The 56,213-nt window shown below is 70.7% G+C and carries 53 protein-coding genes and 3 pseudogenes (1 of these 56 running past the window's edge); 37 read left to right on the top strand and 19 right to left on the bottom strand.

Annotation, left to right across the window (positions count from 1 at the left end; translation table 11 throughout):
• Positions 1-378: 378 nt before the first annotated feature.
• Entirely contained in the window at positions 379-1,044 is a 666-nt protein-coding gene (locus SY2F82_RS14405) for an NADPH-dependent F420 reductase (protein WP_200419466.1), read from the bottom strand.
• Between the two features lie 104 nt (positions 1,045-1,148).
• Between SY2F82_RS14405 and SY2F82_RS14410 the strand changes: the two genes are divergently transcribed.
• From SY2F82_RS14410 to SY2F82_RS14420, 3 genes and pseudogenes are all read left to right on the top strand, one after another.
• A complete protein-coding gene (locus SY2F82_RS14410; protein WP_200419467.1) occupies positions 1,149-1,613 on the top strand; it encodes a MarR family winged helix-turn-helix transcriptional regulator in 465 nt (154 codons plus the stop codon).
• A gap of 325 nt (positions 1,614-1,938) precedes the next feature.
• Positions 1,939-2,370: a M48 family metallopeptidase gene (locus SY2F82_RS14415; RefSeq protein ID WP_200420003.1), complete on the top strand. Its 432-nt coding sequence runs from the start codon at positions 1,939-1,941 to the stop codon at positions 2,368-2,370.
• Positions 2,371-2,496: 126 nt separating this feature from the next.
• Positions 2,497-2,759, top strand: a pseudogene (locus SY2F82_RS14420) (SDR family NAD(P)-dependent oxidoreductase); the annotation flags it as partial.
• 127 nt (positions 2,760-2,886) lie between these two features.
• Here SY2F82_RS14420 and SY2F82_RS14425 read toward each other — a convergent pair.
• Positions 2,887-3,810 carry an SDR family oxidoreductase gene (locus SY2F82_RS14425; protein ID WP_200419468.1) on the bottom strand — a complete coding sequence of 308 codons (924 nt, stop codon included), beginning with the start codon at positions 3,808-3,810 and terminating at the stop codon, positions 2,887-2,889.
• Between the two features lie 87 nt (positions 3,811-3,897).
• Between SY2F82_RS14425 and SY2F82_RS14430 the strand changes: the two genes are divergently transcribed.
• Both SY2F82_RS14430 and SY2F82_RS14435 read left to right on the top strand, forming a co-directional pair.
• On the top strand, positions 3,898-4,464 hold the full coding sequence (locus tag SY2F82_RS14430; protein ID WP_200419469.1) for a TetR family transcriptional regulator: 567 nt from the start codon (positions 3,898-3,900) through the stop codon (positions 4,462-4,464).
• A 322-nt stretch (positions 4,465-4,786) separates the two neighbouring features.
• On the top strand, positions 4,787-6,979 hold the full coding sequence (locus SY2F82_RS14435) for an MMPL family transporter (RefSeq protein ID WP_200419470.1): 2,193 nt from the start codon (positions 4,787-4,789) through the stop codon (positions 6,977-6,979).
• Positions 6,980-7,061: 82 nt separating this feature from the next.
• On the opposite strand, the gene SY2F82_RS14440 is transcribed toward SY2F82_RS14435, so the two are convergent.
• Together SY2F82_RS14440 and SY2F82_RS14445 are read right to left on the bottom strand one after the other, a co-directional pair.
• Complete coding sequence (locus SY2F82_RS14440; RefSeq protein ID WP_200419471.1) at positions 7,062-8,522, bottom strand: serine/threonine-protein kinase; 1,461 nt, start codon at positions 8,520-8,522, stop codon at positions 7,062-7,064.
• A 196-nt stretch (positions 8,523-8,718) separates the two neighbouring features.
• Positions 8,719-10,128 (bottom strand): amino acid permease, encoded by a 1,410-nt coding sequence (locus SY2F82_RS14445; RefSeq protein ID WP_200419472.1) that lies wholly within the window; start codon positions 10,126-10,128, stop codon positions 8,719-8,721.
• Positions 10,129-10,409: 281 nt separating this feature from the next.
• On the opposite strand from SY2F82_RS14445, the gene SY2F82_RS14450 reads away from it, so the two are divergent.
• The 3 genes from SY2F82_RS14450 to SY2F82_RS14460 all read left to right on the top strand — a co-directional run bounded on the left by SY2F82_RS14450 (position 10,410) and on the right by SY2F82_RS14460 (position 11,947).
• Positions 10,410-10,766: a hypothetical protein gene (locus tag SY2F82_RS14450; RefSeq protein ID WP_200419473.1), complete on the top strand. Its 357-nt coding sequence runs from the start codon at positions 10,410-10,412 to the stop codon at positions 10,764-10,766.
• A 109-nt stretch (positions 10,767-10,875) separates the two neighbouring features.
• Positions 10,876-11,313, top strand: a complete 438-nt coding sequence (locus tag SY2F82_RS14455; RefSeq protein WP_200419474.1) for a hypothetical protein — start codon at positions 10,876-10,878, stop codon at positions 11,311-11,313.
• Positions 11,314-11,401: 88 nt separating this feature from the next.
• The gene (locus SY2F82_RS14460) at positions 11,402-11,947 is read left to right on the top strand and encodes a DUF488 family protein (protein ID WP_200419475.1); all 546 of its coding nucleotides are present in this window, start codon (positions 11,402-11,404) and stop codon (positions 11,945-11,947) included.
• A 108-nt stretch (positions 11,948-12,055) separates the two neighbouring features.
• On the opposite strand, the gene SY2F82_RS14465 is transcribed toward SY2F82_RS14460, so the two are convergent.
• The 5 genes from SY2F82_RS14465 to SY2F82_RS14485 all read right to left on the bottom strand — a co-directional run bounded on the left by SY2F82_RS14465 (position 12,056) and on the right by SY2F82_RS14485 (position 16,839).
• Positions 12,056-13,165 (bottom strand): FAD-binding oxidoreductase, encoded by a 1,110-nt coding sequence (locus tag SY2F82_RS14465; RefSeq protein WP_236041449.1) that lies wholly within the window; start codon positions 13,163-13,165, stop codon positions 12,056-12,058.
• Between the two features lie 179 nt (positions 13,166-13,344).
• A complete protein-coding gene (locus SY2F82_RS14470) occupies positions 13,345-14,469 on the bottom strand; it encodes a LacI family DNA-binding transcriptional regulator (RefSeq protein ID WP_236041451.1) in 1,125 nt (374 codons plus the stop codon).
• Positions 14,469-15,239, bottom strand: coding sequence for an amino acid ABC transporter ATP-binding protein (locus SY2F82_RS14475; RefSeq protein WP_374707162.1), 771 nt, complete (start codon positions 15,237-15,239; stop codon positions 14,469-14,471). The genes SY2F82_RS14470 and SY2F82_RS14475 overlap by 1 nt, the downstream gene beginning before the upstream one ends.
• Positions 15,236-15,985 (bottom strand): amino acid ABC transporter permease, encoded by a 750-nt coding sequence (locus tag SY2F82_RS14480; RefSeq protein ID WP_200419477.1) that lies wholly within the window; start codon positions 15,983-15,985, stop codon positions 15,236-15,238. Before SY2F82_RS14480 ends, SY2F82_RS14475 begins: the two co-directional genes overlap by 4 nt.
• A complete protein-coding gene (locus SY2F82_RS14485; RefSeq protein ID WP_200419478.1) occupies positions 15,982-16,839 on the bottom strand; it encodes an ABC transporter substrate-binding protein in 858 nt (285 codons plus the stop codon). The genes SY2F82_RS14480 and SY2F82_RS14485 overlap by 4 nt, the downstream gene beginning before the upstream one ends.
• Positions 16,840-17,221: 382 nt before the next feature.
• Here SY2F82_RS14485 and SY2F82_RS14490 point away from each other — a divergent pair.
• Positions 17,222-17,533 (top strand): annotated as a pseudogene (locus SY2F82_RS14490) (alpha-L-rhamnosidase); the annotation flags it as partial.
• 144 nt (positions 17,534-17,677) lie between these two features.
• Here the strand turns inward: SY2F82_RS14490 and SY2F82_RS14495 are convergent.
• Together SY2F82_RS14495 and SY2F82_RS14500 are read right to left on the bottom strand one after the other, a co-directional pair.
• Positions 17,678-18,898 (bottom strand): acyltransferase, encoded by a 1,221-nt coding sequence (locus tag SY2F82_RS14495; protein WP_236041453.1) that lies wholly within the window; start codon positions 18,896-18,898, stop codon positions 17,678-17,680.
• A gap of 131 nt (positions 18,899-19,029) precedes the next feature.
• A complete protein-coding gene (locus SY2F82_RS14500) occupies positions 19,030-19,977 on the bottom strand; it encodes an SGNH/GDSL hydrolase family protein (protein WP_200420007.1) in 948 nt (315 codons plus the stop codon).
• 259 nt (positions 19,978-20,236) lie between these two features.
• Between SY2F82_RS14500 and SY2F82_RS14505 the strand changes: the two genes are divergently transcribed.
• From SY2F82_RS14505 to SY2F82_RS14515, 3 genes are all read left to right on the top strand, one after another.
• Complete coding sequence (locus SY2F82_RS14505) at positions 20,237-20,674, top strand: Fur family transcriptional regulator (protein ID WP_200419479.1); 438 nt, start codon at positions 20,237-20,239, stop codon at positions 20,672-20,674.
• 34 nt (positions 20,675-20,708) lie between these two features.
• Positions 20,709-22,934, top strand: a complete 2,226-nt coding sequence (gene katG / locus SY2F82_RS14510) for a catalase/peroxidase HPI (RefSeq protein WP_200419480.1) — start codon at positions 20,709-20,711, stop codon at positions 22,932-22,934.
• A 217-nt stretch (positions 22,935-23,151) separates the two neighbouring features.
• Entirely contained in the window at positions 23,152-25,275 is a 2,124-nt protein-coding gene (locus SY2F82_RS14515; RefSeq protein WP_236041457.1) for a SpoIIE family protein phosphatase, read from the top strand.
• Positions 25,276-25,294: 19 nt separating this feature from the next.
• Here the strand turns inward: SY2F82_RS14515 and SY2F82_RS14520 are convergent, their stop codons facing one another.
• Positions 25,295-26,749 carry a cytosine permease gene (locus SY2F82_RS14520; RefSeq protein WP_236041459.1) on the bottom strand — a complete coding sequence of 485 codons (1,455 nt, stop codon included), beginning with the start codon at positions 26,747-26,749 and terminating at the stop codon, positions 25,295-25,297.
• A 217-nt stretch (positions 26,750-26,966) separates the two neighbouring features.
• Here SY2F82_RS14520 and SY2F82_RS14525 point away from each other — a divergent pair, with 217 nt between their 5' ends.
• Positions 26,967-27,554 (top strand): hemerythrin domain-containing protein, encoded by a 588-nt coding sequence (locus SY2F82_RS14525; protein ID WP_200419482.1) that lies wholly within the window; start codon positions 26,967-26,969, stop codon positions 27,552-27,554.
• A gap of 97 nt (positions 27,555-27,651) precedes the next feature.
• Here SY2F82_RS14525 and SY2F82_RS14530 read toward each other — a convergent pair whose 3' ends face one another.
• Positions 27,652-27,966 (bottom strand): hypothetical protein, encoded by a 315-nt coding sequence (locus SY2F82_RS14530; RefSeq protein WP_200419483.1) that lies wholly within the window; start codon positions 27,964-27,966, stop codon positions 27,652-27,654.
• Positions 27,967-28,027: 61 nt separating this feature from the next.
• Positions 28,028-29,272 (bottom strand): MFS transporter, encoded by a 1,245-nt coding sequence (locus SY2F82_RS14535; RefSeq protein WP_200419484.1) that lies wholly within the window; start codon positions 29,270-29,272, stop codon positions 28,028-28,030.
• Between the two features lie 325 nt (positions 29,273-29,597).
• On the opposite strand from SY2F82_RS14535, the gene SY2F82_RS14540 reads away from it, so the two are divergent.
• Positions 29,598-30,161 (top strand): hemerythrin domain-containing protein, encoded by a 564-nt coding sequence (locus SY2F82_RS14540; protein WP_200419485.1) that lies wholly within the window; start codon positions 29,598-29,600, stop codon positions 30,159-30,161.
• 12 nt (positions 30,162-30,173) lie between these two features.
• On the opposite strand, the gene SY2F82_RS14545 is transcribed toward SY2F82_RS14540, so the two are convergent.
• Complete coding sequence (locus SY2F82_RS14545; protein WP_200419486.1) at positions 30,174-30,545, bottom strand: ANTAR domain-containing protein; 372 nt, start codon at positions 30,543-30,545, stop codon at positions 30,174-30,176.
• A 101-nt stretch (positions 30,546-30,646) separates the two neighbouring features.
• Positions 30,647-31,699, bottom strand: coding sequence for a Ku protein (locus SY2F82_RS14550; RefSeq protein ID WP_200419487.1), 1,053 nt, complete (start codon positions 31,697-31,699; stop codon positions 30,647-30,649).
• Between the two features lie 249 nt (positions 31,700-31,948).
• On the opposite strand from SY2F82_RS14550, the gene SY2F82_RS14555 reads away from it, so the two are divergent.
• The 8 genes from SY2F82_RS14555 (at position 31,949) to SY2F82_RS14590 (ending at position 40,652) form a co-directional block, all read left to right on the top strand.
• Complete coding sequence (locus tag SY2F82_RS14555) at positions 31,949-33,154, top strand: EfeM/EfeO family lipoprotein (RefSeq protein WP_200419488.1); 1,206 nt, start codon at positions 31,949-31,951, stop codon at positions 33,152-33,154.
• A complete protein-coding gene (gene efeB / locus SY2F82_RS14560) occupies positions 33,151-34,389 on the top strand; it encodes an iron uptake transporter deferrochelatase/peroxidase subunit (protein ID WP_236041461.1) in 1,239 nt (412 codons plus the stop codon). The genes SY2F82_RS14555 and efeB overlap by 4 nt, the downstream gene beginning before the upstream one ends.
• Before the next feature lie 194 nt (positions 34,390-34,583).
• Positions 34,584-36,401 carry a phospholipase C gene (locus SY2F82_RS14565; protein ID WP_236041462.1) on the top strand — a complete coding sequence of 606 codons (1,818 nt, stop codon included), beginning with the start codon at positions 34,584-34,586 and terminating at the stop codon, positions 36,399-36,401.
• Between the two features lie 25 nt (positions 36,402-36,426).
• On the top strand, positions 36,427-36,756 hold the full coding sequence (locus SY2F82_RS14570) for an Lrp/AsnC family transcriptional regulator (protein WP_236041463.1): 330 nt from the start codon (positions 36,427-36,429) through the stop codon (positions 36,754-36,756).
• A gap of 84 nt (positions 36,757-36,840) precedes the next feature.
• On the top strand, positions 36,841-38,337 hold the full coding sequence (locus SY2F82_RS14575; protein WP_200419490.1) for a cytosine permease: 1,497 nt from the start codon (positions 36,841-36,843) through the stop codon (positions 38,335-38,337).
• Complete coding sequence (locus tag SY2F82_RS14580; protein WP_200419491.1) at positions 38,334-38,888, top strand: cysteine hydrolase family protein; 555 nt, start codon at positions 38,334-38,336, stop codon at positions 38,886-38,888. Before SY2F82_RS14575 ends, SY2F82_RS14580 begins: the two co-directional genes overlap by 4 nt.
• Before the next feature lie 173 nt (positions 38,889-39,061).
• On the top strand, positions 39,062-39,463 hold the full coding sequence (locus tag SY2F82_RS14585) for an SseB family protein (RefSeq protein WP_103844916.1): 402 nt from the start codon (positions 39,062-39,064) through the stop codon (positions 39,461-39,463).
• 103 nt (positions 39,464-39,566) lie between these two features.
• Complete coding sequence (locus SY2F82_RS14590) at positions 39,567-40,652, top strand: hypothetical protein (protein ID WP_200419492.1); 1,086 nt, start codon at positions 39,567-39,569, stop codon at positions 40,650-40,652.
• A gap of 45 nt (positions 40,653-40,697) precedes the next feature.
• Here the strand turns inward: SY2F82_RS14590 and SY2F82_RS14595 are convergent, their stop codons facing one another.
• The 3 genes from SY2F82_RS14595 to SY2F82_RS14605 all read right to left on the bottom strand — a co-directional run bounded on the left by SY2F82_RS14595 (position 40,698) and on the right by SY2F82_RS14605 (position 41,839).
• Positions 40,698-40,859, bottom strand: a complete 162-nt coding sequence (locus SY2F82_RS14595) for a hypothetical protein (RefSeq protein ID WP_200419493.1) — start codon at positions 40,857-40,859, stop codon at positions 40,698-40,700.
• Positions 40,860-41,001: 142 nt separating this feature from the next.
• On the bottom strand, positions 41,002-41,409 hold the full coding sequence (locus tag SY2F82_RS14600) for a MarR family winged helix-turn-helix transcriptional regulator (RefSeq protein ID WP_200419494.1): 408 nt from the start codon (positions 41,407-41,409) through the stop codon (positions 41,002-41,004).
• Positions 41,410-41,488: 79 nt separating this feature from the next.
• Positions 41,489-41,839 (bottom strand): VOC family protein, encoded by a 351-nt coding sequence (locus tag SY2F82_RS14605; protein ID WP_200419495.1) that lies wholly within the window; start codon positions 41,837-41,839, stop codon positions 41,489-41,491.
• A 327-nt stretch (positions 41,840-42,166) separates the two neighbouring features.
• Here SY2F82_RS14605 and SY2F82_RS14610 point away from each other — a divergent pair.
• From SY2F82_RS14610 to mptB, 15 genes and pseudogenes are all read left to right on the top strand, one after another.
• Positions 42,167-43,186: pseudogene (locus SY2F82_RS14610) on the top strand (arabinogalactan endo-beta-1,4-galactanase); the annotation flags it as partial.
• A 166-nt stretch (positions 43,187-43,352) separates the two neighbouring features.
• On the top strand, positions 43,353-43,640 hold the full coding sequence (locus SY2F82_RS14615) for an ArsR family transcriptional regulator (protein WP_200419496.1): 288 nt from the start codon (positions 43,353-43,355) through the stop codon (positions 43,638-43,640).
• Positions 43,641-44,263: 623 nt separating this feature from the next.
• Positions 44,264-44,791 (top strand): SMI1/KNR4 family protein, encoded by a 528-nt coding sequence (locus SY2F82_RS14620; RefSeq protein ID WP_200419497.1) that lies wholly within the window; start codon positions 44,264-44,266, stop codon positions 44,789-44,791.
• Positions 44,792-45,495: 704 nt separating this feature from the next.
• A complete protein-coding gene (locus SY2F82_RS14625; protein ID WP_200419498.1) occupies positions 45,496-45,936 on the top strand; it encodes a hypothetical protein in 441 nt (146 codons plus the stop codon).
• A gap of 114 nt (positions 45,937-46,050) precedes the next feature.
• Positions 46,051-47,016: an SMP-30/gluconolactonase/LRE family protein gene (locus SY2F82_RS14630; protein ID WP_200419499.1), complete on the top strand. Its 966-nt coding sequence runs from the start codon at positions 46,051-46,053 to the stop codon at positions 47,014-47,016.
• A gap of 181 nt (positions 47,017-47,197) precedes the next feature.
• Positions 47,198-47,674 (top strand): fluoride efflux transporter CrcB, encoded by a 477-nt coding sequence (crcB, locus tag SY2F82_RS14635; protein ID WP_200419500.1) that lies wholly within the window; start codon positions 47,198-47,200, stop codon positions 47,672-47,674.
• Positions 47,675-47,708: 34 nt separating this feature from the next.
• Positions 47,709-48,080: a DUF190 domain-containing protein gene (locus SY2F82_RS14640; RefSeq protein WP_200419501.1), complete on the top strand. Its 372-nt coding sequence runs from the start codon at positions 47,709-47,711 to the stop codon at positions 48,078-48,080.
• A complete protein-coding gene (gene crcB, locus SY2F82_RS14645; RefSeq protein WP_200419502.1) occupies positions 48,077-48,451 on the top strand; it encodes a fluoride efflux transporter CrcB in 375 nt (124 codons plus the stop codon). Before SY2F82_RS14640 ends, crcB (SY2F82_RS14645) begins: the two co-directional genes overlap by 4 nt.
• Before the next feature lie 85 nt (positions 48,452-48,536).
• Positions 48,537-49,370, top strand: coding sequence for an undecaprenyl-diphosphate phosphatase (locus SY2F82_RS14650; RefSeq protein ID WP_200419503.1), 834 nt, complete (start codon positions 48,537-48,539; stop codon positions 49,368-49,370).
• A gap of 201 nt (positions 49,371-49,571) precedes the next feature.
• The gene (locus SY2F82_RS14655; protein WP_200420012.1) at positions 49,572-50,249 is read left to right on the top strand and encodes a FadR/GntR family transcriptional regulator; all 678 of its coding nucleotides are present in this window, start codon (positions 49,572-49,574) and stop codon (positions 50,247-50,249) included.
• Complete coding sequence (locus tag SY2F82_RS14660) at positions 50,246-51,688, top strand: amino acid permease (RefSeq protein ID WP_200419504.1); 1,443 nt, start codon at positions 50,246-50,248, stop codon at positions 51,686-51,688. Before SY2F82_RS14655 ends, SY2F82_RS14660 begins: the two co-directional genes overlap by 4 nt.
• Positions 51,689-51,699: 11 nt before the next feature.
• A complete protein-coding gene (locus SY2F82_RS14665; protein WP_200420013.1) occupies positions 51,700-52,716 on the top strand; it encodes an asparaginase in 1,017 nt (338 codons plus the stop codon).
• 51 nt (positions 52,717-52,767) lie between these two features.
• Positions 52,768-54,192 carry an aspartate ammonia-lyase gene (gene aspA / locus SY2F82_RS14670; RefSeq protein ID WP_200419505.1) on the top strand — a complete coding sequence of 475 codons (1,425 nt, stop codon included), beginning with the start codon at positions 52,768-52,770 and terminating at the stop codon, positions 54,190-54,192.
• A 133-nt stretch (positions 54,193-54,325) separates the two neighbouring features.
• Complete coding sequence (locus tag SY2F82_RS14675) at positions 54,326-55,258, top strand: glutaminase (protein ID WP_200419506.1); 933 nt, start codon at positions 54,326-54,328, stop codon at positions 55,256-55,258.
• A 121-nt stretch (positions 55,259-55,379) separates the two neighbouring features.
• On the top strand, positions 55,380-56,213 hold the 5' portion of the coding sequence (gene mptB, locus SY2F82_RS14680) for a polyprenol phosphomannose-dependent alpha 1,6 mannosyltransferase MptB (protein ID WP_200419507.1). 555 nt of this gene lie beyond the right edge of the window; the window shows 834 of its 1,389 coding nt (coding positions 1-834); its start codon is at positions 55,380-55,382; the stop codon falls past the right edge of the window.

Raw genomic sequence — 56,213 nt, forward strand, 5'->3', positions numbered from 1 at the left:
GGACGTATGACCTCCGTCGGCGGAACCACCCGCCGGAACAGCGTCCATAACTCATCCGGCACCAACCGCTCAATCAGATCCGTCATGCACGGCTCAACGAACGATCACACCAAAGGAAACGACGTCTTAACCGTGTTGGTTGTGGTGTCGCCCTCAAAGGGCGTTCAGAATGCGGCTGTTCATCACGAACGGCCCGTTGCGGGCCTCACCCTCGCTTGCCGAGCGTGGGGCGGACCCGCGGGAGGGCGTTTCCGCAGAGATGATTGATACGTCATCCAACCTAGACCCCAAGATGGATGACACATCAACTTGTGGGTCGAGTGAGTGGCTTCACATCGAGCGGTTTCACATCGTCGGCCCCCGGCAGGACGAAGGCGCTCAGCCCGCCGGTTCGGCCGAGGTCGAAGCGGCAGCACGTGCTCGGCTCACGGTTCGTCCGCGCTGTGACTCCGGGAACCGGTCGAGCATCGCCCGCAGCTCCGCGGCGCCGACGTTGGCGCCGAAGGGCTCGGTGCCCGGTTCGAGTCGCAGCCCTTCGGCAAGTGGTCCTGCCATGACGGGATCGAACCCGAAAGCGTCGACGAGGCGCGCGACGGTGGCGAGGTCGTCCGGATCGTCGCCGGCGATCGCGATCGCCTTGCGTCCCGGGGTCCCCGCCAGCCGGGCGCCGTCCTCGAGATCGTGGTAGCCCATGTGGTTGAAGGCCTTCACCACACGCGCTCCGTTCAGGTATGCCTGCACGATCTCGCTGGAGGAGGTGAGCGGATCGGTGAGGTCCTCGCGGATCCCGTCGACCTCCCACCAGTGGTTCATCGCGTCGATGACGAGCTTGCCCCGCAGTGCTTCGGCCGGAATGCCGCGGTACTTGCCGAGCGGGAGTGCCAGGATGACGACGTCCGCCTGGGCGCCGGCCTCCGCGGAGGTGACGGCGACTGCTCCCGGTGTGAGGACCTCTGTGGTGAGGGCGATCTCGGCGGGGTCGCCCGATCCGGCGATGAGCACGCGATGGTGGACTCCTGAGCGAACAGATGGTTGATGTGTCAATCATCCAGCGGCGTTATTGACGTGTCAACAAGTTGCTCCGGCGTCAGGCGCCCCGTCCGGCGCAGTGCCAGTGATATATCAACTATTTGGCTACACTCGTCCTCGTGGAGGATTCAGTGAACTGGTTGACCGCGGAGGAGCAGCGCGCATGGCGGAGCTTTGTCCGGTTGCATGAGCGGCTGGGCGGCCGCTTGGCGCGCTTGTTGCAGACGGAATCCAATCTGTCCGCCGCGGATTTCGCCGTCCTGGTCAATCTCACGGACGTGCCGGAGGGGCGGCGGCGCTACCAGGACCTCGCACGTGCACTGGAGTGGGAGAAGAGCAGGATGTCCCACCACATCGCGCGCATGGCCGGGCGGGGGCTGGTAGTGCGGCAGGAGTGTCTCGAGGACGGGCGGGGAGCTTTCGTGGCGATCACGGAGGCCGGTCGTGCGGCCATCGAGGCGGCGGCCCCGCTGCACGTGAAGGCGGTTCGTTCCCTGTTCCTGGACCATGTCACACCGGCGGAGCTGCGGACAGTGGCGGAGGTCTCCGAGCGCGTGGTGGAGAAGCTGGAAGAAGAAGCCTAGCCTGACCGGTCGACCGGTCGGCCGTGCGTGGTCGTGGTGATGGTCGACGGCTTTGATCGGCGTGTCGGCCACGCGGACATTCTCGGTGTCCACCGGGAGGCCGTGCTCGGAGGCGGCGTTGACGTGGACACGCAAAGGGTGCGGCTGCCTGGAATAGAGACGGTCCGGCACACGTTCGGGCAGTCGGTTGATGTATCAACCGCAGCTGGACATGCTCGGTGAGGAGGTCGTACCCGTGCTGTGCAAGGAGTTCGCCACGAACCGGCCGGCCGTTCCCGACACCCCCACCCACGCGTCACTGGGCGCGACCCCTGGAGGAGGACTGATGAGCGACACCTTCAACGGCTACCCGGCGACGGGCGGCGTCGCACCGGACCGCTGGGCGAGCGCCCTGCACCTGTTCGACAACGGCGCCGGCGTTCCGCACGAGGAGACCACGGCGGAGCGCTGGGAGCGGGCCCAGCTGCTGTTCGAGGCGAGGGATTACTCCGGGGCCGCGAAACTGCTCGCCGTGGTCGTCGAGGAGGTCCCCGAGCAGACCGCGCCCCGGCTGCTGCTGGCCCGCGCCTACTACCACTCGGCACAGCTGCGGCGTGCCGAGGAGCAGCTGCGGCAGATCATCGACCGTGACCCCGTGGAGCACTACGCCCACCTGATGCTGGGCCGCACCCTGCAACGCCAGGGCCGTCACGAGGACGCCGCACCCTGGCTGCGCATGGCCGCCGCCTTCACCGGAGAGCTCCCGGCCGACGACTGACATGCCACCGGTGGCGCGACAGCGGGTGGCGGGCTCCATCGGGCCCGCCGCTCACGCCCCCGGGGCGTAAACCCGCTCCGAGCGCGACCGGGAACCGTGATGGGCGCCCGCTGCTCCAGGACCGCGACCAAGGGCGGCCTGCAGTCCGCAACCAAGGCTCTGGCCATCGAGTACGCCACTCGAGGCGTCCGCAGCAACGCCGTCGCGCTCGGAGTCATCAAGACGCCGATGCACTCCGAGGAGTATCACGACACGCTCGCCGGCCTTCACCGCTGGGCCGGATGGGCGAGGTGAGCGACGTCGTCGACGCGGTCGTCCACCTGGAGAACGCCCCGTTCGTCACCGGAGAGATCCTCCACGTCGACGGCGGCCAGAGCGCTGGTCACTGACCAGGGCGTGCGGGTCTCTGGCCCCCGCTCGTGCACACAGTGAAGCCGACGTGCACCTCCGTCCAGGCCGTGCGAGGTGTGGACGGCCGACCGGAGGCGCATCGCGAGACGGCGTCTCGGTGGCTGGTCAGTCGGTGGTGGCAGGGGCGTGGAAGTAATGGCCCTTGTCGAGATCGGTCAGGAGGTCGGGCTGGGTCGGTTCCCAGTCCAGCAGTTCGCGGGTCAGCGTGTTCGACGCCGGGGCGTCGGCGCGGAGGAAGGCGCCCAGCCAGGAGAAGTGCTCCGATGCGGCCTCGGGGGCCACGGAGGCCGTCGGCACGTCGAGGTGACGGCCGATCACCTCGGCGATCTCGCGGATCGCGACACCCTCGTCCGCGACGCCGTGCAACACCGATCCGGCGGGGGCCTTCTCGGCCGCCAGACGGAACAGCCGTGCGGCGTCGAGACGGTGGACGGCCGGCCAGCGGTTGGCGCCGTCGCCGATGTAGCCGGAGACTCCCTTGGTGCGGGCAATGGCCACCAGGGTCGCCATGAAGCCGTTGTCTCCTTCGCCGTGACAGGTCGGAGAGAGCCGCACCACGGACGAGCGCACGCCGCGTGAGGCGAGTGCGAGCACCGCCTGCGCGGTGGCCGGTCGGATCGACGTCGGCGAGTCGTCGATCGTGGGCATGTCCCGCTCGGTCGCCACACGCCCGGGCGCGACTCCGACCAGGCCGGAGGCGAGGACGAAGGGGCGGTCCGTGCCGGCGAGCGCGTCGCCGAAGGCGTCGACGGCGCGGCGATCGGCCTCGGCGGCGCCCTGGAAGTCGCCGGTGAAGGCGATGTCGTGCTTGAAGGCGAGGTGGATCACCCCCTCCGAGGCGGCGGCCGTGTCCCGCAGGACGCCGAGGTCGTCGAGGGTGCCGCGGACGACCTCCGCCCCGGCGGCGGTGAGCGCGTCGGCGGAGGCGTCGGAGCGGGCGAGCCCGACGACCCGGTGCCCCGCGTCGATGAGCTCGGGCACGACGGCGGAACCGATCCAGCCGGACGCGCCGGTGACAAAGATGCGCATGACAGAGACCCCGAACTGTTGATGTCAGTTACTGTCATCGACGCTAACACCTGATGTCAGTTGCTGTCATCACGTTAGGATCGGCGCATGGGTAGATGGGAGCCGAACGCGCGCGGGCGCCTGGCGACGGCGGCGTTGGAGCTGTACAGCGAGCGCGGGTTCGAGCAGACCACCGTGGCCGAGATCGCCAGAAGGGCCGGGCTCACGGAGCGGACCTTCTTCCGGCACTACGCCGACAAGCGCGAGGTGCTGTTCGCCGGCTCCCGTGAACTGGAGGAGCTGCTCGTGCAGGCGGTCGCCGGCGCTCCGGAGTCCGCAGCGCCGATCGACGTGCTGGCGGTGGGCCTCGACGCGGTCTCCGAGATGTTCGCCGACCGGCGCGAGCATGCGCGGAAGCGGCACGCTGTGATCATGGCGAACGCGGAACTCCGGGAGCGCGAACTGATCAAGCTCGCCTCGATGTCGGCCGCGCTCGCCGACACCCTGCGCCGACGGGGCGTGGGGGAGCCGGCAGCGAGCCTGACGGCCGAGGCGGGGGTCGCCGTCTTCAAGGTCGGCTTCGAACGCTGGATCGCGGCGGCCGAGGAACGCGAGATGTCGCAGCTGATGCGGGAATCGCTGGACGAGCTCAAGGCCGTGGCTGCGGGAGGCTAGGAGGAGGCGTACCCGGTGGGCCTGCCGGGTGTCGCCACTGACGGCCCCGCACGGCGGGGGTCGGCGCCGTACGACCTCCAACGCTCCTTTGCCGGACCGGACTTCATTCCTCACCGACGGAGACTCGACAGCCCCGGTCCGAAAGCAACGACTCCTCACAACACAGGACGACCGAGGCAATGGTCTCGGCGTGCGGCCACTACGATCGGATTCCAAGACAACCATTCGACCGGCCCGTTCAGTGCGTGCCGGTCGGGGTCGCCGATGCCAGGGTCCGCTCCCCGGGCTGCGGTGATCTTCCTGCTCAGGAGGACCCTCCCGCATGTTCCGACGTATTGGGAACGCCGTCGTCCGACATCCCGTCTGGACGATCGTGGCATGGTTAATCGCGGCGGTGGCGATCGTCGCCACCGCTCCCAGCCTGCCCTCGAACAGTGACGAGAGCAGTTTCCTGCCCAAGAGTTACGAGTCCATCAAAGCCGCGGATCTCCAGACGAAGGCGTTCCCCAGCGCCTTCACCCCGTCCGCGATCGTGCTGTACCAGCGCACCGACGGCGGCAAGTTGACCGCCGCCGACCAGCAGGACGTCGCCCGGATCACCTCCGAACTGGGCAAGAAGCACATCGACCAGGTGCAGAAGGTCGTCCCCGGCCAGCCGTCGAAGGACGGCAGGTACACCCTGACCCTGGTCCAGATGGACAGCAAGAACGCCGGCCAGCCCAAACAGGCCGACGCGGCCAAGGTGTTGCGCGAGGATGCCAGGGAGCTGGCCAAGGGCACGCATCTCGACGCCAAGCTCGGCGGCTCCGCCGCGCAGGCCCTCGACCAGCAGGACTCGTCCCAGCGCGGTCAGGCCCTGATCGGCATCGGCACCTTCGTGATCATCCTGGTGACGCTGCTGATCATCTTCCGGGCACCGATCCTGGCCGTACTGCCCCTGATCCTGATCGGCCTGGTGTCCGCGGTCGCCAACGGGCTGATCGCTTACGCCACCAAGCTGTTCGACCTGCAGGCCAACAGCTCGATCTCCTCCATCCTGATCGTCGTGCTCTTCGGCGTGGGCACGGACTACTTCCTCTTCCTGATGTTCCGCTACCGCGAACGCCTGCGCGCCGGAGACGAGCCCAAGCAGGCCATGGTCAACGCGGTGGACCGGGTCGGTGAGGCCATCGCCTCGGCCGCCGGAGCGGTCATCATCGCCTTCCTCGCACTGGTGCTGTCCACGCTCGGGTTCCTCAAGCAGATGGGCCCGGCGCTCGCCATCGCGGTCGCCGCCACCCTGATCGCGGGCCTGACCCTGATCCCGGCCGTGGTCTCGCTCATCGGGCCGAAGGTCTTCTGGCCCTCCAAGTCCTGGCAACGCGAGCCGGACAACGCCCGTTTCGCCGCCCTGGGCCGCGGCGTGCAGCGCCGCCCGGCCCTGACCGCCGCGGTGTCCGGACTCGTCCTGGTCGCGCTGTCGCTCGGCACGCTCGGCTACAAGGCCACGTTCGACCTGGCTTCGGGCTCCATGCCCAAGAGCAAGGAGTCCATGGTCGTCCAGGACGAGATGCAGAAGGCGTACTCGGCGGGCGCCGCCGCCCCCACCGACGTCTACCTCTCCAGCACCGACGGCAAGCCGCTGGACAAGACCGCCTTCGACGCCTACGCGAAGAAACTCGGCGACGTGGACGGCGTCGCCGGCGCCCGTATGACCCAGGTCAACAAGGACGGCACCACCGCGGACTTCACCGTCACGCTCAAGTACGAGGCGTCGACGGACAAGGCGATCGACGCCGTGGGCAGGGTGCGCGACATCGCCCACTCCTCCGCCCCACAGGGCACCGAGGCCCTCGTCGGTGGCATGTCCTCGATCTACAAGGACATCAATGCCGCGGTCAACCACGACTACCGGACGGTCTTCCCTGTCGCCGCTGTTCTGATCATGGTCATTCTGGGGCTGCTGCTGCGCAGCGTGGTCGCCCCGTGGTACCTGATCGCCTCGGTGGGCCTCGGCTTCGGCGCCACCCTCGGCGCCACCGTCTGGATCTTCCAGGAGGGGCAGGGACACTCGGGGCTGATGTTCATGCTCCCGGTGATCATGTATCTCTTCGTGGTCGCCATCGGCACCGACTACAACATCCTCATGATCGCCCGGCTCCGCGAGGAGGCCCGGGAGGGCCGCGAGCCACGTGAGGCGGCCGGCATGGCGCTGAGGCACGCCGGGCCGACCGTGGCCGCCGCCGGCTTCATCCTGGCGGCGACCTTCGCCACGATGATGCTGGCGGGCAACTCGCTGCTCACGGAGATGGGTTTCGCGGTCTCCTTCGGCATCGCGGTCGCAGCCTTCGTCATGGCGATGTTCTTCACACCGAGTCTGACCGCGCTGATCGGCCACGCGGCGTGGTGGCCGGGGCACGGGGACCGCGCGGAGGGAGCGCCGGCCCGCACGGCCGCCGAATCCGTCGGTTCCGGGCCCGTCCCCGGCGAGGACCGGGACACGCTCGCGCACGATCCGTCCGGGCGTCGCAGCTAGCGACAGTGTGACGGGCAGGTCTGCCGGGCCGCGCGGCCCGGCAGACCGAACTCGTGACTCCGCACGTCCGGCTGCACACGGGTCAACCGTGGTCTTCGTGTCCCTTGGACACCTCGGACTTCTTGGTCTTCCGGGCCTGCCCTGCCGCGCCTGCCGTGTCGGAATCCGTGGGGGTCCCGGAATCCGCGGCCGTGTCGGAATCCGTGGGCGTCCCGGAATCCGCGGCCGTGTCCGAATCCGTGGGCGTCCCGGAATCCGCGATCTTCTTGGCCTTCCGCTTCGGTTCACGGGCGTCGCGGAGTGCGGTCCCCGGCGGAGTACGGTCGTCAGTGCCGTTGCCGTCGTCCGAGCCGTTCGACACGGGGGAGCGGGAAGTCGTCGAGTCGGACGGGAGCGTGGACGCGGTCGGTCGAGGGACCGCCGTGGACGGTGCTTCCCTGGTCGCGGTCCTGGTCGGTGACTCGGCCGACGGGGAGCTGGGCGGGCCGGATTCGGGTCGTTCGGCGTTGGTGTCGCTGCTGCCCGGAGCCATGACGAGAGTGGCCGTCAGCGTGGCCGAGAGCGCGGTGAGGACGGCGCCCGCTGTACGGCGGCGTGTGTGTTTCGTTTTGCCGGCATGTCCCGTTCCGGTGCGCGGATGTGCGGCTGTGGGCTCGAGCGGAAGCTCCTTGGCTCCCCCGACCGCGGAACCACACATGCGGGCGGGGACCCGCGTATCGGCGCACAGAACGGACAACGCCTGGGCGCAGTGCTCCGCGTCCGGACGGGCCTCGGCGTCCTGAGCGGTCATGGCGCGCAGCAGGCAGGCCAGCTCATGGGGCACCGAGGCCGGGACCACGGGCTGGCGGTGAAGGCGGGCCACAGCGGACTCCAACGGGGTGCCCTCGTATTCCAGTTCGCCCTTCAGACACTCCAGCAGGACCAGGCCGAGCGCGTAGACGTCGGCGGGCGGTCCCACTTCCTTGCCCATGACCTGCTCAGGGGCCAGATAGGCCGCGGTCCCGATCAGTACGTCGGAGGCCGTGTGCCGCGTGGCGTTCACCAGCCGGGCGATGCCGAAGTCCGCCAGGTGAGGGGCTCCGGAGGCGTTCAGCAGGACATTCGACGGCTTCACGTCACGGTGCACGATGCCGGCACCGTGCACATGGGCGAGCGCTTGGGCGAGGGCGGCACCGAGCTCGGCGACGCGCTCGGGAGGCAGGGGCCCGGCGGCCAGGCGCGCGCGCAGAGTCTCGCCCCTGATCAGTTGCATCACCAGATAGGCGCGCCCCCCGTGCCGGCCGGCGTCGTAGATGGTGACCAGCCCCGGGTGCTGCATACGCGCGAGGAGGACGGCCTCCTCGGAGAACCGCTCTTCCATCCGCGGATCGGTGTCCGGCCGGAAGAGTTTGACGGCCACCTCCCGACCGAGGCGGACATCGAACGCCTCATGGACGTCGGCGGCGCCTCCCCGGCCGATCCGGTCGCCCAACCGGTACCGGCCACCCACCATTTCCGAGGAGACACGCAGCGCCGACCGGAACCCGGAACGTGGGCCCTTCATCTGTCCTCCGTCACCGTCACCAGCAGTGCAACCAGCGAAACGCTGCGGGCGCGAGTACCCCCCGCCGCGCCACGCAACCGGACGGAATCGGCGTCAGCCGCCTCTCACATCTGCACGGCCGGGCCCCGCCGCCGGATCCGGCGCTTCCCCGGGCATCCGGCCCGGCCGGGCCCCGACGGCAACCGTCGTCCCGGGATCAGGCCGTCCTCTGCCGCCGGGCTGCCAGCACGGCGTACACGACGACTCCCGCGAACAGGAACAGCACGCCCTGGTACACCGCCGCGTACCCGGCGCCCGCCACGAGCCACAGTGAGAAGGCGGCCGCGACCGACGCGACCACGGCGTCCCGCACCAGCCGCGCCCGGTCGACCAGCTCGCGCCGCCCCGAGACCAGGTGGAAGAGCTGCGCGGCGGTGGCCAGCAGATAGGGCACGGTCGCGGTGAACGTGGTGACGAGGACCAGGATCTCGAAGACCTTCGCCGAGCCCGACGTGTAGTTGTAGACGGTGAGCAGCGAGGCGAGGACGACGGTGACGGCGACGCCGACGGTGGGAACGCCCCGCCGCCGGCGCGCGAAGGGCGCGGGAAACAGGCCGTCCTTGGCCGCGGCGTAGGGGGTCTGGGCGCTCAGCAGCGTCCAGCCGTTGAGGCAGCCGGTCATCGACACGAGCGCGGCGAGCGCGACGGCCCAGCCTCCCCAACTGCCGCCGAACATGGCGTTCACGGCGTCCGAGAAGGGCGCGGTGGACTTCACCAGGCGGTCGTGCGCGACGGTGCCGAAGACGGACAGGGTCCCGAGGAGATAGACCAGCGCCGCGCCCGTGGTGCCGATGACGGTGGCGCGTCCCACGTTGCGCCGGGCGTTCCTGACCTCGCCCGCGCTGACGGCGGCGGACTCCACGCCCAGGTAGGAGAAGAGCAGGATCGCGGCGGAGGCGGACACCGCGCCGATCGCGCTGCCCCCGCCCGCGTGGAACGGGCCGAGGTTGTGCGGGTCGAAGAAGAACAGCCCACCGACGGCGACGAGCAGCAGCGGCGCGAACTTCAGCACGGTGGACACCAACTGGACGGCGCCCACGTAGCGGGTGCCCGCGAAGTTGGCGAGGGCGGGCAGCCACTGCAGGGCCAGCGCGGCCAGGCAGGCGGTCCAGCGGTGACCGTTCACCGGGATCAGCACGTCGAGGTAGCCGACGGCGGCCACGGCGAGCGCCGCGTTCGACACCCAGGTGGTGATCCAGTACGCCCAGGCGGCGAGGAAGCCGGCGAAGTCGCCGAAGGCCTCGCGGGCGTAGACGTAGGGCCCGCCGGTGCGCGGGTCACGCTCGGCGAGCCGGCCGAAGACCAGGGCGAGGGCGATGGCACCGACGGTCAGAACGCCGAAGGCGACCAGGCTGACCGTGCCGTACGGGGCGACGGAGGCCGGGAGCAGGAAGATGCCGCCGCCGATGATGTTGCCCATGACCAGCGCGGTGGCGACGGGCAGACCGAAGCGGCGGGCGTGCCTGCCGTTGTCGCCGCTGGAGTCCTCGGCGGGGGCGGAGGCGGGGGCCGTCAGGGCCTCCTTAGGGGCCGGAGCCGAATGAGGGACGGTTCCGGTGACGTGCATGGGGTGGTGCGCCTTTCATCGAACTGGTGCCCGGGATCGCCGGGGCGGACCCATGGTCCGGCATGGCCCGATGCCGCTCCAAATCGCACGCCTTTGTCCTGGATGACCCCGTCGAGCGCCGCAAAAGATGCGCCGTGACCGGCGCTGAGCCGGGGATCGTTCAGCGGCGGCGGATCTGCATGCCCGGGCGGCGCTTGTGGACGGTGAGGTAGGACAGGCCCTCTTCCCCCGCGGTGAGGCTGCGGGTGGAGCCGCGCGGCAGCCAGAGCAGGGTGCCCTCGGTGAGAGGGCGTGGCCCGTCGGGTTCGGCGGAGGCCGCCCGGGAGGCCGGTCGCGCCTGGGGCCGTTACCTGGCCGACCCGCCGCCTCCGTTCCGGCGGCTGACGGAGGAGGAGGCGATCACCCGGCTCACCGCCCTGCTGGCCGACCTCGGCTTCGCTCCGGAACCCGAGCAGGGCGCCCCGGCGCCGGAGATGATCCGGTTGCGGCACTGCCCCTTCCTGGAGTTGGCCGAGGAGTACGGGTCCGTCGTCTGCCCGCTGCACCTGGGCCTGATGCAGGGCGCGCTGGCGGAGTGGGCCGCCCCGGCCCCGGTCACCGCCACCGCACTGGAGCCGTTCGCCGAACCCGGTGCCTGACTGACGCACCTGCGACACGCGGCCCGGCCCGGCGCAGGAGGACGGGCACACGAACCGACGGAGCCGGCGCCGACGGGGCCGACCGCCGCACAGAAGGGCGAATGAGGGAATGAATACGACGGGGGCCACGATCGCGTCCGCGGTGGTCTTCGTGTGGCTCGGCATGGTCCTGGCGATCTCCTTCCTGGAGGCGCCGCTGAAGTTCCGTGCCCCCGGAGTGACGGTTCCCATCGGGCTCGGCATCGGCCGCCTGGTCTTCCGCGCGCTGAACCTCGCCGAGGCCGTATGGGCCGCCGTCCTGATCGCGGTGGTGGCGGCCGAAGGCCCGCCGACGGGGGTCGTCGTGCTCACCGTGTGCGTGGTGGCGCTGCTCGCGGTGCAGCTCGGCCTGGTCCGGCCGCTTCTGAACCGGCGGTCCGATCGCGTGCCGGCCGGAGAGACCGGGGAGGACGCGCCCCGCTCCCGGGCGCACCTGTACTACGTGGCCCTGGAGATCCTCAAGGTCGTCGGCCTGATCGCGCTGGGCGTCAGTGTGCTGACGCGGTGAACCGAACCGCACGGGGAGGACCCACAACCGGGGCCTGCCGCCGAGCCGGTGCGGCTGCGGGACCAGGCGGTCGGACGATCCTGGACGTATGAGGCAACAGGCGCTCGTCACCTTTGGGCACGGTACGGCGGACCGCGACCGGCTCTCGGACCTGTTGCGCGCGGCGGGGATCGCCGCCGTGGTGGATGTCAGGACCGCGCCGGGAAGCCGCCGCAACCCGGACGTCGGCAGGGAGCGGCTGCGGCAGTGGCTGCCCGAGTGCGGGATCGCCTACCGCTGGGAGCCGCGGCTGGGCGGATTCCGCAAGGTGCCTCACGACTCACCCGACACCGTGTGGCGCAACGAGTCCTTCCGCGGGTATGCCGGACACACCCGGACGGCCGAGTTCGTCGATGCGATCACGCTGCTCCTCGAGGAAGCCGCACAGCGCCGGACGGCCGTGATGTGCGGGGAGGCCGTCTGGTGGCGCTGCCACCGTCGCCTCATCGCCGACTTCGTGGTGCTCGCACGCGGGCGGCCCGTCCTGCATCTGATGCACGACGGCCGGCTCGTCCCGCACTCCCTCAGCCAGGGAGTGCGGCTGCGCGACGACGGACTGCTCGTCTACGACGTGCGGCCTCCGGCCGGGGAGTGAGGGGGCGGGCCCCACGGGGACCGGCCTGTGCCGCGCGAGGCCGGGGTACCGGACCGGCACGGCGGAACGGCAGGGTGCCCCCGGCGCACCCTGCCGCTCCGGGCGGGGTCAGCCGAAGCGGCCCGGACGGAAGGCCGCGAGGAGCGGGCTGGGCTCCCCGGTGACGATCTCGTCTGCCAGCAGTTCACCCGCGATCAGAGCGAGCGTCGCCCCGCTGTGCGTGAACGCCACGAACAGGCCGGGTACTTCGTCGAGTTCGCCGAAGACCGGCTCGCCGTCGCCGGGGATCGGCTTGGGACCGACCCCGTAGGAGGCGGCGGTCAGCACGGGGTTGCCCTCCAGCACGGCCGACGCCTCGCGCAGCAGCTGCTCGACCGTGGCGTCCTTGACCTCGTAGCTGCCGTCCGGGTGCACGACCACCTCGTCCGCCGCCGCGTCGGAGTCCATCACCAGGGAACCGTCCGGCGCCGGACGCACCGCCACACCCGGGGTGTTGAGCACCGCTCGCAGCGCGGTGTCCACGGGCGGGGTCCGCACCAGGAGGGCCACCGGGGTGGCGTCCGGGATGACGACACCGTATTCCTGAACCGTCCGCGGCACGGCGGCACCGGTCGCCAGAAGCACGGCGTCGACGTCGATCCGCTCACCCGACCCGGTCCGCACGGCCCTGGCACGGCCCCCCTCCACCACGACGGATGCCGCTCCCGCACCGGTGACGATCCGGCCGCCGGCCCCCGTGAGGTCGGCGGCGAGCTGCCGGACGAGCGCCGCGAGGTCCACCCAGCCCTCACCGGGGTTGAAGATCGCCCCCTCGTCGGGGACGGCGGCCGGGTCGACGCCCGGCGTCCAGTCGGCGACCTCGTCGCGGTTCAGCCACACCGCGTCGTAGCCGCACCGCCGCATATGGGCGAACGCCGAGCGATGCGGCTCGGCGTCACCGGACGGCGCCCAGGTCAGCCCGCCGTGGAAGCGGAGGTAGGGGGAGGAGGACGGAACCCGGTGTGCGAACGTGCGGTAGCGGTCCAGGCCCAGCATCCGCAGGTCGTGGTAGGCCGCCGACCGGACGCCGGGACCGCCGAAGGAGTTCAGCCACGACAGGGAGCGCCCCGACGCGCCCGAGGCCAGGTCGGAGTCGGTGACCAGGACGACCTCCGCGCCGCGCCGTGCGAGCTGTGCCGCGGTCGACACGCCGAGCACGCCACCGCCGACCACGGCCACGCGGCGACGACTGGAGGAAGAGAAGGACGAAGGTGAGGAAACGGGCATGGTGAACGTACCTTTCCGTGGGCGCCGTGAGGGATGCGCTCGCAAGAGCGTGTTGTGTGTGCGTGCGTCGCGTCGTGATCGTGCCGCGCTGAGTGAGGACGAGGGTGAGGGCCTCGGGGCGAGGCCCTGTGTCAGTCGGCGAGGGCGTCGCCGCGCCGCGGCTCCGCGGCGCTGGAGCGGACGAGCAGCCGGGTGGGGAGCACGATCCGTTCGCCGGGGCTGTCGTCGCCCTTGATGCGGGCGAAGAGCCGCTCGGCCGCGGTGCGTCCCATGTCCATCGGCGACTGGCCCACCACGGTCAGCGGCGGGTCGACCAGAGTCGTCCAGTCCAGGTCGTCGAAGCCCACCAGGGAGATGTCGCCCGGGAGGGCGAGGCCCCGCTGCCGGACGGCCGTGAACAACCCCTGGGTGGCGACGTTGTCGGCGGCGAAGACGGCGGTCGGCGGCTCGGGAAGCGACAGCAGCGCGTGGGCCTCCTTCTCGAACTCGGCGGCGTCCCCGATCACCGAGCAGCGGATCAGCTCCCGGGACGACGCCGCGCCGTACGCGTCCAGAGCGGCCAGGTAGCCGCGGATGCGGTCGATCGAGGGGCGCGCCGCACCCCGTACGGTCAGCCGGCCGCTGCCCGAGATGACCAGTTCGGGGCTTTCGTCGGGATCCACGTACAGGAGCATTCCGATCCGCCGGTGGCCCAGCTCCAGCAGATGCTCGACCGCCTCCTGAGCGGCGCCCTCGTTGTCGATGACGACGCTGTCCGCGTCCAGGGCGCTGCTGTGGCGGTCGAGCAGGACCACCGGCACCCCGAGGTCCTGGGCGCGCCGCAGGTGGGCGACGTCGATCACGGCGTTCGGTGCGACGACCAGGCCCTCGATCTGCTTCTCCAGAAAGACCTTGACCGCGGCCCGTTCGGCGTCCATGCGGTCGTCGCTGTTGGCCAGGATCGCCTCGTAGCCCTCCTCGCGGGCCACATCGCAGATGCCGCGCATCGCGGTGGCGAAGTAGGGATTGGAGATGTCGACCCCGATGAAGCCGATGGTGCGGGTGCCGCCGGAGCGCATGCTGCGGGCGACGCCGTTGGGGGAGTAGCCGAGCCTGGCGGCGGCGGCCCGCACCTGGTCGCGCAGGGCGTCGCCGACCCGGCCGTAGTCGCCGAGTGCGCGGCCCGCGGTGGCCACCGACACGCCGGCCTCGCGGGCCACGTCGGCCACCGTCGGACGCCTGCGCCCGCCCTGCGCTCCCGTACCGTTCGCCGCCATCACAGCACCTGCGAGAGGAACTTCTTCAGCCGCGCGGACCGCGGCGCGTCGAAGACCTGCTCCGGCGGCCCGGACTCCACGACGACTCCCGCATCCATGAACACCACTGTATCGGCGACCTGCCGGGCGAAGCCCATCTCGTGGGTCACGACCACCATGGTCATGCCCGCGCCGGCCAGCCCGGCCATCAACTCCAGGATTCCCTTGACCAGTTCGGGGTCCAGCGCGCTGGTGGCCTCGTCGAACAGCATCACCTGCGGCTCCATGGCCAGAGCCCGGGCGATGGCGACCCGCTGCTGCTGCCCGCCGGACAGCTGGGCCGGCCGGTGTCCGCCACGGTCGCCGAGCCCGACGTCGTGCAGACGCCGCAGCGCGATCTCGCCGGCCTCCTCCTTCGACAGCTTCTTCACGGTGCGCAACGCCAGCGTGATGTTCTGCAGGGCCGTCTTGTGCGGGAACAGGTTGAACTGCTGGAACACCATGCCGATGCGTTGCCGCAGCACGTCGGGGTCCATCGCCGCGGTGTCCTCGCCGTCCAGCAGGACTTCCCCCGACGTGCGGGTCTCCAGGCCGTTCAGACAGCGCAGCAGGGTCGACTTGCCCGAGCCGGAGGGGCCGATGACGCACACCACCTCACCGGCCGGCGCCGTCAGGTCCGCACCGCGCAGCACCTCGACGGGCCCGAACCGCATCCGGATGTCGCGCGCCTGAAGGGAGGCGCCCGTGTACCGCTGCTCGGTCGGGGAGACGGTCAGGTCCGGCGTCCTCACACCAGCACCTCCTTCGGGTCGACGAGCGAGGGCTCCTCGGGGGCCGCCGCCGGACGGGAGCCCTCGCGCAGCCGCCGGTCGATGTGGTTGACAAGGTGGGTGAGGGGGACCGTCAGCAGCAGGTAGCACAGGCCGGTGGCCAGCAGCGGTGACAGGTTGCCCGAGGTCACCGACTCGTCCTCGCCGATCCGGAACAGCTCGCGCTGGGTGGTGATCAGCCCCAGGAAGTACACCAGGCTGGAGTCCTTGATGATGCCGATGAACTGGTTCACCATCGCCGGCAGCACCCGCCGCACACCCTGCGGCACCACCACCAGGCGCAGCGCCTGGCCGTGGGTGAGGCCGAGGGCCCGGCACGCCTCGCCCTGCCCCTTGTCGACGCTCTGGATGCCCGAGCGGAAGATCTCCCCGATGTACGCCCCGGACATCAGGCTCAGCGCCAGGATGGCCGCCGGGTACGGCGAGGCCAGCCAGCTGATCCGGGCCGCGAACACACCCTCGCCGATCACCAGGATGGTGAGCGCGGCGGGCATACCGCGGAAGACGTCGGTGTAGACGCGGGCGGGGAACCGCAGCCAGGAGCGGGACGACAGGGCCATGACCGCGAGCACCATGCCGATGACACTGCCGAGGAGCGCGGAGAGCACCGACAGCAGCAGGGTGTTGCGCAGGCCGTAGGTGAGCAGGTCCGGCAGTACCCGCCCGATCAGATGCCAGTCGAAGAAGTTGCCGAGGAGGTCGTTCACTTCAGCGCCTTCGCCTTGTACGGGGGAAGCTGGCTGCTGCTCGGCACCGGGTCCTCGGGGAAGTACTTCTTGTAAAGCTTCAGCCAGGTGCCGTTGGCGACGACTTCCTTCAGTGCGGTGTCGAGCTTGCTCCGCAGCGCGGTGTTGCCCTTGCGGACCGCCCAGCCGGCGGGGAAGTCGGTGGCGGGGACGGTGAGGGGCTGGCTCAGGTGCAGGGCCGGGTACTTGCCGGCGATGGCGCGGTTGGGACCGTAGTCGTTGAAGAACCCGTCGACGCGGCCGTTCTTCAGGGCCAGGGCGGCGGTGTTGTTGTCGGGGAAGCGGACGATCTGCGCGCCGGGGATCAGCGTGGCGGAGTTGACGTCGGTGATGGACCCCTGGAGAACCGCGATCCTCTTCCCCTCGACGCTGGAGACCTTGGACGTGATGCCGCTCTTGGCGGCCGTCAACAGGCCGAAGTAGCCCGCGAGATAGCCGTCGGAGAAGTCGACCATCCTCACACGGTCGGTGGTGATGCCCACGGCCGCGGCGGCCACGTCGAACTGCCGGTTGTTGACCGCAGGCAGCAGCCCCGCGAAGTCCAGCGAGACGAACTCCGGCTTCAGCTTCAGCTTCTGTGCCGCTGCCGAGATCAGGTCGACGTCGAAGCCGGTCAGCTTGCCGTTCTCCTCGTACGTGTACGGCTTGGTGTTGTTCGACGTGCCGACCTTCAGCGTGCCGGCCTGGGTCACGCCGGACGCGTTCGCGGCCGAAGAGCTCGCGTCCGCCGCGGAACCGGAACCGCAGCCGGTCGCGGCGAGGGCCAGCACGGCCGCTGCGGCGGCCACCCCTCTGACTGAGCGGAACTTCCCCATGTCTCCTCCATGCGTGCTGGAACGTCATGTGTGCGCTGAGCACCGGACCCGTGCCCGGGCGCACGGGATTCCGGCCGGTGGTGCGGGTGGTGACGGCCTGATCGACGGGGCCGAACGGCGGTTGCCGGGTGGTCGACGACTGCGGAGCCGGATGCCCCTCCGCGGCCGCGGGCGGCACGCGAGGGGCGCGAGAGGGTGTTCCCGCGCTGGCTGAGAACGTTCTCTCGGGGTGTCGGGAGAACGTTCTCCCCGTTGGGGTGAGAGAACGTTCTCACGTGCGTCGTGAGCGGTCAATACCCGCGTCGGAGTTGTTGCGGTGTGGGCATGCCGCCCCGACGTGCCGCAGATGTGAACCGGCGAACTCCACGCGCAAGGAGACGGCGGGACTGGGCGCACTCGGTCGGCATGGGACGCGTCCCACGGTGCGTATCTGGACCTCGGACAGGTCAGCGACACGTTCCGGGTGACCGTCAACGGCATGCGACTGGCACCCGCCGACCGCCTGCGCCCCGTCGTCGACGTCGGCGCCCTGCTGCGCCACGGCGACAACACCCTGGAGATCGAGGTGGCGACACCGCTCATCAACCGTCTCAGGGTCGTCCAGCCGGCCGTGTTCGGCGCGGCGGCCCGCCAGGCCCACGGTCTCGTCGGACCTGTGCGGCTGGTGCCGTACGTGCAGGCGACCGTGGGCTGAGGCGGACCGGCACACCGGGCTGCTGCCGGTGATCCCTTGCACTCCCGGCTCCGCCGGGTGCGCCGCGGTCGAGCCGCTCCCGGTGGGGAACGGCTCGACCAGGGCGCACGGCGCGGTCGTCGCCGGTCTTGTGCGGCGCCCCCGTCAGTCGGGTGCCGCGGCCGGAACCTCGCGGGCGGGTGCGACGGGCTCCGGCCTGGCGGCCCTCGGGGCCGACTGTGTGCGGGGGGACCGGCGGCCGCCGAGCAGCAGCCGTCGTGCGGGGCGTTCCACCTTCTCGTACAGCACCCAGGACAGGGCGAGCGACAGGCCGAACACGATGGCGGTGGTGGCGACGGCCGTCGGCAGACCGAAGCGGGGCAAGTTGCCGAACAGGGTGGTGCCGGCCCGCAGCACCAGAAGGTGGATCATGTAGAACGCGAACGAGAGTTCCCCCAGGCGCACCAGTCTCCGGTGCCGCCAGAGCGAGGGCAGGCCGCGCAGGTCGGCGACGGCCGCCGCCGGGATGAGCAGCGCGAAGCCGATGAGGGTGCAGGCGGTGGCCGGGTAACCCCCGTCGGTGATCTGCGGCACGAGGAAGTAGCCGATGATCGCCAGGGCGAGTGAGGCATCCAGGCCGGGACCGCGCCACCGTTCGAGCCGCACCAGCCGGGCGGTGGCGGCGCCGAGGACGAACTCGGGCAGGCGGGCGGCGGGGAGCGAGTAGAGCGACTGGCTCACCCAGTTGTGCATGTCCGCCCGGGCGAGGACCAGGACCGCCAGCACGGACGCCCCGGCCAGCGCCGCCGAAGCCCGGGGTCCCAGACGGCGCAGGACGACCAGCATCAGCGGGAAGGCGGCGTAGAAGAAGGCCTCGCAGGCCAACGACCAGCTGACCGGGTTCAGCGTCTGCCACCAGGACTGCCGCCAGGAGTGCACCAGCAGCACGTTGGCCACTCCCTGAACCGCCGTCGGCTTCGCCAGATGGGGCGGCGTGTAGACCATGATCAGCGCGATCCCGGCGGTGACCAGATGAACGGGAAAGACACGGGCGATGCGCCGCCGCCAGAAGGAGACCGCGCGGTCGTTCGGCCGCGCGGTCCACATCAGAACGAACCCCGACAGGATGAAGAAGAACGACACCCCGGTGCTACCGGCTTGGAACGCCCAGGTCATGATGTGGCCGCCGGTGCCTCCGAAATAGCCGAAGTTGCCCACGTGCAGTCCGAAGACCAGGAGCGCGGCCATCCAGCGCAGTCCGGTGAGGGACGGCAGCGAGGGCGCCGGAGCGGACGGAGGGACTCTTGTGGCGGGCTCGGTGGTGGCGGCGGATGCTGTCCGGGGCGCCGTCATCGTGTCGTCTACCGGGGGTGTGCGAACGGGCATGCAGGGGACCGTTGCCCGTTCGCCGCGTTTCATTCGGGGGCAGTAGGGAACATCACACCGGCACGGACGATCTCCTTCGGAGGCGTGTCCGGATCCGCCGCAAAAGGGCGGGGTTGCGGGTGCCGCCCGGCTCAGTGATCTCCGCGTCCCTCGCCCAGGCGCTCGAGCACGGCCCGCGCCATGGCTTCCTCGCCCAGGGCGTTGGGGTGCGCGGGGGCCGCGGGCGAGGCGGGCTGCAACGGCTCGATCCAGCGGTCCGTCGGGGCCTTGCACATGTCGTGGCCGCGCGTGGGACCGTAGGTGTCGACGTACTCCGCCCGGTTCCACTCCGCCACCAGACGGAGCATCAGGTTCAGTCGCTTCTCGGTGTCCCGCAAATAGGGGAAGTCCTTCGACGCGAACGGGACCGAGGGGGAGCAGCCGCTGCCGTCGTCGGGCAGGAGGTCCGGGTAGCCGACGACGAGCACTCGGGCGTGCGGTGCCCTGACGTGCACGGCCCGCAGCACACGGTCCACCTTCGGCGCCGTCTGCGCGATGGCGAGCGTCAACCGGTCGATCCCGGAGGAGGCGTAGGACCGCCGGCACGGATCGCCTGTCGGGTCCTCGGAGCTGAGGCGGGCGCAGGTGGCGATGATGGAGCCGAAACCGATGTCGTTGCCGCCGATCTGAACGGTCACCAGATCGGTGTCGCGCCGCACCGCGTCGAGCTGGGGCGCGTTGGTGCCCTGCGCCTTCCACATGTTGTCGGTCGTCGCTCCGCCGCAGCTCACGTCCTTGAACGCGGTCACGTGCCGCTCCGCCGCCACGAGCGAGGGGTAGTTGTGGTCGGAGCGGGCGCAGGCGGCGTCCACCTGCCGGGGGATGGCAGGGCCGGAGGTGTAGGAGTCCCCGAGTGACACGTAGTGCGTGTCGCGGCCGGGTTCCGCCCCGCGCGCCGCGGCAGGGGCCGTGGAGGCGGCGAAGAGGACGCAACCGCCGAGGGCCGCGCCCACGGCGAGCGGCCATCGGCGGCGTCTCGCCGCTCCAGATCCCGCCGCGCCAGGTGCCGCCGCTCCGTCCGGATTCGTGTCGTGCGCCATGGAAAGCCCGGCGTGCGCCATGGAAGTCCTCCCCCTGAGGCCGGAACGGCGCGCGGAGCCCGCGTCGGGCGGCGGCCGGCGCACGTTCGCCGGGGCCTGTATACCGGTCGCCGCGTCACCGGGGCCAGGGGTGGGACGCGGGCATTTCATGGCATGGCCGCTTCAAAGGGCCGGGCGCACGGTCCCCGCCGCGACGCACCAAAAGTTGGTTCGCTCGTTTTCTTGAACTATTCGTGTTTGCGGGGGTAGGTTCGACGCCATGACCGCATCCCGGACTCCGACCACCGCCGAGGAGCTGCGCGGTGCCGGCCTGCGGGTGACGGCGGCCCGCGTCGCGCTGCTGGAGACCGTCCGGGAAGGCGATCACCTCGGCGTCGAGGCGATCGCCTCCGGAGTGCGCGACCGCGTAGGACACATCTCGCTTCAAGCCGTGTACGAGGCCCTCCACGCGCTCACCGCGGCGGGGCTCATACGCCGTATCGAACCGGCCGGCAGCCCCGCCCGGTTCGAGGGACGCGTCGGCGACAACCACCACCACGTCGTGTGCCGGTCGTGCGGCGCCGTCGCCGACGTCGACTGCGCGGTCGGCGAGGCGCCCTGCCTGACCGCGTCCGACGACCACGGCTTCTCGATCGACGAGGCCGAGGTCGTCTACTGGGGCCTGTGCTCCGCATGTTCCACCGCCCGCAGTTCCTGAGCACCGTGATCCGCTCTCATCCGGAAGGATTGCCATGACCGAGAACCACGACGCAGTCGTCACAGACCCGAAGACGGAGGGTGGAGGCGGCGGCTGCCCCGTCGCGCACGGGCGCGCCCTGCACCCGACGCAGGGCGGCGGCAACCGCCAGTGGTGGCCGGAGCGGCTCAACCTGAAGATCCTCGCCAAGAACCCCGCCGTGGCCAATCCCCTCGGTGAGGAGTTCGACTACGCCGAGGCGTTCAAGTCCCTCGACCTGCAGGCGGTGAAGCGGGACATCGCCGAGGTGCTGACCACGTCGCAGGACTGGTGGCCCGCCGACTTCGGCAACTACGGCCCGCTGATGATCCGCATGGCCTGGCACAGCGCGGGCACCTACCGCATCAGCGACGGCCGCGGCGGCGCCGGCGCCGGCCAGCAGCGCTTCGCCCCGCTCAACAGCTGGCCGGACAACGGCAACCTCGACAAGGCCCGCCGTCTGCTGTGGCCGGTCAAGAAGAAGTACGGCCAGAGCATCTCCTGGGCCGACCTCATGATCCTCACCGGCAACGTCGCCCTGGAGCAGATGGGATTCAAGCCCTTCGGCTTCGGTGGCGGCCGCGAGGACGTCTGGGAGCCGGAGGAGGACGTCTACTGGGGTCCCGAGACCACCTGGCTCGACGACCAGCGCTACACCGGCGACCGCGAGCTGGAGAACCCGCTCGGCGCGGTCCAGATGGGCCTGATCTACGTCAACCCGGAGGGCCCGAACGGCAACCCGGACCCGATCGCCGCGGCCCGCGACATCCGTGAGACGTTCCGCCGCATGGCGATGAACGACGAGGAGACCGTCGCCCTGATCGCCGGTGGCCACACCTTCGGCAAGACCCACGGTGCGGGCCCGGCGGACCACGTCGGCGCGGACCCCGAGGCCGCCCCGCTGGAGGAGCAGGGCCTGGGCTGGAAGAGCACCTACGGCACCGGCAAGGGCGCGGACGCCATCACGTCCGGCCTGGAGGTCACCTGGACCGCCACGCCGACCCAGTGGAGCAACGGGTTCTTCAAGAACCTCTTCGAGTACGAGTACGAGCTCGAGCGGAGCCCGGCCGGCGCCCACCAGTGGGTGGCCAAGGACGCCCCGGAGATCATCCCCGACGCGCACGACCCGTCGAAGAGGCACCGCCCGCGGATGCTCACCACCGACCTGTCGCTGCGCTTCGACCCGATCTACGAGCCGATCTCCCGCCGGTTCTACGAGAACCCGGAGGAATTCGCGGACGCCTTCGCCCGCGCCTGGTACAAGCTCACCCACCGCGACATGGGTCCGAAGTCGCTGTACCTCGGTCCGGAGGTCCCGGAGGAGACCTTGCTGTGGCAGGACCCGCTGCCCCGGCGCGAGGGCGAGCTGATCGACGACGCGGACATCGCGACCCTGAAGACCAAGCTGCTCGACTCGGGCCTCACCGTGTCCCAGCTGGTCACCACCGCCTGGGCGTCCGCCTCCACCTTCCGCGGCAGCGACAAGCGCGGCGGCGCCAACGGCGCCCGCATCCGCCTCGCCCCGCAGCGTGGCTGGGAGGTCAACGACCCGGACCAGCTCGCCCAGGTGCTGCGCGTCCTCGAGGGCGTCCAGCAGGAGTTCAACGCCTCCTCCGGCGCCAAGCAGGTCTCCCTGGCCGACCTCATCGTCCTCGGCGGTGCCGCCGCCGTGGAGAAGGCCGCCAAGGAAGCCGGCTTCGAGGTCGAGGTGCCCTTCACCCCGGGCCGCGTGGACGCGGGCGAGGAGCACACCGACGTCGAGTCCTTCGAGGCGCTGGAGCCGACGGCGGACGGCTTCCGCAACTACCTGGGCAAGGGCAACCGCCTGCCGGGCGAGTACCTGCTGCTCGACAAGGCGAACCTGCTCACCCTGAGCGCCCCCGAGACGACCGTCCTCGTCGGCGGTCTGCGCGTCCTCGGCGCCAACCACCAGGGTTCGCAGCTCGGTGTCTTCACCAAGACGCCCGGCGTCCTCACCAACGACTTCTTCGTCAACCTGCTCGACCTGGGCACGACGTGGAAGGCGACCTCCGAGGACCAGACCACGTTCGAGGGCCGTGACGCCGCCACCGGCGAGCTGAAGTGGGCCGGCAGCCGGGTCGACCTCGTCTTCGGCTCCAACTCCGAGCTGCGCGCGCTCGCGGAGGTCTACGCCAGTGACGACGCGAAGGAGAAGTTCGTCAAGGACTTCGTCGCGGCGTGGGACAAGGTGATGAACCTCGACCGGTTCGACCTCGTCTGATCGTCCCGATCACGACGCCCGGGCAGGCCCGCACGGCCGGCCCGGGCGTCGTCCGTTTGTGGACACCGCATAGCCCGCCCCTCTCCGAATGAGACCAAAATCCGCTCACCCCTGAAATTCCGCTAAAAAGACGTATAAATTGTCTGGAAGTGGACGGTGGAAAGGGGACCCGGTCATGTCCATAAGGCCCGATGTCCCAGGACCGCCCGGTGCGACCATGCTCTCCCCCCAGTGGCCGCCGGACGCGGACCTGTTCGGACCGGCCCCGGTGATCTTCGCCTCCCTGAGCGGTCCCGGGCACATCGTGGAGACCGCGAACTCGGCGTTCTTCGACATCGTCTGCGGCGGCCGGAGGCGGACCGGCGTACCGATCGTCGAGCTGATGCCCGGTGCGGCTCTGCAGGGCGTGATCAACCGCATCCGAGAGGTGTACCGCACCGGCGTTCCCTACCGCACCCGGGACAAACGGCTTGTCCTCGGGGAGCCGGGGGCGGAGCAGGAGAGGATCTTCGACCTCACCTATGAGCCCCGGCGGGACGCCGTGGGCAGGGTCGACGGGGTCGTGGTGATCGCCATGGACACCACCGCCTACCGTGACACGCAGCTGCTGGCGGCCGAGCAGCGCGCCCTGCTGGAGCAGATCGCGCGCGAGGCCCCGCTGCAGGAGATTCTCACCGGCATGGCCAGGACGATCGAGGACTTCTCCCCGGGCCTGCTCGTCTCGGTGCTGCTCGTCGACGCCGACGGCCGGCGGCTGCGGCACGGCACCGGCCCGAGCCTGCCCGACTTCTACAACGAGGCGATCGACGGGGTCCCGATCGGAGAGGGCCAGGGATCCTGCGGCACCACCGCGTACCGGCGCGCCCCGGTGGTCTGTACCGACATCGCCACCGATCCACTGTGGGCGGAGTACCGCGAGCTGGCGAAGCGGGCGGGGGTCGGGGCCTGCTGGTCCACCCCGATCCTGAGCACGGACGGCCGGTTGCTGGGCACGTTCGCCATGTACCACCGGACGCCGAAGATCCCGGAACTGAAGGACCTGGCCCTCGGCGCCGCCTTCACGCGCGTCGCGGCCCTGGCCATCGAGCGGCACCAGGCCGTGGCGGCGGGCCGAGCCGCGCGGCAGCGTGAGACCTCGGCCCGCGAAGACCTGGCCTTCGTCCTGGAGGCGAGCACCGCCATCGCGCGCGAACAGCACTACGCGAACAGTCTGCGGCGTCTGGCCCAGCTGACGGTCCCGGGACTGGCGCAGCTGTGCGCCGTCTACGTGGCCGACGGCGGCCACCGCAGCCGGATCGCCTCCGCGGCCGCGCCCCGGGCGGACGAGAAGCTGCTCGTGGCACCGGAGTGGTGCGAGGTGGTGGACCGCGCGGTCGCCCGCGTGCTGGCCTCCGGCACGACGGAGACCGGGTCCCTCCTCCTCCGCCCCGGCACAGTGCCCGGCGGGCGCGGAGCCGGTTACCTGTGCGTACCGCTCACGGCTCGCGGGTCCACGTTCGGTGCCCTGGCGCTGCTGGCCGTCGACCGGGACTGGGACGGCCACGTCGTCGCACTGGCCGAAGAACTCGCCGGCCGGGCGGCCATGAGTGCGGACAACGCCCGCCAGTTCACGCACCGGGTGCGGCTCGCGCACGAGCTCCAGGCCGGGCTGCTGCCACCGAAGCTGCCGCACGTGCCGGGCGCGGCCCTGGCGGCCTCGTACCATCCGGCCGGCGAGGGCCTCGACGTCGGCGGCGACTTCTACGACGTCTTCCCTCTGCCCGGCGACCGGTGGGCCGTCATGATCGGCGACGTGTGCGGTCACGGAGCGGTGGCCGCCACCACGACCGGTATGGTCCGGCACACGGCACGTGCGGTCGCCCGTCTGCTGCGCGACCCCGTGTCCGTGGTCGCCGCGATCAACGACGCTCTGGCCGAGCACACCGAGGGCCAGGACCTGTTCGTGTCGCTCGTCTACGGCGAGCTGCGGCACACCGCCACCGGACAGGCGGTGACCCTCATGCGCGCCGGCCATGTGCCGCCGCTCGTGCGCCGCGCAGGCGGCACCGTCGAGCGGCTCGTGCCGCCCGGCCTGCTGCTGGGCCTCGGCCTGGGCGGTGTGGGATCACCCGCGCGCGTCGACCTGCACCCGGGCGACGGCCTGGTCCTCGTCACGGACGGCATCACCGAAGCGCGGTCCCCGGAGGGCGAGCTGTTCGGTGAGGAACGGCTGGCCGACACGCTGACCACGGTTCCGCCCACCGCCGCCGCCCTGCTGGAGTCCGTCACCACCGCCGTCGCCGCCTTCACGCACGACACCTCCCTGGACGACCAGGCCGCGCTGGTCGTGACCGCCGTATGAGGTGATCCGAGGACGGGCGCTACGGTTCGCGGTGCTCGTGTGCCGCTCGTTCCAGTTCCGCGGCCTCCGCCTCGGCCAGTCGGCTCTCGGCCTCCACATCGATGGAGCGTGTCAGCAGCCAGTACAGCAGCGCGGCGACCGGCAGTCCGACGAACAGGGAGATGTCGGCTCCGCCGAGCGCCTCGGCGGCGGGCCCGACGTAGAGGTTCGCGACGGAGAAGAACGGCACCATGGCGGCGAACCCGACCAGGTACGCGATGATGCCGTGCCACCCCCAGCGCCCGTAGATCCCGCGCGGCTTGAAGATCTCGGCGATGGCGTAGTGGCCGCGGCGCACCACGTAGTAGTCCATGAGGTTGACCGCGGTCCACGGGATGAACAGGTAGAGCACCAGCAGCAGGAAGTTGTTGAAGTTCTGGAGGAAGTCCGACGTCGCGGACAGTGCGCCGATCAGGGAGAGCGCCGCGGTCAGTCCGATGGTCACCAGCCGTACGGCGAGCGTCGGGCGCACCCTTCTGAAGGAGTCGATGGCGCTGATGAGCGTCAGCGACCCGCCGTACATGTTCAGCGCGGTGACCGACACCAGCCCCAGCGCGGCGAACAGCAGCACGATGGCGCCGAATCCGCTGAACACCTTGTCGCCCGCGGCGTCGATCGAGCGGATCGTGTCGAAGTCCTTGCCCGCCCAGGCGGCGAGCAGCGTCCCGAGCACCATCAGCCAGATGCCGCCGAGCGCCGACCCGAAGTAGGTCCAGTAGAAGGTCTTGCGGACCGTCACGTCCGGCGGGAGGTACCGCGAGTAGTCCGAGACGTAGATGGCCCAGCTGATCTGGTAGCCGGCCACCACGCCGAACTGGGCGAGGAACGGCGTCCACCGGAAGGCGCCGAGGTCGAAGGAGCCCGGCGGGTAGTGCAGGGTGACCAGGATGCCCACCGTGAAGATCCCGAAGACGACCAGGAAGGTGTACGTCAGCACCTGCTCGGCCCGGTGGATGACGTCGTAGCCCACCAGCGCGACGAGGAAGGCGACGACGGTGACCACGACCACCCACAGGTCGACGCCTCCGTGCAGCGTGGTGTGCAGGGCGTCCCCGGCCAGGATGGTGTTGAAGACGTTGAACCCGGCGTACTGCAGGTAGGCGAAGAGCCACACCAGAAGGGCCCCGACATAGCCGAACTGGGGCCGCGACTGGATCATCTGGGGCAGCCCCAGTTGCGGGCCCTGGGCCGAGTGGAAGGCCATGAAGAAGGTGCCGACGACGGTCCCCGCCACGATCGCGATGAGCGACCAGACGAGGTTGCCGCCCTCGGTGATGCTGATCAGTCCCACCGCCAGCGTGGCGATCTGCGCGTTCGACATGAACCACAAGGGCCCGAGGTGCCACAGCTTGCCGTGGCGTTCGTCGAGTGGGACGTAGTCGATGGAGCGGATCTCCAGGCCCGGCATCCGCGGCTCTGCTGATGTGCTTGTCACGGCGCCTCCTGCGTGCCGGTCCGCCCGGTCACACGATCTTCCCCTGATCGCGCCTGGTCAAGAGGTGCGTCGCAACGCCCCCCGTTCCTCCTCACGGGGCGGTGCGACGAGGGACACCTGCGGCAGGCCGCTGTGCGACCTGTGCCCTGTTCGTTCTGTTTGTCCTAGGGGGATGGGGTTACCCGCCCAGTGACGACGCTCAGAGGAGGGCAGTGCCGTGAGCAATGCGACGATGGAACGCAAGGAGGCGGCGAGGCTTCCGGAAGGCGACGTGGTCCGCGTCCTGCTGGAGCAGCACGCACGTATCCGAGACCTGTTCGACGACGTGAAGAGTGCGCGGGGCGAACAGAAGAAGCAGACGTTCGACGAGCTGAGGGCGCTGCTGGCGGTGCACGAGACCGCGGAGGAGCTGATCCTGCGCCCCACCGCGAAGAGGACGGCCGGTGACGCCGAGGCCGAGGCCCGCAACCACGAGGAGGAGGAGGCCAACAAGGTCCTCGCCGAGCTGGAGAAGATGGACGTCACCAGCGCCGAGTTCGACGCGAAGCTCGCCGCCTTCGAGAAGGCCGTCATCGACCACGCCGAGCACGAGGAGCGGGAGGAGTTCCCCGCGGTGCGGCGCGGTTGCGACGAGGAGCAGCTCAAGGGCCTCGGGGCAAGGCTGCAGATGGTCGAGAAGGTGGCACCGACCCATCCGCACCCCACCGCTGCGGGATCGCCCGCGGCCCAGTTGCTGACCGGTCCCTTCGCGTCCATGGTCGACCGGGTGAAGGACGCGATCACCGGATCGTCGGGCCGCACCTGAGACTTGCGGGCGCACGCTCGACGCGTGCGCACCGGCAGACGGGCGACGCCACCGCCGGCGGACACCGGCGGTGGCGTCGCCCTGTCAGCGGGCACCGTCAGGGCTCCTGCGTGTCGCCGTCGCCCTCCCCGCGCTGCTGCCGGGAAGGCCGGGGCGGATGGGCCGCGCCCGTACCGCCCGGCTGGCCGCCCCCGGTGGTGCCGTAGCCGCCGGGAACGCCGGGCGCCATGTCGGCGTCCGCGTCCTCTTCCGTCACACGGCGCCGGGCCCTGACGCCCGCCCGGCGCTCCGGGTAGGGGTACTCGAACGGACGCGAAGCGGCGCGCCGGTCCTCGGCCTCGCGCTGCTCCCGGGCGGCCTGCTCGGCCGTCCGCCGCTCGTCACTGTCGTGGTTGCGGTGCTTGTCGTTCATGTGCGCCGAGTACCCAGAGCCGTCGTCGACAACGCGCCCTTCGTCCGGCGACGCGCATGTGTCAGGTGAGGGTGGCAGCCTGCTTCCTCGTGTTCCCGGGCGCGTTCTCGCGGCGCGGGAGCAGCAGCGGGGTGGCGAGGAGGAGGATCCCGGCGATCGCGATCGCGGTGCGGGCGCCGGTGACGGCGGCCAGCAGACCCCACAGAGCGGTCAGGGCCGCGATGGCGGCGCTGCTGCTGACCGACCACGCGGCCAGGGTACGGGCGACCCGGTCGGGGCCGGTGTGGTCGAGCCGGTAGGTGGCCAGCACCGGGTTGAACACGCCGATGCAGGTGACCAGGCCGAGTTGCACGGCGATGACGAGGACGATCCCGGGGACACCGGGCCGGACGAACGCCAGTCCGACAGGCCAGCACGCACGCAGCACCCCTGCGGTGAGCATCACCTTGTGCTGCCCGAACCGCGCCACGAGCCGGCGCGCCAGGCGTGAGCCGACGAGACCACCGACACAAGGGGCCGCGAACGCGAGACCGTACTGCCAGGGCGTGAACCCGAGGCGGCCCAGCAGGAGCACGGCGAGCAGCGGCTCGGAGGCCATGATCAGGCCGTTGACCGCGATCGTGTTGAGGAACAGCGGGCGCAGCGCGGGGTGGGTGAGGATGTGGCGCCATCCTTCGAGGAGATCGCCTGCGCGCAGCCGCGGCGCGCCGGTCCGCGCAGGGCGCGGTTCCGTCCCGCCGATGGCGCGGATGCCCAGCGCCGAGAGCAGGTAACTGACCGCATCGGCCACCACGGTCGTCACCGGGCCGAACATCCCGATCGCCGCCCCGCCGAGCGGCGGTCCGACCACCGTCGCGCTCCACATCGTGGACTCGAACCGGCCGTTCGCGACGAGCAGGTCCTCCCGGGGCACGAGCGCCTTCAGATACGCCCCGCCGGCCGCGTTGAAGGCGATGTTGGCCGCGGCGACCACGACGGAGACGACAAGCAGTTGGGCGAAGGTGAGCCGGCCGAGCGCGAACGCGGCGGGAACACTCATCAACGCGGCGAACCGGGTCAGGTCCATCGCCACCATGACCGGCCGTTTACGCCGGAACTCCACCCATGGACCGAGTGGCACCGCCACCACGGCTCCCACTGCCCGCCCCGCCGCGGACAGCGCCGCCACCTGGGTCGGCCCGGAGTGCAGCACCAGAACCGCCAGCACGGAGAACGCGCCGAACCCGAGCCCTGTGCCGTACGAGCTGACCGCATACGCCGCCCACAACCAGCCGAACCGCCGCCCCAGTGCCCGTCTCCCCGCCATACCCGACGCACCTCTCGCCGCCCCGAACAACCTGCCGCTGACCGTCGGCATCAAAGCGAGTGGCAGATGGCGAGATCAAACAACCGATCCAACAGGAAGGCACAACCTTTCGTTGTGCGCATACGGTGGGCTGCGTGGATCTCGATGCCGTGCACAGCTCCGTCGCACCTTCGTGGCCGCGCTGACGCGTCCCGCACTGGACGATCGGGGGCCTCCACCTACCGCGACAGCCTGGTTATCCGCCCGTCGACGGGGGCACCCGGTGTGCCGGGCGAGCCCTCGTGGGGTCGCCGTATCCAGCCGAATCCACAAGGAGGCAGCGGACATGGGCCATGGAGGGAACGTCATCAACGAACTGATGACGGACCATCGGGAAGTGGAGGAGCTCTTCGGCCGGATCGAGGCACTTCCGCCCGGTGACAAGAACCGCAAGGTGTACGCCGATCAGGCCGTCATGGAGCTCGTGCGTCACTCGGTGGCCGAGGAGGCCTACCTCTACCCGGCCGTACGGCAGTTCCTGCCCGACGGGGACGCGGTGGCAGACAAGGAGCTCGAGGACCACGCCAAGGCCGAACAGATCATGAAGGATCTGGAGCGCCACGAGGCCGACGACCCCGAGTTCGACCGGCTCATCGGGATGCTCATGACCGAGATCCGGTCCCATGTGGCCGACGAGGAGGGGAACCTCTTCCCGAGGCTCGGCGAAACGGCTTCCGCCGAAGCCCTCGACGAGCTGGGCGACAAGGTCCGGCGGGCGAAGCAGACCGCGCCGACCCGCCCGCACCCCGCCGCCCCGGACAAGCCCCCGGCCAACAAGCTGCTCGCGCCCGGCGCCGGCCTCGTGGACCGTATCCGTGACGCGCTCACGGGGCGCGGAGAGAAGGACTGACCGGTCGGCGGTTCACCGGTCGGGCCGGTCGGCGCGGGAGCGGATCTCGTACCGGCTGAGCGCCTGCCGCAGCTGGTTCAGCTCGGGGTCGGGCAGGGCATCACCCTGTGCGAACCTCAGGATGTGCTCGGCGACGACCCGCAGCTTGGTGTTGGTGTGCTGGGAGACGTCGCGCAGGACGCGCCATGCCTCCTCCGGCGCGATCCGTCCCAGCACGACCACGGCGCCCATGGCCTGGTCGATGGTGGCATGGGAGGTCACCGCCTGCCGCAGCTGCGCGTTCTCCTCGTGCAGCCGCTCGTTCTCCGTCGCCAGGTCGGCGGGGGAGAGCAGGTGCGCGGGCAGGCGCGGAGGGTACCGCTTGGATATCGCGTGGAACGCCATGGTGTGCCCCTGGATGAACGAGTGGCCGCAGTTCCAGCTTCCCCCAGGTCGGCGTCGCGGACGACCCGGATGCGCGGGGTCCCCGTCGGCCGCGCCCGTGCCTAGGCGCTGCGCGGCCGACGGGCCGTCCTCTTCTCCGCCGTCTTCTTTGCCGCGGCCCCTTTCGCCGCGGTCTTCTTCTGTGCCGTGTCCTTCCGCGTGGCGCTCTGCGCCCCGGCCTTCGGGGCGGTCTTCGCCGCGGGCTTCTTCGTGGTCTTCTTCCCGGCCGTCTTCTTCGCCGCGGTCTTCTCGGCGGGCTCCTTCTTCGCCGCCCTGCCGACGGTGGCCTTCTTCTCCGGCAGCTCGTGGACCTCGGCCTCCGTCTCCTCGCCGCGGAAGGCCTTCGCCTGGGCCACGGACGCCTGGAGCGCGGTCATCAGATCCAGCACCTTGCCGGGCCCCGCCTCCGGCTCAGGCATCTCGGGCGGCGCCTGCCCCTCACGCCGGGCCTCGATCACCTGCTCGAGCGCTTCGGTGTAGTGGTCGACGAAGTCGGGGCCCTGGAGGTCCTCACGGGTCATACGGTCGATCAGATGTTCCGCCTCGGTGATCTCGTCGTCGGAGAGCCGGACCTGCTGCGGAGCCAGCTCCCCCGGGTCGCGGATCTCGTCGGGCCACCGCATCGCGTGCAGCACGATCGCCTCGTCCCGCACCCTCAGCAGCCCGAGCCTCTCCCGGCCGTGCCAGGCGAACTTCGCCACCGCGACCTTCGATGTCCGCTCCAGCGCCTTGCGCAGCAGCGCGTACGGCTTCGCGGCGACCGTGCCGGACGCCTGCAGGTAGTAGCCCTCGCCGATGCGCAGCGGGTCGATCGACCCGGCCGGCACGAACGCGGCGATCTCGATGGCCTTCGCCGTGGGCAACGGCAGCTCACGCAGCTCCTCGTCGAGCACGGGCACGACCCGCTCCCTGGACAGCTCGTAGCCCTTGCCGATCTCCTCGGGCGGGACCTCACGGTCCTCCAGCTCGCAGTACTTGCGCACCCGGACCCGGCCCATGTCCTCCAAGTGGTACTGGTGGAAGCGCACACTGTGGTCCTCGGTCGCGGGCACCACGTTGACCGGAATCGTGACCAGACCGAAGCTGATCGCTCCCGACCAGATGCTCCGGGGCATCGCAGACCTCCGTGACATGCCCCGAGGGCACCAGCGTACGAAGGGCGCGGGCGCGTGGCACGGTGAAGCGGTCCGCAGGACTGACGACGACCATGACCGGCGAGCACCCGGTGAACCCTGGCGAAACTGTTGGTGTCCGCACCTGTCGCAGGGCCGTTCGGGCGTACGGTGCTGCCTAGCATGAGTGACGCGCCCGCCACCCGGGCGCGTCGGTACGTTCGCACGTCGTCCGGGGAGGCGCGGAGCAAAATGCCGGTGCCCGGCCTCGCATCACGGCGGGCCCGACTCTGGGCCGCGGGCGGAGCTCTCCTCGCCCTCGTCCTGGCGACGGCGCTGCTGGCCACCACCCTCGGCGGAGCCCGGCGCGCGCGGGCCGCCGCCGACGACGGGCTGCCGCACACCACCGTCGAGGTGTCACCGAGCGGCTGCGGACGGGGCTGGGACCGGCCGGTCCCCGGCCTGCAGGTCTTCGATCTGCACAACACCTCCAGCGGCCCCGCCGAGGTCTACCTCGAGGACGCCCGCACCAGGGCCGTCTACGGCGAGATGGAGGGCCTGGCACCGGGCACGACCCGGACGTTGACCCTGCGCCTCGGCAAGGGTTCGTACGCCTTCACCTGCGTGCCCGACGACGCCGACGCGGTCACCGGTCCCACCGTCCGCATCACCTCGGGACGGTCCGGGCCCGCGGCGGCCCCGGTCACCGAGCACGACCTGATCCCCCTGGCGATCGACTACCAGAAGTGGGTCGCGGGCGGCTTGGACGAGGTCGTACGGCTGACCGGACGGCTGAACGACGCCATCGACCGAGGCGACCTCGAGGAGGCCAGGGCCGCCTGGCTTCCCGCGCATCTGGAGTACGAGCGGCTGGGCGCGGCGTACGACGCCTTCGGCGACGCGGACAAGCAGATCAACGGAACGGACGCGGGGCTCGCCGGGGGCGTCCACGACCCGTCGTTCACCGGTTTCCACCGCATCGAGTACGGCTTGTGGCACGGCCGGACCGTCACCGGCCTGCGCGCCCCGGCGGGCGCCCTCGTCAAGGCGGTCACCGCGCTGCGCGACGGCTGGGCGCAGGCCCGTATGGACCCGGCGCAGCTGGGCCTGAGGGCACACGAGATCCTGGAGAACACCGTGCAGTTCGAGCTGACCGGGCGGACCGACTACGGCAGCGGCAGCAACCTCGCCACCGCCCGCGCCAACCTCGACGGCACCCGCGCCGTGCTGTCCCGGCTGCGCCCCCTGCTCACCACGCGGTACCCGGACCTGCCCGGCCTCGAGCGGGAACTGGACCGCGCCCAGCACACGCTGGACGGCTTCCACCACGGGGAGAGCTGGACGCCGCTCGACCGCCTGGACCGCTCGCAGCGCGAGCAGGTCGACGCGGTCCTCGACGACCTGGTCGAGCGACTCGCCTCGGTGGCGACACTCTGCGACCCGCGGAGGACGGTGTGAGCGCGTCCGTGGACACCAGTGGGGTGGGGCGGCGCGGCTTCCTGCGCGGTGCGGCCCTCGCGGGCGCCGGGCTCGCCGCGGGCGGCGCGGCGGCCCCGGCCGCCGCCGGCGGCGCGAGTGCGTCGCCCGTCGCGCCGTTCCACGGCACCCACCAGCAGTCGGTGCTCGCCGCCCCGCGCCGGGTGACCGCGTTCGCCGCCCTCGACGTGACCGCCCAGAACCGCGCCGACCTGGTCGACCTCCTGCGCACCCTCACCGCCCGCGCCCGCTTCCTCACCTCGGGCGGCACGCCCTCGCCCGTCGGCATCACCGGCCCGCCCGCCGACTCCGGCATCCTCGGCGAGCGGCTGCCCTCCGGTGCGCTGGCGGTGACCGTCGGCGTCGGCGCATCCCTCTTCGACGACCGCTTCGGCCTCTCCGCTCGCCGCCCGCGCAGGCTGACGACGATGCCGTCCTTCCCGGACGACGACCTCAGACCCGAGTGGTGCCACGGCGACCTCAGCCTCCAACTGCACGCCGACGACACGGACACCGTGTTGCACGCCCTGCGCGACATCGCCCGGCACACCCGTGGCGGCCTGCAGGTCCGCTGGCGCCTCGACGGATTCTCCAGCCCGCCCCGTCCCTCGGGCACACCGCGCAACCTGATGGGCTTCAGGGACGGCACGGCCAACCCGGACGCCACCGACGCCCGCGAGATGAACCGCCTGGTGTGGGTGGGCCCCGGCCTGGGTGAACCGGACTGGGCCGTCGGCGGCAGCTACCAGGTCGTCCGGCTGATCCGCATGCTCGTGGAGTTCTGGGACCGGGTCTCCCTCACCGAGCAGGAGCGGATGTTCGGCCGGTCCCGGGAGACCGGCGCGCCCCTGGACGGGAACGCGGAGCACGACACACCCGACTACGCGAACGACCCCAAGGGCGACGTCATCCCCCTGGACGCCCACATACGCCTGGCCAACCCGCGCACGGCGGCCACGGCCGACCAGCGGATCCTGCGCCGCGGCTACAACTACGACGCGGGCCTGGACAGCAACGGCAACCTCGACATGGGGCTGTTGTTCTGCTGCTACCAGCAGGACCCCGCCCGGCAGTTCGAGACCGTGCAGCGCCGCCTCGCGGGCGAACCCCTCACCGACTACATCAAGCCATTCGGCGGCGGCTACTTCTTCGCGCTGCCCGGTGTGCGGGACAGCGGTGACTGGTACGGACGGGAACTGCTGGCCGGGACGTCCTGAACGTGTATGGGCCGCCGCCGAGTCAACAGGCGGTCAAGTTTTTCCTTGGCTTCCCTGACCCGGTGTTCACTTGACCGCCACCGTGCCTCCAGCATCGTGCCGTTCTTTGAGCAGAGCATCCCTGACCGTATGGCGCAATAACGTTCGTGCCCGGAAGGTGAACCAGCATGGCCAGCAGAGGTAGACGAGCAACGATGAGGAGCCTCGGCGCGCTCGCGGGCGCCGCCGCGCTCACGGCCCTGGGGGCCGGCGCGCCCGCCTGGGCTGCAGCGCCGGACGGCCACGGGACCGACTCCTCGACGGCCACGCCCATCAAGCACGTGGTCGTCCTCTTCGACGAGAACATCTCCTTCGACCACTACTTCGCGACCTATCCGAAGGCCGCCAACACCGACGGCACGAAGTTCACGGCGTCGAAGAAGACCCCGAAGGACATCGACACCCTGGCGAACGCCGGGCTGCTGACGAAGAACCCCAACCAGTACGCGCCCAAGCGGCTCACCCCGTCCCAGGCCATGACCTGCGACCAGAACCACGCCTACGGGCCCGAGCAGTACGCGTACAACGGCGGCAAGAACGACCAGTTCGTCCAGAACACCGACTCCGGCAAGTGCTCCGGCAACCTGTTCGGCGAGCCGGGCCTGGTCATGGACTACTACGACGGCAACACGGTGACCGGGCTGTGGAACTACGCCCAGCACTACGCCCTCAACGACCGTTCCTACAGCTCGGTCTACGGCCCGTCCACGCCCGGCGCGCTCAACCTGGTCGCGGGTCAGACGCACGGCGTCATCTCCGTGGACCCCGCCTCCGGCACCGAGAACCCCAAGCAGACCTCGACGCCGGACTCGTACACCGTCGTCTCGCCGGACGCCAAGGGCGTCGGCACGGTCATCAACGACCCGGACCCGGCTTACGACGACTGCTCCGGCAAGGACCACACCAGCAAGAACGCGCTGGCCGCGATGCAGGGCCAGAACATCGGTGACCTGCTCAACTCCAAGAACGTCAGCTGGGGTTGGTTCCAGGGCGGCTTCCGCCCGTCCACCGCGTGGGACGGCAAGCAGGGCGACTACGCCAAGTGCGACACCACGCACACCAACGTCGGCGGTGCCGCCGTCGTCGACTACAGCCCGCACCACTCGCCGTTCGAGTACTACAAGTCGACGTCCAACCCGCACCACCTGCCGCCGAAGAGCGTCGACGAGATCGGCCACAACGGGCAGGCGAACCACAACTACGACCTGACCGACTTCGACGCGGCCCTGAAGGCGGGCAAGCTGCCGGCGGTCAGCTTCCTCAAGGCCGCCGAGTACCAGGACGGTCACGCGGGATACTCGGACCCGATCGACGAACAGCACTTCCTGGTGAGCGAGATCAACGCCATCCAGAAGTCGCCGCAGTGGAAGTCCACGGCCGTCGTCATCGCCTACGACGACTCCGACGGCTGGTACGACCACGCCTACGCCAAGCCGCGCAACGGCTCCACGGACACCTCCACCGGCTCCAACGGCAAGGCCACCGACAGCCCGGCCTGCCAGGCGGGCCCGGCCCCGGCCGGCGGCTACCAGGACCGCTGCGGCCCCGGCACCCGTCAGCCGCTGCTCGTGGTCTCCCCGTACAGCAAGGTCAACAAGGTCGACCACACGCAGACCGACCAGTCCTCGATCATCCGCTTCATCGAGGACAACTGGCACACCGGCCGGATCGGTGACCACTCCTTCGACGCCACCGCCGGCTCGCTCGCGGGCATGTTCGACTTCCGGCACCCCAACAACAAGCAGGTGCTGCTGAACACGGACGGCTCGGTGCAGTCGGTCGCCCCGATCCACCCGGTGAAGGCCGTGGCGACCAGCATCACCCCCGGCCCGGCGATGCAGAACACGGCCGCCAGCACGGACGCCTCGTCGTTCCCCGCCCTCCCGGTGGGCATCGCGGCGGGCGCCCTCGTCGCGGCCGGCGCCACCGGCACCGTCCTCACCCTGCGCCGCAGGGAGCGCGCGGGCGCCTGATCCGGCACACGCGCACACATGAGCGGTGGCCCCGGCGATCCCGGGGCCACCACCCGTTTCTACCGGCCACGGTGGGCTCGGGCTCCTCATCGACGCCGGCCTCATGGTGCGGGTCGCACCCGACCGCCTCGATGAGGTGGGGCGCACGCCGGCCGCGCACCCCGCGGTGCACGGCGCCTTCGCCACCACCCGCGCGGCCGACCTGCACCTCGCGATCTGGGTACGGGGCCTGGAACACCTCTACCGGTTCATCACACGGGACCTCGGCGGCCTCGGGGTCGACGGCGCCGAGACCGTGATCGTGGGCCACGCGGTGAAACGCCCCGGGAAGGGGCCAGGCGGCAGAGCCGGGTGAACCGTGCGCGGCGCGCGCTTACCCTGGACGCCGGCCCGGACCGACCGGGCCTGTGGCGAACGCGTTCAGACAGGCAGGTCGACGATGACGGACTCCTCCGACAGCAGACCCGGGGGACGGCAGTTCCAGGTGGAGCCGCACGGCCTCGACGTGATCGGCGACGCCGAGCGCAAGGGCACTCCGCGGACGCTGTTCTGGCCGTGGTTCGGGGCCAACGTCTCCGTCCTGGGACTCAGTTACGGCGCCTTCGCGCTCGGCTTCGGAATCTCCTTCTGGCAGGCACTGGCAGCCGGGGCGATCGGGATCGTCTTCTCCTTCCTGCTCTGCGGTTTCATAGCGGTCGCGGGCAAGCGCGGCTCGGCCCCGACGATGGTGCTCAGCCGCGCCGCGTACGGTGTGCGCGGCAACCGGCTGCCGTCGGTGATCTCCTGGATGCTCACCGTCGGCTGGGAGACGGTCCTGACCGCACTCGCCACCCTGGCCACCGCCACCGTCTTCGGACGGCTCGGCTGGGGCGGCGGCACCGGGACCAAGGTGGTGGCGCTCGTCCTGGTCGGCGCGCTGACCGTCGTCGGCGGCGTCATGGGTTTCGACCTGATCATGCGCCTGCAGACCGTGATCACCGTGGTCACGGGCGTGCTCACCGTCGTGTACATCGTCCTCGTCGCCGACCACATCCACTGGCACACGGTCAGTGCACATCCGGCCGGCTCCGCCCAGGAGTTCATCGGCGCCCTGGTCTTCATGATGACGGGCTTCGGGCTCGGCTGGGTCAACGCGGCCGCGGACTACTCCCGTTACCTGCCGCGCACCTCCTCGAGCCGCGGCGTGATCGGCTGGACCACCTTCGGCGCCTCGGTCGCCCCCCTGCTCCTGCTGGTCTTCGGGCTGCTGCTGGCGGGCTCGTCCGACACCCTCAGCAAGGCCGTCGCCGCCGACCCGATCGGCGCGTTGACCACGATCCTGCCGACCTGGTTCCTGGTCCCGTTCGCGGTGGTCGCGGTACTCGGCCTGGTGGGCGGCGCGGTGCTGGACATCTACTCGTCGGGCCTGGCGCTGCTCTCCGCCGGGCTGCGGATTCCCCGCCCCCTGGCCGCGCTGGTCGACGGCGTCCTGATGATCGCGGGCTCGGTCTACATCGTCTTCTTCGCCGGCGACTTCCTCGGCCCGTTCATGGGCTTCCTGACGACGCTCGGCGTCCCCATCGCGGCCTGGTGCGGCATCATGCTCGCCGACCTGGCCCTGCGCCGCCGCGACTACCACGAGGGCGACCTCTACCGTCCGCGCGGCCGCTACGGCGATGTCCCGCTCACCCCCCTGCTGCTGACCCTCGCCGCCACGGCGATCGGCTGGGGCCTGGTGACGAACACCGCCGCGAGCTGGCTGGACTGGCAGGGCTATCTCCTCGGCCCCCTGGGCCTCGGCGGCACCTCGGGCGCTTGGGCGTACGCCAACCTCGGCGTTCTCGCGGCCCTCGCGGTGGGCTTCCTCGGCACTCTCGTCCTCGGCCGCGGGCGTGCGCACCGGCAGGAGCGGGAGGCCATGGGCCGGACGGCGGACGAAGGCGCACCGATCGCATGACCGCCGCCGACCTGCTCGCCGTGATCGACATGCAGCGCGTCTTCGCCGATCCCGCGAGCCCCTGGGCCGCCCCCCGTTTCCGGGAGGCGGCGGACGGGGTACGGCGCCTGCTGCCCGCCTTCGGGGAACGCGTCACCTTCACCCGCTTCCTGGCACCCCGGACGCCCGAGGGCGCCTGGCGGGCGTACTACGAGCAGTGGCCTTTCGCCCTGCAACCGCCTCAGGCCCCGCTGTGGCGGCTGACCGACGACTTCGCCCCCGTGGCGCGGCACGTGGTGGACGCGACCACGTTCGGCAAGTGGACGCCCGAACTGGCCGGGCGGGTCGGACCCGAGGGCCGTCTGGTGCTGGCCGGTGTCAGCACCGACTGCTGCGTGCTGTCCACGGCTCTTGCCGCCGGGGACGCGGGAGTCGAGGTGCTGGTGGTCGCCGACGCCTGCGCGGGCGCCGACGACACCGCCCACGACCGGGCGCTGCGCGTGATGGACCTGTACCGTCCGCTGATCCGGGTGGTCACCACCGGGGAACTGCTCGAGGAGCGGCGGGACTGACAGACGTCCCCCTCGACGGCCGTTCCCGCCTGCGCGTCAGTCGTGCCCCTGACCGGGCCGACACCTGATCCGTGCGGCATGCATGGCCCGGCGCGGGATGGGTACGTGGGCGGGAGTGCGCCCGGAGCCACTGGTTCCGGGGCCTCCCGCCCGCACCTACCTGGGGATTTGCCATGGACACTCCGGACAAGAACCACCACCCGACCGCGGCCCAGGCGGCACTGGACACCCTTGCGGTGGATGCCGGGGACGCGGAGGCGCTGGACACGCTGGCCGGGAGCGATGTGCTCGTCCCCGTGCCGGACGACGCCAGCGAGGAGGACGCCAACAACCCGAACACCGTCGCGCTGCCCGTCCTGGAGCAGCCGGACGGCGAACAGACCGTGCCGGTGTTCACCTCGGAGACGGAGATGGCGGACCTGCTGCCGTTCGTCTCCCGCTACCGCCTGGTGCCGCTCGGCGCGCTCGCGTCCCAGTGGCCCACCGGCGACCTCACCCTGACCATCGACGCTGCCTCCCCGCACGGCCTGACCCTCAATTCGGACGGGGTGCGTCACCTGCTGGCCCGGCCGTAGGGCCGGCGCGCACGGCGGCGTCGGGGGTGGCGGCCCGCGACGCCCTGGAGCAGCGCACCGGCTGTGCGGAGGCGGGCCGGGCCGCGCGGTCCACAATGACCGCATGAGTTGGATCTCCGGCGTCGCCGGTGCCCTGGTCCTGGTGGCCGTGCTGTCCAGCATCGTACGCACTCTCGTGGTGCCCCGCGGGCTGTACTCGATCCTCGTGTACCGGCTCTGGTGGGCACTGAGGCGGCTGCTGCGGCTGGCCGCGCCGAGCGGCCGCTACGAGGACATCGACCGGGCACAGACCTGGCTCGCCCCGCTGATCCTGATCGGCATGCTCGCCATCTGGCTCGGTGGGGCGCTCGTGGGTTACGGCCTGCTGCTGTACTCCGTGTCCCCACTGAGCTGGAGCAATGCGTTCCGTGAGGCGGGCTCCAGCCTGTTCACGCTCGGCTTCGCCAGCGGTATGCGGCTGCGGCTGTCCGCGCTGGACTTCGTCGCTGCGGCCACCGGGCCCGTGGTCATCGCCCTGCAGATCGCCTACCTGCCCACCCTGTACGCCGCCTACAACCGCCGTGAACTGGAGGTCACCCTGCTGCAGTCCCGGGCCGGCGAGCCCGCCTGGGGCCCGGAGATCCTGGCCCGTCAGTGGCTCGTCGACACCGAGACCGCGCTGCCCGAGCTGTACCGTGCGTGGGAGCGGCTGGCCGCCGACATCGGCGAGAGCCACTCCACCTACCCGGTGCTGATCTCGTTCCGCTCACCGCGCCCGTACCGGAACTGGCTGGTCGGGATGCTCGCCGTCATGGACGCGGCGGCCATGCAGCTCTCCCTCGCGCCGCGCGCCGCGCCACCGGAGGCCCGGCTGGTGCTGCGGGCCGGGTTCACCGCCCTGCGCGACATCGCCCGCTCGCTGCGCTTCCCGTTCGAGGCCGACCCGGCACCCGACGCCCCGATCCACCTCACCTTCACGGAGTTCGACGCGGCCGTGGCGATGCTGGAGGCGACGGGCTTCATGGCGGAGCGGACGGCGCGGGAAGCCTGGCCGCACTTCCAGGGCTGGCGGGTCAACTACGAGGCGATCGCATACGAACTGTGCCGCCGCTGCGACGCCGTACCCGCGCTGTGGAGCGGTCCCCGCGACTTCGGCTCTCCCCAGATCCCGCCGCTCCGCCCGGTGGACCGGCGGCCCGCGGCGGAGTGAGCGCGGCCGGTCCAGGGCCGGGCGGGCCGATCTGGAGGACGGACCCTAGGCGTCCCTGCCGGAGACGTCGGCCTCGTCGCCGGCGGCCGTCTGCTCGGCCTCGTCGTCCGGGCGGACCCCGCTTCGTGACGGCTGCTGCTCCTCGAGCTGCTGCTGCTCCTCGAGATGCCTGCGTACCTCTTCCGGCTTGTCTCCGACCTGTTCCATGACGTCCCTCCGGTTGTCCTGGCCCATGTCGTGCGCGCCGCGGCGCCCGGACCACCAGGTTCACAGGGAGCGGCCACGCATGCGATCGCGCGCATGATGCCGGGACGGCGGCGCGCCGGGCTGACCAGCCCGTGCCGAGAGGTCAGACGGGTCGGCCGGGCCAGGACGTCAGCGTGCGGGCGAGGACCTCGCGTTGCAGCGGCAGCACCTCGGCGTGCAGCGCGCGGCCCTTCTCGGTCAGGGCCACCCATACGCCGCGCCGGTCCTCCTCGCACACCGAGCGCCGCACCAGGCCGTCCTTCTCCAGCCGCCCGATCAGCCGGGACAGCGCGCTCTGGCTCAGATGGACGCGCCCGGCGATGTTCTGCACCCGGCACTGGTCGCCGTGGGCGGGCGTCTCGGCGGCGAGGATGTCGAGGACCTCGAAGTCGCTGGCGCCCAGGCCGTGGGGGTGGAGCACACGGTCGATCTCGCACATGGTGCGCGCGTGCACCGACAGGATGTCCCGCCACTGATCCTCGAGCCGGGAGTCGGTCGTCTTCGCTGCCATACCCGCACGGTAACAGAAAAGCCCCCGTTTATTTACCTTGCAAATAGTGTGTGTGCAAGCACTTCACGCAGGGCGAAACCTACGCGGCCGGGTCCTGGAGGAGGCCCACGAGGTTGCCATCCGCGTCCTTCACCGAGGCGATCAGCCTGCCGCCGCCGACGTCCTGGAGGTCCTGAAGCACCTCGGCCCCGGCGTCCACCAGCGCCCCGAGCCGGGCCTCGATGTCGGACACGTGCCAGAAGGGCGCCGGCCCGGTCAGGCCCTTGGCGTGCCCGTTCGGGTCCAGCCCGACGTCCTGGCCGGCGACCCGGAACCCCACGTAGTAGGACTCGTCCACGTACGGCTCCGTCTTCAGCAGGGCGCTGAACATCGACTTGGCGGCGGCCAGGTCCTTGACGGGGTAGATGATGGTCTGCAGGCCCGTGGTCATGGTGTGCTCCTTGCGGTGGGCGGGCCGGCGTCGTTCGCCGGTGCTCCCACGCTACGGAGGGGGAGTGACGCACGGCTTCTCCAAAACTGACCGGTCGCACGAGAGCGCCGACGGCTGGGGCCTCTCGTTCGGATCATGCCGGGCTCGTGGCACCAGGCCCCGCTCCCTGATCCGGCCTGATCCAAACGAAAGACCCTAGGTGGCCGAGCGACGCGCCCGTGCGACCGTGAGGTCACGTCGACTCGCGTTTCACCAGCTCCGTCGGCAGGATCACCGCCGCCGGGTCCTCGCCGCCGATCTGCGCCAGCAGGACGCGGACCATCTCGTGTCAAGGGCGCCGACATCTCATCCCTGGCGAAGAGCGAGGCGCTCGGGGGTGTCTACAGGACGAACTCCGGCGCGACGGGTGACGCACTGGCCATCCTCAAGTCCGCCGGGATGAACTACGCGCGCCTGAAGGTCTGGGTGAACCCGGCCGACGGCTACAACAACAAGACGCACGTCCTCGCCATGGCCAAGCGCATCAAGGCGCAGGGCATGAGGCTCCTCGTCGACTTCCACTACTCGGACACCTGGGCCGACCCGGGCACGCAGACCAAGCCGGCCGCGTGGGCGGGCCACTCGTACAGCCGGCTGAAGACGGACGTCTACAACCACACCTACGACGTCCTGAACGCCCTCAAAGCCCAGGGCACGACGGCCGACATGGTGCAGATCGGCAACGAGATCAACGGCGGCATCCTGTGGTCCGAGGGCTCCACGGACCACAGGTCCCAACTCGCCGGCCTGCTCAACTCCGGTTACACCGCCGCCAAGGCGGTCTCCTCGTCCACCGTCGTGGCGCTCCACCTCGCCAAGGGCGGTGACAAGTCGGGCACGGAATGGTGGTTCGACAACGCTGTGGCGAACGGAGTGAAGTTCGACGCCATCGGCCTGTCGTACTACGGCTACTGGCACGGCCCGCTCTCCGACTTCCAGAGCACCGTCGACGACGCCGCCTCCCGCTACGGCAAGCCGGTGTTCGTCGCGGAGACGGCCTACCCCTTCCGGTTGGACAGCAAGGACTCGCTGACCAACCAGATCGACACCACCGGTGAGCTGGTGAACGGCTACCCGGCGACCACGGCCGGGCAGGCCGCCTGGCTGCGGGACGTGCTGAACATCGTGGAGGCCGTGCCGAACGGCCGCGGCCTCGGCGTCTTCTACTGGGAGGCCACCTGGACCGCGGTCACCGGCAACGGCTGGGACGCGACCGACCCGTCCTCCGGCAACGGATGGGAGAACCTGGCCCTCTTCGACTACGACAACAAGGCGACCCCGGCGATGAGCTGGTTCAGCCACCGCTGAAACCCCGCCGAACCACGGGGAAGCCAGGGCCCCGGCCGCGTGTGCGGCCGGGGCCCCGCGCGTACAAGGGGCCGTTCGGCCCTTGTGAGTTCGGCCCGATCGGGCCTCGGCCCCGCGCCGTCCGTCACGGCAGAGTGGGACCAGAGGGCGGTACGGAAGGGACGAGATGCTGAAGAGACCCGCCGGCGACAGGCGGCTGCGGATCCTGGAGTGGCTGAAGGACCCGGGAGCCCACTTCCCGCCCCAGCAGGACACCGACCTCGCCGAGGACGGCGTGACCGCGGCCGCCATCGCCTCGAAACTCGGCGTACCCCGCTGCGTCGCGGAGTCCGACCTGCGCCTCCTGGCCGCCATCGGCATCCTCCGCACGACGAGAATCCGCCGCCGCACTCTCTACCGCCGCGATGAGGTTCGGGTCGCCGAGGTGGCGCGGATGTTCGAGAAGGGCTGGTGAGTCACCGAACGTCCGAAGCCCGGTCTGCGGTCGGCCCTCGCAGCCAGCGGCCCCGTGAACTGTGCTGCGGCAGGTGGCCCGTCCGAACGCGCCGCCCGCGATGAACGCGATGCGCAGCGAGGCCTCTCTGCCTTCGCGGTCTCCTTCGACGTGCTTTGGTTACGCGTTAGGCGCCGGGGTGGCCGGACGAACCTTCGGCGCCCCGCCGCGTAACCGTGGAGCTGAACCCGCCGACGACGATCCACGACACCGGCGCGGAGCTGAACTGGTCGGCATACACCAACCCGTCCACGGCGGCCGAACGGATCGTAGTTGTAGTTGACGGTCGAGGCGCCGGTGCCGGCGGTCAGCAGGCGGTTTCCCAACTCCGGCGTCCCGACGAGCATCGACTACACGTACACCATCCTCGGATCCGATCCGGTGCACTGCAGCTTCACGACCCGCGACATGTACATGGGGGCCCTCGCCGACACTAACCTCGGCGCGGATCCGTTCACCGGCAACCGATACGCCCCGTCGCGCCCGGCGCCACCAGCGTGGCGTCCGACGGGGTGAACGTCTGGTAGACCGAGCGGTGGACCTGGTACTCGACGATGCCGTCACCGGGGAGGTACGACGTGCACGTGAAGGCTACCTTCGATGACCTGCGCGAGCTGCTGGGCGAGCCGCGCTTCCTGTGGACCGATCCACAGCCGTGGACCAGCCTCGAGCGGGATCTGGGAATACAGTTTCCGGAGGGCTACCGGAAGTTCGTGGACGCCTACGGCGCAGTGCTGATCAACAATCAGCTGACCGTGTTCCACCCTGCGACGGTGTGGTACAACCTGGGTGAGGCGATCAGGGAAGAGCCGGGCAATTGGGCTGACTTCCCAGAAGAAGATTTGCCTCCACATCCGTTCGGTACCGGTCCCGGCGAGCTCTTCCCCTGGGGGAGCTCGGCTTCGGGAGAGGCGGTCTACTTCAGGGTGCCGCGGGATGACTCGGATCAATGGGCCATCGGAGTCATCGAGCACGACGAGTCCGGGTACTACGAGTACGCCATGACATTCAACGAATGGATGTTGGCGTATCTCAAGGGCGAGGAAATGGCCATCTGCTCCCGTAACTTCGCGCCCGACCGCCCCTTCTTCAGTGAGCTGCCGCAGCCCTAGCGGCTGAAGCCCACGACCAGCAGCGCGACGGCTCGCCAGATACCCTGGCGAGCCGTCGTCGCTCGGGGCCACGCCCCTGCCGGGAGATCAAGAGGAACGCAGGGTCGTCGGGGGTCTTGCTGTCGAGTACCGGGTGATGGAGGCCGTTCTCGTCAGCCGCTGGAACAGGACGTGTCTGCCACCTCGAGGGTGTAAACGCCCTCCGTGCGACAGGGGCGTTCACTCGAGTCGTCCCACTTGAGCGGGGGGCCTTGCTGCAGTCGCGCGAGGCCGTAGCCGGATTCACCGACGACGCAGGGAACGCAGTCCTCGCGGCCCTCGCTCCCGTGCTCCCTCGGGGGATGCCGAATTACGATCCCGCGTCCCCGGACATTCGCCACGTCCCCCGAGACGCAAGCCCTGTATGAGTCCGGCACGTGTGGGGGACCCTGCGGCGCACCGACGCCACGGTGCGGCCCGTCTGCACCTCGCAGCAACACGTTGTTGCGGCGCCCCAGGTTGGACCGCTTTCGTCTCGGCGGCATCGCTCTTCCACGAGGCGGCGGCGGACGTGCACGGGAGTGAAAAGGTTGTACGCCCGCTGCGGGCTTCCTGTGTGTCCTTCGCCACGCGTGAGACCCGTGATGTTCGCGACTTGGCACGCGCTTGACCAGCAGGAGGGGTTCGGTTGGCGTTCCCCGGAGCTGAGTAAAGGACGGGTTCCGATGGGCCAGGGGGACGAACGCGGGCCGTACGCGAACGAGATGCGGCCGTATGCGGCTGTCTTCGTCACGCGCGTCACTGCCCGCAACCGGTTGCCGTTGGACTACTCCGTGGCCAGCCTGCGCGTCGTCGACTTCATGGTCGACGGCCTGCGCAAGGGTGGAGCCGACCGGAAGCGGATGTCCGGGACGCTGTTGGCGCTGGGCGCGTACGTCGGTGAGGTGCTCGTGCGCCGCGCGGGGGCGGTGTGGGTGGACTTCGACGCCGAGCAGCGCGCCTACTTCGGGCAGTCGGTCGGCGTACGCATGCCGGACGGGCGGGTCTGGAACCCCCTCGGCAAGGTCTTCAACCGCTTTGAACTGGGCGGCCCCGAGGACTCCCTGCAGCTCTTCTACCTGACGTTGCACGGCAGAGCGCGGGGAACGGCGGGCGTGACGTCCTGACCCACGGGTGTGCGCGTGGGCGGACCGCGCCCTCGCACGGGTCCGAAAGAGAGCGGGCGCCTGCGGGTACCCCCTGCGAGGATGAACCGTCTTCGCAGTGAAGGGCAGGCACGCATGGACCGTCCCACGGCTCTTGTTCCGCTCGGCTACGTCACCATCGGCGGCCGGGGTCCCGAGGACGTCGTCGTCGACCGGCGCGGGCGGGTGCTCACCGGTGTCGAGGGCGGCCGCATCCTGCGCCTCGACGGACTCGCCGACCCGGCCCGTACCCGCGTCGAGGTGCTCGCCGAGACCGGTGGCCGCCCCCTCGGCCTCGAACTCCTCCCCGACGGCGACCTGTTGGTCTGCGACGCGCACCGCGGACTGCTGCGGATCCACCTCGAGGACGGCACCGTACGGGTCCTCGCCGACTCGGTGGCGGGGGAGCCCCTGCGGTTCTGCAGCAACGTCGTCGCCCTCTCCGACGGCACGCTGTACTTCACCGTGTCCAGCCGCCCCTACCCCTTCGAGCAGTGGATCGGCGACATCGTCGAGCACACCGCAACGGGGCGGCTGCTGCGCCTCGCACCAGGCGCCGGGGAACCCGAGGTGCTCCTGGACGGGCTCCAGTTCGCCAACGGCCTCGCGCCCTCGAAGGACGAGTCCTTCCTCGTCGTCGCCGAGACCGGAGCCCGACGCCTCAGCCGCTACTGGCTGGCCGGACCGCGTTCCGGGCGCGCCGAACCATTCCTCGAGGACCTCCCGGGGATGCCGGACAACCTCTGGCGCGAAGGACCCGACGGGCCGATCTGGGTCGCCCTCGCCGGACCGCACGTCCCCGTCCTGGACCTGCTGCACCGCGCCGCCCCGCCCGTGCGTCGCGCCGCCGGCCGGCTCGCGGTGCGCGCCCCGTACCGCCCGGCGGCCATGGCCGGCGTCCTCGCGGTCGACGACGACGGCCGGGTCCGACGGCACCTGGTCCACCGTCCCTCCGGCTTCCGCATGTCCACCAGCGCCTGCGTCGCCGACGGCCGTCTGGTCCTCGGCAGCGTCTGGGAACGCGGCATCGCCGTGTGCGAGCTGCCCGACGACCCCGGCTGATGACCCGCGTGTGCGCGGCCGCCGCGCCCGGAGGTAACCTGTTCCCCGGCCGCGATCATGTCCCGCGGCGCGGCGGTGGGGCCCGCCGTACCCGAACCGCGGCAGTGCCGCCGCCAACGGTCCCTACTTGCGATGAGCGTGCCCGTCCGGCAGGGCCCCGGCGAGTAGGAGAAGTACGTCCATGTCAGTCCCGCACCCCAAGAGCGCCGACACCACCGGTGCCGCACCGCGCGAACCGGCGCTGCGGCCGTCCCCGTGGCACGGACAGGGACCCGTGGTCGCGGTCGTCGCCCTCGGCGGCGCCATCGGCGCCACGGCCCGCTACGGGGCCTCGCTGCTGTGGTCCGCACGAACCGGGGGATTCCCCTGGACCACCTTCGGTGTCAACCTCGTCGGCTGTGCCGTGATCGGCGTCTTCATGGTCGTGATCACCGATGTGTGGGCGGCCCACCGGCTGGTGCGGCCCTTCTTCGGCACCGGCGTGCTAGGCGGCTTCACCACCTTCTCGACGTACGCCGTCGACATCCAGAGGCTGGTCGACGCGGGCCATCCGCGCACCGCACTCGCGTATCTGTTCGCGACGCTCCTCGGGGCCCTCGCCTCGGTCTGGCTCGCGATGACGACCGTCCGTCGCGTCCTTGCGTGGCGGCAGCGATGAACGACACCACCGACCGGCGCCCGTGGAGGCGGCCATGACACGACTCACCGGCAGGGCCCTCAGGCTGACCGTCTTCATCGGCGAGCACGACACATGGCACCACAAGCCCCTCTACAGCGAGATCGTGCACCGGGCGCATGCCGCGGGTCTCGCGGGCGCGAGCGTCTTCCGCGGCATCGAGGGCTTCGGCGCCTCGTCGCTGATCCACACCTCGAGGCTGCTGTCGCTGAGCGAGGACCTGCCCGTCGCCGTCGTGATCGTCGACACGGAGGAGCACGTCCGTGCCTTCCTGCCCCAGCTCGACGAACTCGTCACAGAAGGACTCGTGACGCTCGACGACTGCGAGGTCATCCGGTACGCCGGACGCGGGGGCACCGGACGAGGGAAAGGTGAGAACACGTTGTGAATTGGCTGCTGGTGATCCTCGGTGCCGTGGTCGGCGCACCCCTGCGTTACCTGACCGACCGCGCGGTGCAGCTCAAGCACGACACGGTCTTTCCCTGGGGCACCCTGGTGGTCAACGTCACGGGCTGCCTCGTCCTCGGCCTGCTGACCGGCGCCGCCGCGTCCGGCCATGCCTCGCCGCACCTGCAGCTCCTGCTCGGCACGGGCCTGTGCGGGGCGCTGACCACGTACTCGACGTTCTCGTACGAGACACTGCGGCTTACCGAGACCGGCGCGGGGTTCTACGCTGCCGTCAACGTCGTCGCAAGCGTGACGGCGGGCCTCGGTGCGGCTTTTGCCGGGGTTTCGCTCGCCCAGGCCGTGTGGCCCTAGTCGGCGGCCGTCACCCGCGCGTAGTACAAATTTCCCAGCACCACCGTCTACAGCACTGTCGACCAACTCCTCAGAACTGGATCCCATGAGCGTCATCAACGTCGGTCAGGCCGCCGTCCTCGGAGTCGTCGAGGGATTGACCGAATTCCTCCCCGTGTCCTCGACCGGCCATCTCAAGATCACCGAGGGGCTGATGGGGATCCCCGTCGACGACCAGGCCGTCGTCGGTTTCTCGGCCGTCATCCAGGTCGGCGCGATCGCGGCCGTGCTCCTGTACTTCTTCAAGGACATCGTGCGGATCGTCTCCGCCTGGTTCCGGGGCCTGTTCAACAAGCGGGAGCGGTATCACCACGACTACAAGTTCGCCTGGTGGGTCATCGCCGCGACGATCCCGATCGTCCTGGTCGGTCTGGCGGCGAAGCCGCTCATCGACGGGCCGCTCGCCTCGCTGTGGGTGGTGGCCGGCTCGCTGATCGTCGGCAGTGGCGTGATGTGGTGCGCGGACCAGATGGGCCGGCACAAGCGCGGCGAGGACGACACCTCCTTCAAGGACGCGATGCTGGTCGGCAGCTCGCAGATCCTCGCCCTGCTCTTCCCGGGCTTCTCCCGCTCCGGCGCCACCATGTCCACCGCGCTCATCCTCGACCTCGACCGGGTGGCCGCCACCCGCCTCTCCTTCTTCCTGGGCATCCCGGCCCTCACCGGCGCCGGCATCTACGAGCTGAAGGACGCCCTGGGTACGGGGGTGGGCGCCGCGCCGCTGGCCGTCGGTACGATCGTGTCGTTCGTGGTCGCCTACGCCTCGATCGCGTGGCTGCTGAAGTTCGTCGCCAAGCACTCCTTCAACGCCTTCGTGATCTACCGGATCGTGGTCGGCGTGGCGCTCCTCGGCCTGCTCGCGACCGGTGTGCTCAGCTGACCAGGTCCGTCCTGGGAGCAGCGCACGAGCTGATCACCGCTGATCATCGGGGGTCGGGAAGCCGATATTCAGGCGTCCCGGCCCCCTGAAAGTTTCCTTACTCCGCCCCTTGACAGTCCCGTCCCGTAACCCGGAGGATCAACCCCCGTGAACCTGTCAGACAGCCAGACAGGTGGCCCGGGGCCGCGGCGCGTCAGCGCGATGGAAGCGGTCCTCACCCACCTCCGCGGCGCCATCGAGCGCGGCGAGTACGCGATCGGTGACAAGCTCCCCTCCGAGGCCGAGCTGTGCCGCACCCTCGAGGTCAGCCGCCCCGTGCTGCGTGAGGCCCTGCGGGCCCTGCAGACGATGGGGCTGACCGTCTCGCGGACCGGAAAGGGCACCTTCGTCGTCGCCAACGCGGTCGAGGACCCGACCTTCGGCGACTACGCGGCGAGCGACCTGCTGGAGGTGCGTCGTCACATCGAGATCCCGGTCGCCGGGTACGCGGCACTGCGCCGCACCCCGGAGAACCTGGACCACCTGGTCCATCTGCTGGACCGGATGGAGCGGGAGACGGACACCACCGCGTGGGTCGCGATGGACACCCTCTTCCACCTCGCCGTGGCCGAGGCCGCCCAGAACCCGGTCTTCCGCCGGGTCATCGAGGAGATCCGCGACGCACTGGCGCGTCAGTCGGCCTTCCTCAACGAACTGGGCGGCCGGCGCGAGCAGTCCAACCGGGAGCACCGGGCGATCGTCGAGGCGCTGATGGACGGTTCCGAAGACGACGCGGTGGCGGCCATGGCCCACCACATCGACCGCGTCGAGACGACCCTCACCGACATCCTGCGCCCCCGGCGCACGGATCTCCCCACGGAAGGCGGACCAGAGGCGTGAGCGAACAGCACCTCAAAGAAGAGACGCGCCCATCGTCCGGTCACGTCGACGCCGGAGACGCGGGCTACAGCAAGTCCCTGAAGTCCCGGCACGTCAACATGATCGCCATCGGCGGGGCCATCGGCACCGGCCTCTTCCTCGGCGCCGGCGGCCGCCTCGCCGACGCCGGCCCCTCCCTCTTCGTCGCGTACGCGATCTGCGGCGTCTTCGCCTTCCTGGTGGTGCGCGCACTCGGCGAACTCGTCCTGTACCGGCCGTCCTCCGGCGCCTTCGTGTCGTACGCCCGGGAATTCCTCGGCGAGAAGGGCGCGTACACCGCGGGCTGGATGTACTTCCTCAACTGGGCGACCACCGGCATCGCCGACATCACCGCCGTGGCCACCTACACCCACTACTGGGGCATGTTCTCCGACATTCCGCAGTGGGTGATCGCGCTCATAGCCCTGGCCGTGGTCCTCACGGTGAACCTGATCTCGGTGAAGATCTTCGGCGAACTGGAGTTCTGGTTCGCCATCGTCAAGGTCGGCGCCCTCGTGGTCTTCATGGCGATCGCCATCTTCCTGCTGGTCACCCAGCACAAGGTCGACGGCAGCACCCCCGGCCCGTCCCTGATCACCGACCACGGCGGCGTCTTCCCCAACGGTGTCCTGCCGATGCTGCTGATCATCCAGGGTGTCGTCTTCGCCTACGCCTCCGTGGAGTTGGTCGGCGTCGCCGCGGGCGAGACCGAGAGCCCCGAGAAGATCATGCCGAGGGCGATCAACTCGATCATGTGGCGCGTCGGCCTGTTCTACGTCGGCTCGGTCGTCCTGCTCTCGATGCTGCTGCCCTGGAACAAGTACTCCGCCGGCGAGAGCCCCTTCGTCACGGTCCTGTCCAACATCGGCGTCCCGGCAGCCGGCGGCGTGATGAACCTCGTCGTCCTCACCGCGGCCATGTCCTCGCTCAACTCCGGCCTGTACTCCACCGGCCGCATCCTGCGCTCCATGGCCATGTCGGGCTCGGCGCCCAGGTTCACGAGCGTGATGAGCCGCAGCCAGGTCCCGTACGGCGGCATCCTGCTCACCAGCGGGATCTGCGTCCTCGGGGTCGGGCTCAACTTCGTCGTCCCGGCGGACGCGTTCGAGATCGTGCTCAACTTCGCGGCGATCGGCATCCTGTCCACCTGGGGCATGATCATGCTCTGTCACCTGCTCTTCTGGCGGAAGACGCAGAGGGGCGAACTGTCCCGCCCCGGCTACCGCCTGCCCGGCTCCCCGTGGACCGAGATCGTCACACTCGGCTTCCTCGCCTCCGTGTTCGTCCTGATGTACGCCGACGGCGGCGCGGGCCGCACCACCGTGCTGTGCCTGCCGCTGATCGTCGCCGCCCTCGTCGCCGGCTGGTTCGGCGTCCGCGGCCGGGCCGGCCGCAGTAAATCCCCCAAGGTGAATGTGTGAACCACGCAGTGTTGTACGGAAGTCCGGTCGCCGAGGCTCCTGTGATCCGGGAGCCCCTGCACGCACCGATCGCCCACCTCGTCCGGGGCGGCGTCATCGAAGGCATCCACTACGGCTCGGTCGTCGTCCTCGACGCCGACGGCAGAGTGGAACTGCAACTCGGTGACGTCGAGGCCGCCTTCTACCCGCGCTCGGCCCTCAAGCCCGTGCAGGCGGTGGCCATGGTGCGCGCCGGGCTTCCGCTCGACGGGGAGCTGCTGTCGCTGACCGCGGCCAGCCACTCCGGCGAGGAACGGCATCTGGCAGGCACCCGGCGGATCCTGGAGCTGGCCGGTGTCACCGAGGACGATCTCGGCAACATCCCGGACCTGCCGTACGACCCGGTCGTGCGCGACGACTGGATCCGGGAGGGCCGCCTGCCCTCCCGGCTCGCCCAGAACTGCTCCGGCAAGCACGCGGCCATGCTGTACACCTGCAAGCTCAACGGCTGGCCGATGAAGGACTATCTCGACCCGGCCCACCCCCTCCAGCAGGCCATCGCCGAGATCGTCGAGGACCTCACCGGCCAGGCGATCGCCCGGGTGACCGTCGACGGCTGCGGCGCGCCGCTGTTCTCCGTCTCGCTGCACGGGCTCGCCCGTGCGGCGGCCCGCATCACCACCGCGCCGGCCGGCACCCCGGAGGCACGGGTGGCGGACGCCGTGCGCGAGCACGCCGAGATGGCCTCCGGCTCCGGGCGCGACGTCGCCGCGCTGATGCGGGCCGTGCCCGGGCTGCTCGCCAAGGACGGCTTCGAGGGCGTCCAGGTCGCCGCGCTGCCCGACGGCCGTGCCGTCGCCGTGAAGATCGCCGACGGGGCGAACCGGGCACGGATCCCGGTCGCCGCCGCGGCCCTGGCCCGCGCCGGCGTCGACCCGGCGGCGCTCACCGAGTTCGCGGGCGAGCCGCTGCTCGGCGGCGGCGAACCCGTCGGCAGCGTCCGGCCGGTCCGGGCCCTCGACCCCGTCACCCGTCAGACCTGCGCCTGACCCACTCGTCCACCTCGTTTCGTCCACCTCCGAAAGAGGGCCCGCACCGCCATGACCGCCGCAGCCCACCGCAGCGAACACGACCTGCTCGGCCACCGTGACGTACCCGCCGAGGCGTACTGGGGCATCCACACCCTGCGCGCCAAGGAGAACTTCCCCATCACGGGAACGCCGATCTCCGCCTACCCGCACCTGATCGACGCCCTGGCCGCCGTCAAGGAGGCCGCCGCCCTCGCCAACGAGGAACTCGGCCTGCTGGAGCCGAAGAAGGCCGCCGCCATCGTGGAGGCCTGCCGCGAGATCCGCGACGGCAAGCTGCACGACCAGTTCGTGGTCGACGTGATCCAGGGCGGCGCGGGCACGTCGACGAACATGAACGCCAACGAGGTCGTCGCCAACCGGGCGCTGGAACTGCTGGGCCACGCCAAGGGCGAGTACCGGCACCTGCACCCCAACGAGGACGTCAACCTCGGCCAGTCCACCAACGACGTCTACCCGACCGCCGTCAAGATCGCGACCGTGTACGCGGTGCGCGGCCTGCTCAAGGCGATGGCCGTACTCCAGGACGCCTTCGCGACCAAGGCCGTCGAGTTCCGCGACGTGCTGAAGATGGGCCGCACCCAGCTGCAGGACGCGGTGCCCATGACGCTGGGTCAGGAGTTCTCCGCATACGCGGTCATGATCGAGGAGGACCGCAGCCGGCTCGCGGAGGCCGTCGAACTGATCCACGAGATCAACCTTGGCGCCACCGCGATCGGCACCGGCCTCAACGCCCCGGCCGGATACGCCGAGGCGGCCCGCCGCCACCTCGCCACCATCACCGGACTGCCCCTGGTCACCGCCGCCAACCTGGTCGAGGCCACCCAGGACTGCGGCGCCTTCGTCCAGATGTCCGGCGTCCTCAAGCGGATCGCGGTCAAGCTCTCCAAGAGCTGCAACGACCTGCGCCTGCTGTCCTCCGGGCCGCGCGCGGGGCTGAACGAGATCAACCTGCCGCCGGTACAGGCGGGTTCGAGCATCATGCCCGGCAAGGTCAACCCGGTGATCCCGGAGGTCGTCAACCAGGTCGCCTTCGAGGTGATCGGCAACGACGTCACCATCACGATGGCCGCCGAGGCCGGCCAGCTCCAGCTCAACGCCTTCGAGCCGATCATCCTGCACTCCCTCTCCGAGAGCATCACGCACCTGGAGCGCGCCTGCCTCACCCTCGCCGAGCGGTGCGTCGCCGGGATCACGGCCAACGAGAAGGAACTGCGGGCCGCCGTGGAGAACTCCATCGGCCTGGTCACCGCACTCAACCCGTACATCGGCTACGAGGCGGCCACCGGCATCGCCAAGGAGGCCCTCGCCACCGGGCGCGGCGTCGCCGAACTCGTGCTCGAGAAGGGCCTGTTGCCGGCCGAGCGGTTGCAGGCCCTGCTGCGGCCCGAGGTGGTCGCGGGCAGCGGTTCCCCGGAGGTCCGACCTTCCCGGTGAGCAGGGAGAACGCCACTGGGGCGGCGGCCGTGGCTGTCGCCCCGCCGGGTCGAGGAGCCCCGGCCGCGTCATAGGATCCAGCGCATGATCACGAGGTACGTCAGGTGAGCGGTCCGTCGCAGGGAGCGGCACGATGGTGACCATGGCCCCGTCGTTGAACTTCCAGCCGGTGCTGGAACGTATCGCCGAAGAGATGGAGCAGCGCCCGGGTCGCGGCCGGGCCGCCGACTACATACCGGCGCTCGCCGCCTTGGACCCGCGCCGCTTCGGCATGGCCGTCGCCGAACTGGACGGCACGGTGTACGGGGTGGGGGAGTGGCGGGAGCCGTTCTCCACCCAGTCCATCACCAAGGTCTTCACCCTCGCCCTCGACCTCGCCCGCGAGGGTGACGCGCTCTGGGAGCACGTGGGCCGGGAGCCGTCCGGCAACCCGTTCAACTCGCTGGTCCAACTGGAGTACGAGAACGGCATCCCGCGCAATCCCTTCATCAACGCGGGCGCCCTCGTCGTCACCGACCGGCTGCACACCCGTACCGGTGACGCGGCCGGCACCCTGCTCGACTTCCTGCGCGCCGAGAGCGGCAACCCCGGACTCTCCTTCGACACGGAGGTCGCCGCCTCCGAGGCCGCGCACGGCGACCGCAACGCCGCCCTCGCCCATTTCATGGCGTCCTACGGCAACATCGGCAACCCCGTGCCGGTGCTGGTCGAGCAGTACTTCCGGCAGTGCTCCCTCACCGCGTCCTGCGCCGACCTCGCCCTGGCCACCGGCTTCCTGGCCCGGCACGGCATCCGCGCCGACGGCACCCGGCTGCTGACCCGCAGCCAGGCCAAGCAGGTCAACGCGGTGATGCTGACCTGCGGCACGTACGACGCGGCGGGCGACTTCGCCTACCGGGTCGGCCTGCCCGGCAAGAGCGGCGTCGGCGGCGGCATCATCGCGGTCGTGCCCGGCCGCTGCACCCTGTGCGTATGGAGCCCCGGCCTCGACGAGCGCGGCAACTCCGTCGCGGGCGTCGCGGCACTCGACCGCTTCACCACCCTGACGGGGTTGTCCGTGTTCTGACCGGGGTTCGGTGCCCCCATGCGCCCGTCGATCACGCGGCGGTCACAAGCAGGCCGCCCGCGCGAGAGACGGACGTCGCTTCCCGGTCACCCGGTGTTGACACGCTTCCCGAGTGTTGGCCATGGCTTTCCCCGTCGATCTCCGCCGCCGCCAGGCGCTCGGTCTGGCCGGTACCGCCTTTCTCGCACTGGGCGGTGAGACCGCCGGGGCCCTGCCGGTCGAGGATCTGGTCTCCCCGGAGTCCGGGCGCGCCGCGCTCGGGCTGGTGGGGGTGTACTTCGGTGTCGTCCTGCTGATCGCCGCCTGGGCCCTGCTCGGCCGGGTGGTCCGCGGCCCCGAACCGCCTACGCCGCGGGCCCTGCTGCTCGTCCTCGCCACCTGGGCGGCGCCGCTGCTGCTGGCGCCACCGCTGTTCAGCCGGGACGTCTACAGCTACCTCGCCCAGGGCGCCATGGTCCACGCCCACCTCGACGTCTACGCCCACGGCCCCGCCCAGCTCGGCGGTCCGCTGGCGGACGAGGTGGCTCCGGTGTGGCGGGACACCGCGGCCCCCTACGGGCCGGTCTTCCTCGTCGTCGCCTCGGCGCTGTCCGGACTGACCCGCGGCGAACTCCCGGCCGGGCTGCTCGGCATGCGGCTGGTCGCGCTGCTCGGAGTGGCCCTGATGGCGTTCGCGCTGCCACGGCTCGCCAAGCACTGCGGCGCCGACCCGGCCGCCGCGCTGTGGCTCGGCGCCCTCAACCCGCTCGTCCTGCTGCACCTGGTCGCCGGCGCCCACAACGACGCCATCATGCTCGGCCTGCTCGGCATGGGCCTGCTCGCGGCCCGCGGCCGGCTGCACGTCCTCGGCGTCGTCCTGGTCACGCTCGCCGCCCTGGTCAAGGCCCCCGCCGCGCTCGGCCTGCTCGCCGTGATCGCGCTGCGCCGGCACGTCGGCGTCGTCCGGGCGACGGTG

This window comes from Streptomyces sp. Y2F8-2 (assembly GCF_014905555.1).
GTDB lineage: Bacteria > Actinomycetota > Actinomycetes > Streptomycetales > Streptomycetaceae > Streptomyces > Streptomyces cynarae.

Bases quoted from the DNA above. Each gene is read 5' to 3' on its own strand.
- SY2F82_RS14640 (WP_200419501.1), top strand. From the start codon at position 47,709: ATGACACGACTCACCGGCAGGGCCCTCAGGCTGACCGTCTTCATCGGC.
- SY2F82_RS14470 (WP_236041451.1), bottom strand. From the start codon at position 14,469: ATGGCGGCGAACGGTACGGGAGCGCAGGGCGGGCGCAGGCGTCCGACG.
- SY2F82_RS14575 (WP_200419490.1), top strand. From the start codon at position 36,841: ATGACGGACTCCTCCGACAGCAGACCCGGGGGACGGCAGTTCCAGGTG.
- SY2F82_RS14540 (WP_200419485.1), top strand. From the start codon at position 29,598: ATGGGCCATGGAGGGAACGTCATCAACGAACTGATGACGGACCATCGG.
- SY2F82_RS14655 (WP_200420012.1), top strand. From the start codon at position 49,572: ATGGAAGCGGTCCTCACCCACCTCCGCGGCGCCATCGAGCGCGGCGAG.
- SY2F82_RS14600 (WP_200419494.1), bottom strand. From the start codon at position 41,409: ATGGCAGCGAAGACGACCGACTCCCGGCTCGAGGATCAGTGGCGGGAC.
- SY2F82_RS14435 (WP_200419470.1), top strand. From the start codon at position 4,787: ATGTTCCGACGTATTGGGAACGCCGTCGTCCGACATCCCGTCTGGACG.
- SY2F82_RS14550 (WP_200419487.1), bottom strand. From the start codon at position 31,699: ATGCCCCGGAGCATCTGGTCGGGAGCGATCAGCTTCGGTCTGGTCACG.
- SY2F82_RS14555 (WP_200419488.1), top strand. From the start codon at position 31,949: ATGCCGGTGCCCGGCCTCGCATCACGGCGGGCCCGACTCTGGGCCGCG.
- SY2F82_RS14440 (WP_200419471.1), bottom strand. From the start codon at position 8,522: ATGAAGGGCCCACGTTCCGGGTTCCGGTCGGCGCTGCGTGTCTCCTCG.
- SY2F82_RS14535 (WP_200419484.1), bottom strand. From the start codon at position 29,272: ATGGCGGGGAGACGGGCACTGGGGCGGCGGTTCGGCTGGTTGTGGGCG.
- SY2F82_RS14565 (WP_236041462.1), top strand. From the start codon at position 34,584: ATGAGGAGCCTCGGCGCGCTCGCGGGCGCCGCCGCGCTCACGGCCCTG.
- SY2F82_RS14605 (WP_200419495.1), bottom strand. From the start codon at position 41,839: ATGACCACGGGCCTGCAGACCATCATCTACCCCGTCAAGGACCTGGCC.
- SY2F82_RS14580 (WP_200419491.1), top strand. From the start codon at position 38,334: ATGACCGCCGCCGACCTGCTCGCCGTGATCGACATGCAGCGCGTCTTC.
- SY2F82_RS14615 (WP_200419496.1), top strand. From the start codon at position 43,353: ATGCTGAAGAGACCCGCCGGCGACAGGCGGCTGCGGATCCTGGAGTGG.
- SY2F82_RS14485 (WP_200419478.1), bottom strand. From the start codon at position 16,839: ATGGGGAAGTTCCGCTCAGTCAGAGGGGTGGCCGCCGCAGCGGCCGTG.
- SY2F82_RS14545 (WP_200419486.1), bottom strand. From the start codon at position 30,545: ATGGCGTTCCACGCGATATCCAAGCGGTACCCTCCGCGCCTGCCCGCG.
- SY2F82_RS14425 (WP_200419468.1), bottom strand. From the start codon at position 3,810: ATGCGCATCTTTGTCACCGGCGCGTCCGGCTGGATCGGTTCCGCCGTC.
- SY2F82_RS14530 (WP_200419483.1), bottom strand. From the start codon at position 27,966: ATGAACGACAAGCACCGCAACCACGACAGTGACGAGCGGCGGACGGCC.
- SY2F82_RS14515 (WP_236041457.1), top strand. From the start codon at position 23,152: ATGCTCTCCCCCCAGTGGCCGCCGGACGCGGACCTGTTCGGACCGGCC.
- SY2F82_RS14415 (WP_200420003.1), top strand. From the start codon at position 1,939: ATGAGCGACACCTTCAACGGCTACCCGGCGACGGGCGGCGTCGCACCG.
- SY2F82_RS14460 (WP_200419475.1), top strand. From the start codon at position 11,402: ATGAGGCAACAGGCGCTCGTCACCTTTGGGCACGGTACGGCGGACCGC.
- SY2F82_RS14430 (WP_200419469.1), top strand. From the start codon at position 3,898: ATGGGTAGATGGGAGCCGAACGCGCGCGGGCGCCTGGCGACGGCGGCG.
- aspA (WP_200419505.1), top strand. From the start codon at position 52,768: ATGACCGCCGCAGCCCACCGCAGCGAACACGACCTGCTCGGCCACCGT.
- SY2F82_RS14590 (WP_200419492.1), top strand. From the start codon at position 39,567: ATGAGTTGGATCTCCGGCGTCGCCGGTGCCCTGGTCCTGGTGGCCGTG.
- SY2F82_RS14500 (WP_200420007.1), bottom strand. From the start codon at position 19,977: ATGGCGCACGACACGAATCCGGACGGAGCGGCGGCACCTGGCGCGGCG.
- SY2F82_RS14495 (WP_236041453.1), bottom strand. From the start codon at position 18,898: ATGCCCGTTCGCACACCCCCGGTAGACGACACGATGACGGCGCCCCGG.
- SY2F82_RS14445 (WP_200419472.1), bottom strand. From the start codon at position 10,128: ATGCACGTCACCGGAACCGTCCCTCATTCGGCTCCGGCCCCTAAGGAG.
- SY2F82_RS14650 (WP_200419503.1), top strand. From the start codon at position 48,537: ATGAGCGTCATCAACGTCGGTCAGGCCGCCGTCCTCGGAGTCGTCGAG.
- SY2F82_RS14625 (WP_200419498.1), top strand. From the start codon at position 45,496: ATGGGCCAGGGGGACGAACGCGGGCCGTACGCGAACGAGATGCGGCCG.
- crcB (WP_200419500.1), top strand. From the start codon at position 47,198: ATGTCAGTCCCGCACCCCAAGAGCGCCGACACCACCGGTGCCGCACCG.
- SY2F82_RS14630 (WP_200419499.1), top strand. From the start codon at position 46,051: ATGGACCGTCCCACGGCTCTTGTTCCGCTCGGCTACGTCACCATCGGC.
- SY2F82_RS14675 (WP_200419506.1), top strand. From the start codon at position 54,326: ATGGTGACCATGGCCCCGTCGTTGAACTTCCAGCCGGTGCTGGAACGT.
- SY2F82_RS14585 (WP_103844916.1), top strand. From the start codon at position 39,062: ATGGACACTCCGGACAAGAACCACCACCCGACCGCGGCCCAGGCGGCA.
- SY2F82_RS14505 (WP_200419479.1), top strand. From the start codon at position 20,237: ATGACCGCATCCCGGACTCCGACCACCGCCGAGGAGCTGCGCGGTGCC.
- SY2F82_RS14595 (WP_200419493.1), bottom strand. From the start codon at position 40,859: ATGGAACAGGTCGGAGACAAGCCGGAAGAGGTACGCAGGCATCTCGAG.
- SY2F82_RS14455 (WP_200419474.1), top strand. From the start codon at position 10,876: ATGAATACGACGGGGGCCACGATCGCGTCCGCGGTGGTCTTCGTGTGG.
- katG (WP_200419480.1), top strand. From the start codon at position 20,709: ATGACCGAGAACCACGACGCAGTCGTCACAGACCCGAAGACGGAGGGT.